41 protein-coding genes and 1 pseudogene (1 of these 42 running past the window's edge) are annotated in these 57,671 nt (G+C 41.0%); 8 read left to right on the forward strand and 34 right to left on the reverse strand.

Going from position 1 to position 57,671, the window contains the following annotated elements; translation table 11 throughout:
- On the forward strand, nucleotides 1-468 hold a 468-nt coding region (locus I2I33_RS14585; protein ID WP_229128314.1), incomplete at its 5' end, for a DMT family transporter.
- A gap of 131 nt (nucleotides 469-599) precedes the next feature.
- On the opposite strand, the gene I2I33_RS14590 is transcribed toward I2I33_RS14585, so the two are convergent.
- The 8 genes and pseudogenes from I2I33_RS14590 to I2I33_RS14625 all read right to left on the reverse strand — a co-directional run bounded on the left by I2I33_RS14590 (nucleotide 600) and on the right by I2I33_RS14625 (nucleotide 6,235).
- Nucleotides 600-890: an LPD11 domain-containing protein gene (locus tag I2I33_RS14590; protein ID WP_039848412.1), complete on the reverse strand. Its 291-nt coding sequence runs from the start codon at nucleotides 888-890 to the stop codon at nucleotides 600-602.
- Nucleotides 891-1,254: 364 nt separating this feature from the next.
- Complete coding sequence (locus I2I33_RS14595; RefSeq protein WP_087420366.1) at nucleotides 1,255-1,569, reverse strand: hypothetical protein; 315 nt, start codon at nucleotides 1,567-1,569, stop codon at nucleotides 1,255-1,257.
- Nucleotides 1,570-2,071: 502 nt separating this feature from the next.
- A complete protein-coding gene (locus I2I33_RS14600) occupies nucleotides 2,072-2,590 on the reverse strand; it encodes a hypothetical protein (protein WP_087420367.1) in 519 nt (172 codons plus the stop codon).
- A gap of 370 nt (nucleotides 2,591-2,960) precedes the next feature.
- Complete coding sequence (locus tag I2I33_RS14605; RefSeq protein WP_087420368.1) at nucleotides 2,961-3,341, reverse strand: single-stranded DNA-binding protein; 381 nt, start codon at nucleotides 3,339-3,341, stop codon at nucleotides 2,961-2,963.
- 800 nt (nucleotides 3,342-4,141) lie between these two features.
- On the reverse strand, nucleotides 4,142-4,399 hold the full coding sequence (locus I2I33_RS14610) for a hypothetical protein (RefSeq protein WP_087420369.1): 258 nt from the start codon (nucleotides 4,397-4,399) through the stop codon (nucleotides 4,142-4,144).
- Between the two features lie 8 nt (nucleotides 4,400-4,407).
- Nucleotides 4,408-4,701: a hypothetical protein gene (locus I2I33_RS14615; RefSeq protein ID WP_087420370.1), complete on the reverse strand. Its 294-nt coding sequence runs from the start codon at nucleotides 4,699-4,701 to the stop codon at nucleotides 4,408-4,410.
- A gap of 641 nt (nucleotides 4,702-5,342) precedes the next feature.
- A pseudogene (locus tag I2I33_RS14620) lies at nucleotides 5,343-5,456 on the reverse strand (transposase); the annotation flags it as partial.
- A gap of 236 nt (nucleotides 5,457-5,692) precedes the next feature.
- The gene (locus I2I33_RS14625) at nucleotides 5,693-6,235 is read right to left on the reverse strand and encodes an RNA polymerase sigma-70 factor (RefSeq protein WP_087420372.1); all 543 of its coding nucleotides are present in this window, start codon (nucleotides 6,233-6,235) and stop codon (nucleotides 5,693-5,695) included.
- A gap of 1,492 nt (nucleotides 6,236-7,727) precedes the next feature.
- Between I2I33_RS14625 and I2I33_RS14630 the strand changes: the two genes are divergently transcribed.
- From I2I33_RS14630 to I2I33_RS20355, 7 genes are all read left to right on the forward strand, one after another.
- Nucleotides 7,728-8,927 (forward strand): tyrosine-type recombinase/integrase, encoded by a 1,200-nt coding sequence (locus tag I2I33_RS14630; protein WP_087420373.1) that lies wholly within the window; start codon nucleotides 7,728-7,730, stop codon nucleotides 8,925-8,927.
- Nucleotides 8,928-9,159: 232 nt separating this feature from the next.
- On the forward strand, nucleotides 9,160-10,440 hold the full coding sequence (locus tag I2I33_RS14635) for a DUF3575 domain-containing protein (protein ID WP_087420374.1): 1,281 nt from the start codon (nucleotides 9,160-9,162) through the stop codon (nucleotides 10,438-10,440).
- On the forward strand, nucleotides 10,437-11,480 hold the full coding sequence (locus tag I2I33_RS14640; protein WP_087420375.1) for a DUF5119 domain-containing protein: 1,044 nt from the start codon (nucleotides 10,437-10,439) through the stop codon (nucleotides 11,478-11,480). Before I2I33_RS14635 ends, I2I33_RS14640 begins: the two co-directional genes overlap by 4 nt.
- A 49-nt stretch (nucleotides 11,481-11,529) precedes the next feature.
- Nucleotides 11,530-12,579 carry a fimbrillin family protein gene (locus tag I2I33_RS14645; RefSeq protein WP_087420376.1) on the forward strand — a complete coding sequence of 350 codons (1,050 nt, stop codon included), beginning with the start codon at nucleotides 11,530-11,532 and terminating at the stop codon, nucleotides 12,577-12,579.
- A 159-nt stretch (nucleotides 12,580-12,738) separates the two neighbouring features.
- Nucleotides 12,739-14,943 (forward strand): fimbrillin family protein, encoded by a 2,205-nt coding sequence (locus I2I33_RS14650; RefSeq protein ID WP_087420377.1) that lies wholly within the window; start codon nucleotides 12,739-12,741, stop codon nucleotides 14,941-14,943.
- Between the two features lie 756 nt (nucleotides 14,944-15,699).
- Complete coding sequence (locus I2I33_RS20430) at nucleotides 15,700-15,834, forward strand: hypothetical protein (RefSeq protein WP_255378864.1); 135 nt, start codon at nucleotides 15,700-15,702, stop codon at nucleotides 15,832-15,834.
- Between the two features lie 229 nt (nucleotides 15,835-16,063).
- Nucleotides 16,064-16,309 carry a hypothetical protein gene (locus tag I2I33_RS20355; protein WP_239428259.1) on the forward strand — a complete coding sequence of 82 codons (246 nt, stop codon included), beginning with the start codon at nucleotides 16,064-16,066 and terminating at the stop codon, nucleotides 16,307-16,309.
- Between the two features lie 516 nt (nucleotides 16,310-16,825).
- On the opposite strand, the gene I2I33_RS14660 is transcribed toward I2I33_RS20355, so the two are convergent.
- The 26 genes from I2I33_RS14660 to I2I33_RS14785 form a co-directional block, all read right to left on the reverse strand.
- Nucleotides 16,826-17,338: a TlpA family protein disulfide reductase gene (locus I2I33_RS14660; RefSeq protein WP_229128315.1), complete on the reverse strand. Its 513-nt coding sequence runs from the start codon at nucleotides 17,336-17,338 to the stop codon at nucleotides 16,826-16,828.
- A gap of 33 nt (nucleotides 17,339-17,371) precedes the next feature.
- On the reverse strand, nucleotides 17,372-19,732 hold the full coding sequence (locus I2I33_RS14665; RefSeq protein ID WP_087420378.1) for a S9 family peptidase: 2,361 nt from the start codon (nucleotides 19,730-19,732) through the stop codon (nucleotides 17,372-17,374).
- Nucleotides 19,733-19,740: 8 nt separating this feature from the next.
- Nucleotides 19,741-20,841 (reverse strand): TlpA disulfide reductase family protein, encoded by a 1,101-nt coding sequence (locus tag I2I33_RS14670; RefSeq protein ID WP_087420379.1) that lies wholly within the window; start codon nucleotides 20,839-20,841, stop codon nucleotides 19,741-19,743.
- Nucleotides 20,842-20,869: 28 nt separating this feature from the next.
- Nucleotides 20,870-21,994: a hypothetical protein gene (locus I2I33_RS14675; protein WP_087420654.1), complete on the reverse strand. Its 1,125-nt coding sequence runs from the start codon at nucleotides 21,992-21,994 to the stop codon at nucleotides 20,870-20,872.
- A gap of 4 nt (nucleotides 21,995-21,998) precedes the next feature.
- Nucleotides 21,999-23,573 (reverse strand): RagB/SusD family nutrient uptake outer membrane protein, encoded by a 1,575-nt coding sequence (locus I2I33_RS14680; RefSeq protein WP_087420380.1) that lies wholly within the window; start codon nucleotides 23,571-23,573, stop codon nucleotides 21,999-22,001.
- 12 nt (nucleotides 23,574-23,585) lie between these two features.
- The gene (locus I2I33_RS14685; protein WP_229128316.1) at nucleotides 23,586-27,215 is read right to left on the reverse strand and encodes a SusC/RagA family TonB-linked outer membrane protein; all 3,630 of its coding nucleotides are present in this window, start codon (nucleotides 27,213-27,215) and stop codon (nucleotides 23,586-23,588) included.
- Nucleotides 27,216-27,282: 67 nt separating this feature from the next.
- Nucleotides 27,283-28,443, reverse strand: a complete 1,161-nt coding sequence (locus I2I33_RS14690) for a FecR family protein (protein WP_087420381.1) — start codon at nucleotides 28,441-28,443, stop codon at nucleotides 27,283-27,285.
- A 98-nt stretch (nucleotides 28,444-28,541) separates the two neighbouring features.
- Nucleotides 28,542-29,075 carry an RNA polymerase sigma factor gene (locus tag I2I33_RS14695; protein WP_087420382.1) on the reverse strand — a complete coding sequence of 178 codons (534 nt, stop codon included), beginning with the start codon at nucleotides 29,073-29,075 and terminating at the stop codon, nucleotides 28,542-28,544.
- A gap of 362 nt (nucleotides 29,076-29,437) precedes the next feature.
- On the reverse strand, nucleotides 29,438-29,578 hold the full coding sequence (locus I2I33_RS14700) for a hypothetical protein (RefSeq protein ID WP_162613737.1): 141 nt from the start codon (nucleotides 29,576-29,578) through the stop codon (nucleotides 29,438-29,440).
- A 319-nt stretch (nucleotides 29,579-29,897) separates the two neighbouring features.
- Nucleotides 29,898-30,071 carry a hypothetical protein gene (locus I2I33_RS14705; RefSeq protein WP_162613738.1) on the reverse strand — a complete coding sequence of 58 codons (174 nt, stop codon included), beginning with the start codon at nucleotides 30,069-30,071 and terminating at the stop codon, nucleotides 29,898-29,900.
- A gap of 303 nt (nucleotides 30,072-30,374) precedes the next feature.
- Nucleotides 30,375-30,518: a hypothetical protein gene (locus I2I33_RS14710; protein WP_162613739.1), complete on the reverse strand. Its 144-nt coding sequence runs from the start codon at nucleotides 30,516-30,518 to the stop codon at nucleotides 30,375-30,377.
- Between the two features lie 655 nt (nucleotides 30,519-31,173).
- Entirely contained in the window at nucleotides 31,174-33,300 is a 2,127-nt protein-coding gene (locus I2I33_RS14715; RefSeq protein WP_087420384.1) for a thioredoxin family protein, read from the reverse strand.
- Nucleotides 33,301-33,314: 14 nt separating this feature from the next.
- On the reverse strand, nucleotides 33,315-34,406 hold the full coding sequence (locus I2I33_RS14720; protein ID WP_140402562.1) for an FISUMP domain-containing protein: 1,092 nt from the start codon (nucleotides 34,404-34,406) through the stop codon (nucleotides 33,315-33,317).
- Between the two features lie 12 nt (nucleotides 34,407-34,418).
- The gene (locus I2I33_RS14725; RefSeq protein ID WP_087420385.1) at nucleotides 34,419-35,462 is read right to left on the reverse strand and encodes a hypothetical protein; all 1,044 of its coding nucleotides are present in this window, start codon (nucleotides 35,460-35,462) and stop codon (nucleotides 34,419-34,421) included.
- Between the two features lie 23 nt (nucleotides 35,463-35,485).
- Nucleotides 35,486-37,045 (reverse strand): RagB/SusD family nutrient uptake outer membrane protein, encoded by a 1,560-nt coding sequence (locus tag I2I33_RS14730; RefSeq protein ID WP_087420386.1) that lies wholly within the window; start codon nucleotides 37,043-37,045, stop codon nucleotides 35,486-35,488.
- A gap of 11 nt (nucleotides 37,046-37,056) precedes the next feature.
- Complete coding sequence (locus I2I33_RS14735) at nucleotides 37,057-40,695, reverse strand: SusC/RagA family TonB-linked outer membrane protein (protein WP_229128317.1); 3,639 nt, start codon at nucleotides 40,693-40,695, stop codon at nucleotides 37,057-37,059.
- An 80-nt stretch (nucleotides 40,696-40,775) separates the two neighbouring features.
- Nucleotides 40,776-41,942 carry a FecR family protein gene (locus tag I2I33_RS14740; protein WP_087420388.1) on the reverse strand — a complete coding sequence of 389 codons (1,167 nt, stop codon included), beginning with the start codon at nucleotides 41,940-41,942 and terminating at the stop codon, nucleotides 40,776-40,778.
- A gap of 322 nt (nucleotides 41,943-42,264) precedes the next feature.
- Nucleotides 42,265-43,230: a hypothetical protein gene (locus I2I33_RS14745; protein ID WP_140402563.1), complete on the reverse strand. Its 966-nt coding sequence runs from the start codon at nucleotides 43,228-43,230 to the stop codon at nucleotides 42,265-42,267.
- A 10-nt stretch (nucleotides 43,231-43,240) separates the two neighbouring features.
- A complete protein-coding gene (locus I2I33_RS14750) occupies nucleotides 43,241-44,755 on the reverse strand; it encodes a RagB/SusD family nutrient uptake outer membrane protein (protein ID WP_087420391.1) in 1,515 nt (504 codons plus the stop codon).
- Nucleotides 44,756-44,765: 10 nt separating this feature from the next.
- Nucleotides 44,766-48,428 (reverse strand): SusC/RagA family TonB-linked outer membrane protein, encoded by a 3,663-nt coding sequence (locus I2I33_RS14755; protein ID WP_229128318.1) that lies wholly within the window; start codon nucleotides 48,426-48,428, stop codon nucleotides 44,766-44,768.
- 165 nt (nucleotides 48,429-48,593) lie between these two features.
- Complete coding sequence (locus I2I33_RS14760; protein ID WP_087420393.1) at nucleotides 48,594-49,748, reverse strand: FecR family protein; 1,155 nt, start codon at nucleotides 49,746-49,748, stop codon at nucleotides 48,594-48,596.
- A gap of 79 nt (nucleotides 49,749-49,827) precedes the next feature.
- Entirely contained in the window at nucleotides 49,828-50,388 is a 561-nt protein-coding gene (locus I2I33_RS14765; protein ID WP_087420394.1) for an RNA polymerase sigma-70 factor, read from the reverse strand.
- Nucleotides 50,389-50,672: 284 nt separating this feature from the next.
- Nucleotides 50,673-51,017, reverse strand: coding sequence for a glycoside hydrolase domain-containing protein (locus I2I33_RS14770; RefSeq protein WP_087420395.1), 345 nt, complete (start codon nucleotides 51,015-51,017; stop codon nucleotides 50,673-50,675).
- Between the two features lie 1,401 nt (nucleotides 51,018-52,418).
- On the reverse strand, nucleotides 52,419-53,612 hold the full coding sequence (locus I2I33_RS14775; RefSeq protein WP_087420396.1) for a TlpA family protein disulfide reductase: 1,194 nt from the start codon (nucleotides 53,610-53,612) through the stop codon (nucleotides 52,419-52,421).
- 78 nt (nucleotides 53,613-53,690) lie between these two features.
- Entirely contained in the window at nucleotides 53,691-56,453 is a 2,763-nt protein-coding gene (locus I2I33_RS14780) for a zinc-dependent metalloprotease (protein ID WP_087420397.1), read from the reverse strand.
- A 42-nt stretch (nucleotides 56,454-56,495) separates the two neighbouring features.
- Nucleotides 56,496-57,671, reverse strand: the 3' portion of a protein-coding gene (locus tag I2I33_RS14785) for a Gldg family protein (RefSeq protein ID WP_229128319.1). Its footprint extends 1,125 nt past the window's final position; the window shows 1,176 of its 2,301 coding nt (coding positions 1,126-2,301); the start codon falls outside the window, past its right edge — the gene reads right to left on this strand; the stop codon is at nucleotides 56,496-56,498.

Genomic DNA, 57,671 nt, shown 5'->3' on the forward strand with positions numbered 1-57,671 from the left:
AACCGGGTCAATTTCGAGTGGATTTCAAGGACCAAGTTCTATTGGAAAAGAAGGGCCAAATTAGTGCGGATTTTCCACAAGCCGCTCTCATTGCACTACTCACCGGTTACGGTCATGAAATGGATGTTTCTTTTTTCGGCGTTGGCATTGACGCCGTTCTGCCTGCGGCATTTACAAGAGGTTCCGGTTTTCCATCGGGAAACATTCGACGGCATGGAGTTGTGCGCTCTCCTTTATCTGCTCACCGGAGCCACGTTCCTTTCGTTCCTGCTGATTCCGATGGCATTGAAATATATCCGTCCGACCACCGTCAGTATGTACAACTACGTGCAGCCTATCGTGGCCTCCGGGATAGCCGTCTCGATCGGGCAGGATACCTTTTCCTTGCAAAAATTGACGGCCGCCGTGCTGGTATTCGCCGGGGTCTGGTTGGTTACAAAGAGTAAGAAAAGGGAAATAATAAATTAGAAAAGGCAGGACTATAAAACAGGAAGATGGACCAATACCGTCAATTATTACAGCGATTGACTGTTGAAGTGGTTCGGGAAGGGCTGTGCTTACTCACATAACCCTTTGTTCCCGAATCACACTTTGACGTATTATTCTTTAACTATTATCATCTTTTTGCTATATTCTATAATTTCGTCCATCGTCAGCCATTCCGGTTTTTCGTCTTCACTGAAACTGTCATACAGTTTTATCATGAAATCAATTTGCCGTTCTTCGTTCCCTGCCCATAAGCATTTAGGATGTCTGTTCCCATAATTGAGGTAATATTCGCAATCCGATTGAAGCCGGGAAAGTAGCATATACCTGAACCGTGAATCGCGTTGCATAATGTCATCGTCTGTCATTCTTCCATTTGGGGTTGTTTGATGTACTGTACTCATAATCTCTGTCGTTTTTAAGTTGATTTTTCTTTTCCCTTTGGTACTATCCTGTACCGAAAGGTTGAGTATTTTTCTGCTTACAGGATTGGCGGCCGATACGGACAAGGAGGCTGCGGAAAATACGCTCGCCGACGCATTGGCGAGGAAGATTTTCCGGCAGCAAGCGCAGGCGGTCCTTGACCGGACGGACAGACGGCAATCGAAATTTGTAGAAAAAATAACGGGCTTTCGGGATAGGTACGGAGTAGATAAAGGCATAATAAAAAGGGATATAAGGAATTTATAAAACGGGAATCCACGCTAATAAAAAGGGATATGCACGGAAGAGAAACCGACCGAAGCCGGCTTCTCTACACTTCAACATTTAATCCGTCACATCAAAGAAATAACTTAGCTCGTCGTCTTTCAGGTTCTCCATCGCATATTGGTCGGCCTGTTCCCAAAGGGTATTGTAGAGTTCCGCAAACTCCGGTCTTTTCTCGTGGTATTGCCATATCTTATGGTTAAGCACCAATACCAGCTCGGTTAAAAACTCGTAATCTTCTTTCCACTCATTGAAAGCGCGATTGAAGGTGTCCTGAATAGCTGAAAGGCCAAATAGCTCTGCTATCGAAAAATCTTCCCAAAACGTTGTTTGTACTTCGTAACCGTTTTCTTTCATAAATTCTCTGAATGTCATAATGCTCAAATTTTAAGTTTGTTTTTTGTTTTTCCCTCTGATACTCTCTATCGAAAGGTTTTTGATTATTTTTCTGCCCACCAGATTGACGGGTAGCCCAGACAAGGAGGATACAGAAAATACGCTTCTCGATGTGTCGGGAAGGAAGATTTTCGGTAGCAAGCAAAGCGATCCTTGGCAGGACTGACAACCGGCAATCGAACTTGCAGAAAGAATAATCGGGCTTTCGGAATGGGAGTATAGGGAAAGCATGTGCAGGAAGAATAAAAAGGGAGAAAGCGAAGGTGCTATAAAAGGAACTCGGCTTCTTATGAAACGGGTGTTTTAGAAAACGCCCGAAAATAAAAGCGCAGATCGACTGGAAGGCCACGAACGGTTGAACGGGATTCGGCAAACGGATCAGTTTATAAAAGGATATGTCCGAAGATTTAATTCCAGCAGCCAAAATATAAATGCCGCAGCCTTCTTTTAAGAATGTACTGCGGCATTCGTTCTACGGCAATCAGTTGCTCTTATGCTTTCTCGTTTTCCAACCATAGACCTCTGCCACATACGGATAAAGGGAACGGGTTCTCTGTCGGAATCCAGATTCGTCGATTTCGCCGTTGTATATTTTTTCGGCTATACGTTCTGTGGTGTCCCTATCTTTGGCCACTCGGTACAATGCGTAATTAGTACCGTCATGATGTATCATGCGTCCGCAAATATTATAGCCGTCGCCGTACCATTCCGCTTCATCGCATTGGGATTGCAATATGCCGGCAATATTGTGCCCTACTATCTGATAGCCTCTTCGTGGGCCTCGCCAAGTACCTATAACGGCAAAGGCAATAATAACACCTTCGATTTCTCTGTTCAGGTTGCTTCGCTCGTCGTCCAACCAGTGATAGACTTCATCTGCCCACTCTTCATCGCTGACCTTGTAGGATTCGTCCTCCATAATTTCCCGCTGAAAATCTTGGTAATACACTCTTGCTGCGTCGTCCAGCCTGTCCTCGCTTGACCAAATCATCTGTTTCATACGTTCTGAATTTTAATGTTTGACTTTTTTCTCCCTTTTGTCGGTGGTTTCCACCTCGTCCGACGGGATTCGATTTTACGTGCAGAATACCAAGGCGGAAAGAAGAGAACAATGCAAGGAGGAAGCGGAAAGTCCCTGACGATTTTCATTCGGTTAACAAATATTGACGAGCTTGCGAGTTAATGGTTGTTAACTGAAAATGAAACAGCGCCTTGCAGGTTCGCTTCCGCCTTAACTTTGCACAGTAAAATCAATGCTCGGCGGAAAGTGGGTGCAAAGTATGGACTATATAAAAGTGCGGTTTGGAACATGACGGTAACGAGCAAAACAAAAGCGGCTTCCGAGCCGCTTTGTTCAGGTAAGGCTGGAGTTATTTCTTGCCTTTTTTCGTTTTCTTTGCCGGCTCCGCAGGAGTTTCTTCTTTCTCTACGGCTGGATAGAACCTGACGGCAACCGTCACGATGCGGTTGTGTGACACACCGTCTTTGTCGGTCCACTCTTCGGGTTTGAAATAGCCCTCTACGGTAAGCAGCGTACCTTTGGTCAGTTGGTCGAACGACCCGGCATTTTCGTTCTTGCGCCACGCTTCAATATTCATGAGGGCGGATACACGTTCGCTTTCCTCGCCGTTCTTTTCCTGACGGGCTACTGCCAGCGGGAAACGTGCGACACTTGTGTTGGTGAACTGACGAATTTCAGCGTCCTTTGCTACGAATCCGGTGATTGCGAATTTGTTCTCGATCTTTTTCATTGCGATTGCTTTTTGAAGTTAATAAATCAGTTTTACGGTGCATAAAAAGTAGATGCAGTAAAGGGGGGCACCAAGGATAGTGCAGAAATACTCTTTATTTTGGGGTATAATCCCAAACCGCAGGCTCGATAAAGGAAGATTTGTGCGACTACGCCATTGGTCAAGCCCGATCCGGGCGAACCCGTCTGCATACTAACTTTGCAACGAAAAACGATATGGCGACTTCAAACAAAGCGGTCGCGAAAAAGTCGAGGCAAAACAAATCGCAGCGGATTTGTGGGCATAAGGCCTTATCCGTCCACCAAACTAAAGCTATGGCACGTTTCTGGCAGGAAACCGAAAAGAACATCAGGCAGGGAAAACATAGCGTCCGCTTTCAGTGAAGGTGGCATTGAACGATATGCCGTTAAACCAACCATACGTTGCGTAGAGTAGAGGGCTATCAAAAGGAGTTCCGACAAAAGGGGTGTAAACCGTATCGGTGGGGTTGCCTCTGTCCGAGCCAAGTAAGAAGTCAGGAAGAAAAGGCAAAGGGAAAATGACAGCAAGAAGTCTGCCTTGCCAGCAAAGTGGAGAAACGGTCTTGAGCGAATGGACGTCCTCTATAAAAGGATTATGACTGGCCAAAAGAGAATATAAAAGGCTATTCCGGCGAAAGCGGAAATTGTAGCAGAATGATGGCTGCAATGCAGACGATTCAGGATAAAAAAGGGGTTCGCGTCAGTGAGAGGCTGTTTCTTATCTTTATGACAAAATGGGCTGAAACCGAATATTGCAGTTCAGCCCATCACGTTGAAAATTCAGAACCGGGCTATCATAATGCGATGCTCAAAGACTTTATCCATATCGCTCGGTTGTCGCTGACATACCCATAGATGATGTGCCCCATAGCCGTATGTGAAATATTTGTCTATGGGGACAGCTTTCCACAGGAGTTCGATATTGGAACGCAATTCTTTTTCGTCGATTGAAAAGAGAATCGTGTTGATAAGTAGGAAATAGAGTTCTGTTACTTCCTCGCAATAGGTGCAAAAAGCATGTTCGATTGTTACCTCCATAATTTTGTTTAATTTGATTGTATTGTTTCGGGAACATTAGTTATTATAGAGTTTCCACTCTGGTCGAAAATTTCGATTGTCGGTTGCCCATTATTTTCTTCGGGAGACAGGTATTCCGAAGTGTCAGGTAATGACTGCCAGCTTTCGTGACAGAGACGGCTGTCGGTAATACCCAATATATCTTCACCTTTCCATGAGCGGACAATAGCGACGGCTTCTTCGTAGCTGTTTGCTTCTACAGTGAAAGTGTCTCGTTCCCAACTTGTAACCTTGCAGTCTTGATAGAAATTAAATTTTTCCATATTGTTTGTTAATGGATTGGTTCTACAATATTTTCTAATTCTGTCAATTATAAATAATCACTTCATCTCGATATTCCACGACTTCCTTACCGCTACCTTGCAGACAAGAGAGACATGACAAGTACCTTTGTGACACAATTCACATCAGGTAGCCCGAAAGGGGTATGCGGAATAATGGAGGAAGTAAGAAGAAAGCTAAAACAGGGAAAGGTAAAAGCAAGGATATACCGCCAAAGTTCATAGCCCAAACAACGACTGGTGAAAAGAGACAGAGCTAGAAGGACAAAGTGATGTCTCCTTTAACAATTTTGCTGATCAAAAGAAAAACAGGTATGGCTTTGGGAGCTTATAAAAGCCGTTTAGTTTAGAACTTGAATAGATATACAAAAAACAGACTAAACTTTTTTATATTTGCAGTGTGCTTTGAATATCATCGTATGATGAGAACGGGATTGTTTTTCTTTCCGAGGGACAAAAAAATTGGCCTAAAAAACATCGAGGGACAGACCTTATATTTGCTCTTTTGGCTACATTACTGCTCTTGGACAGCAAATTTTTGTCCCCAGTTTGTCCCCCGAAGCATTTTATAAAAAATATAACATATTAAATATCAACTTATTATAAGTCAAGATACGACAAAACATTTTCTGTTTCAAGGGAGCAAAAGCACCATCCTTACCCAACAAAGGCTCACCTGCTTTCAGCTACTTTATTGTCTTGTTCTTGATACTTTCGAAATCAAATTCTTCTTTCATAAAAACTGCATTAGCAAAATTAATATTTTATTCTTTGCTGACACAGTTTAATTTACATCCTCCTTCAATGATATTTTTACACATACCAAACTTTACAGAAACAAAATCCTCGCTATTTATCACATTGAAATCTCTCTTTTTTTGTTAGTCTTCAAAGTCTTTCCAAGCCATTTTATTTACGATTTGTATACCCTAAACTTATTTTTGAAATAACAGAGAATCGATCTACAAATCTTTCAAAAAAGATCACATTCCCCCAATATGAACACGAAAACATAGTACAATTCTTTCAACTCTTCCTTCAACGTTTTCATCGCATTATATTTCAATGTTTTTACCGTGTTCACAGAGATTCCCATCTCTTGGGCGACCTCCACATTACTCCTTCCTTGCAACACGTATTTCATTATTTTTGAACTTTGAGGAGGAAGTCTCTCGATTGATGCATGAAGCAAGGCGATAGTCTCTTCTTCAATCACAACTTCTTTAAAAATAACATCTTGCTTTTCCAAGATTTCCATAATAAAAGAAGTATTATTTTTATAATTCCGAAGGTAATTTAAACTAGAATTACGTACAGAAGTATATAGATAAGCTTTCATGGATTGAATATTCTTTCCCGTTTCTTTCATGCTCCACAAATTTAAGAAAGCTTCTTGAACGATATCTTTACTTTGCTCTTCGTCATTCAAGTAATGATCCGCAAGAGCGCATAATCTTGGATATAGTTCATAAAACAACGATTCAAAATGCTCAATTTCCCTTTCCTTGCACCCCATATTAAATAGTTATTTGTTCAAAAAATATTCATGACTAAAATATTAGTTTATCTTTCTATTTCCAAACAAAAAATCTCGATTTCATATTTTTTCATTACATCCCAATAATTCATTATTCTTACTTGTTAGTAACACGTCCCTCCTTTGTCGTCACAAATACACACACTCTCTCGTCCAATCGTGTTTCACTTTTTTCATATACTACCTCACAAGATATGCACACCAACCTTTTGCTACAAACATATACTTGTTTATCTTCGTTTCCATTATACCCCTCCCCACGTGTTCGATATCCTAACTGACAATTCTCTTGTTCAAAAAAGAAATCCAACCAGTATAGACCCTTGAAAATTTTGTTTTTAACAACGAAGGAAAAACGGTTGAGCATAATAGGCCAGTTTTCTCACTACCCACGAGCTTGATAAAGTATATATCTTGAAAAAGACAACACCCTATCTTCTGACACGGGTCAACACCATTTACACATACATATAAATGATGTTCCCGTGTCATCTTTGGATAGCACAAACGACCACACTTGTCTGGTAGTAGAGTCCTCTCAAATAATCTAAACTAAACGATTCTATTAAAAACATTTACCAAGGCGTACGGGATCATTTCCTGCAATATTTTCATTTTATTTTCCACAGAAGAAAATATCATTTGATAGTGATTATAACTCTAAAAGTACATTTATCTCAATTAATTCATTTTAATATAAAATTCAAAAAAGACGTAATTGGTTTGTATTTTTTTCATTGAATATTTGTGAAGCACATACGGACACAGGGTCAAATTTACATTAGAAACACTAGGAAACCCAAAGGCCGGCGGATAGCTTTTTCAACTTTCAAACGAATAAAGAACAATTTTCAAAATGGAAACGTATAAGTAATGATTGTAATTTGATGGCTACCGTGGGGATCATCTGAAATTTTGAATCGGAATTTGGTATCTTTACAAAATAATGATGCCCAGTGGCATTCTTTATAACAAACCGGTAGCAAGCTTTGTTGCTTTGAAAAAAATATCTAGATACATGACTGACAAGAATGAAGGTTAAAACACGGAGCGAGATATTCTAGATCGTAATCTCGCAAATTCTCAAAGATGAGCTTGATTATCGAGAAGTTACCAACGATCAATATATTATCCATATAGCGGGGTCTTTTCTGTCAACCAACCTGAAGGTTTGAAGATTCTTTCGTTAAGTAACCATGGAAAATTCAAGTAATTAAAAAAAGCAAATCGTTGGATGCGTGAGGTCACAAGGATATCTGCTAAGAGGTTCAAAAGGATAGATACAAATGTTGATTGTTGATAAAAAGTAAAGACAAACTTGATTTTTCAGAAGATATGGCTCCTGCAATGATGAACGTTATTGAAAAAAGAAAGGTCCCTAAAGGCCGTTAAAGATTTCTAAGTTATATGCTTAGAATCATCCAAATTTATAATGATTTAGACTATAATGCAAATGATAAAATGTAGATTTATGACAACAGTTAAAGTTAAGTTCCGTCCGTCAACAGTCATGGGGCGTCCAGGGAGAATTATTTACCTTGTAACTTGCCGTAGGGTCGTACGCCAGATTACAAGCGAGTGTAACGTACTCCCGGAGGAATGGGATGAGAGACAGTCGAAAGTGATACTCGTGCATACAGGACGCACTAACGTTATCCGTTCCGTCACACAAAGATTGCGGAATGATATAGCCCGGTTAAACGCCGTTATCGACGGGCTGGAAAGTCGGAAAACCAAGTTCACGGCGGATGACGTGGTGAGAAAGTTTCACGAGACAACAGCCAACCCGTCGTTTTTCCAGTTCATGAAAGAGGTCATCACGCAACTTAAACGCTTAGGTAAAGAACGGGGAGTTGAAACTTACACTGCCACGCTCAAGAGTTTCATGCGTTTTCGGAAAGACAACGACCTAATGATGAATGACATTGACTCGGACCTAATGATGGAATACGAGGCTTACCTAAAATCGCAGAACGTGTCCATGAACACGGTTTCTTTTTACAATCGCATACTCCGGGCGGTTTATAACCGGGCAGTAGAAAAAGAATTGACGGTACAACGCAGCCCTTTCAAGCACGTGTACACGGGGGTGAGTAAAACAATCAAGCGTGCCCTCCCTCTAAATGACATCAAGCGAATCAAGGAACAGAACCTATCCTTGAACCCCTCCATGGACTTCGCAAGGGATATGTTCATGCTCTCGTTTTACACGCGAGGGATGTCGTTCGTGGACATGGCGTACATGAAAAAAACGGACTTGCAGAACGGGATACTCTCTTATTGCCGGCGAAAGACGGGGCAGCGATTACACGTGAAATGGGAAAAATGCATGCAGGATATCCTCGATAAATATCCGGAAAACAACACTGGTTACTTGTTGCCCATCATCACGAAGGCCGGCAACGAACGCTCCCAGTACCGGAATGCACTGCGATTGATCAACAACAAGTTGAAGGAAATAGCGACATTGACCGACATCCAGATAAATCTTACAATGTACGTGAGCCGCCATTCATGGGCCAGTATAGCCAAAAGTCAAAATATCCCCTTGCCTGTCATCAGTGAGGGGATGGGGCATGATTCGGAAACCACCACGCGAATCTATCTTGCCTCCCTGGATACTTCCACGATAGACAAAGCCAACGGGTTGATCCTGGAAAAACTGTGGTAACCATATCAAGCAAAACGCACGATCTCTTGAGAAGAGAGAGATGAACGACCACAAAAGTATGAAAAACAAAAGAACGTAGAGAATATAAAATACAAAAAAATCTCTTTTTTTATAAATATACAACGTGTTTGTTGAGTAAATTCGAGGATTGTAAACTATTAACTCGCATATATTCAATGCATTTTATTTTCAAATCCATCTCTTCTCAAGAGAGGGATTAAAAAGATAAAAAATGCACACGAAAAGTTTAATAGTATCAGTATTCATACTGTTCGGATGCGTTTGTCAGTCGTTCGGGCAGGAGAACCGGAAGGAAGTTTGTGTAGTATTCCGTACCGGTAATGGAACATTGGACACGGCGTACAAGGATAATGCCGGGCGTCTGTCGGAAATAGTATCGTTCCTGGAGAATATTAAAAATGACGGGACACTCGATCTCGTCGAAGTCTCTTTCTGCGCCTCGGCTTCTCCCGAGGGTTCCGTCGCCATCAACCGCCGGCTGGCGGAAGAACGCCGCCGGGCTTTGGAAAATTACGTGCGCGGGCGTGTGTCGCTCCCGGACAGTATCGTTACCCGGCATGACGACGTGACCGCCTGGGAACACCTGGCTTGCCTGGTCGAGCAGTCGGACATGCCCCACAAGGAAGAGGCCGTGAACGTGCTGCGTAACGTCCCGGAATATACATACGACAGCAGGGGCGTTCTCGTGGACAGCAAGAAGAAACAGCTGATGGAGCTGCAGTACGGCCGCACCTGGCACTACATGCTGCAGCACTTCTTCCCGCGGGTCCGCAACGCCGGCGTCGTGTTCATCACCGTCCGGCAGAAACCCGTGATCCCCCAACAGGTGGAGAAAGATACCGTTGAACAAGTCATACAGCCCGTGGACACGATTGCAGTCGTTCAGGAAACGGACACGGTCGTGCCACAAGCGGAAGAAAAGAAGCCTTTCTACATGGCCGTCAAGACCAACATGCTTTACGACGTGCTGGCCGTTCCCAATATCGGGGTGGAATTTTACCTGGGAAAGAACTGGTCGGTAGCTGCCAACTGGATGTACGGCTGGTGGAAGTCCAACAGCAGGCACCGTTACTGGCGTGTCTACGGCGGTGATATTGCCGTGCGCAAATGGCTGGGTAAAAAAGCTGCCGAGAAACCGCTGACGGGACACCACCTGGGACTGTACGGGCAGGTATTCACTTATGACTTCGAGTGGGGCGGCAAGGGTTACATGGGTGGCAAGCCCGGCGGTACGCTCTGGGACAGCCCCAATTACGCCGTGGGCCTGGAATACGGCTACTCGCTGCCGGTAGCCCGGAGACTGAACATCGACTTCACCCTCGGCGTGGGTTACTGGGGCGGAAAATACTATACCTATACTCCTCTTGACGGGCACTACGCGTGGGAAGCCACCAAGAACCGGCACTGGTTCGGACCCACCAAGGCCGAAATCTCCCTTGTATGGTTACTCGGCCGGGGAAACACTAATAACAGGAAAGGAGGCATGAAATGAAAAGATACACGATGAAATATGTCCCCCTGCTGGCGGGGATGCTGACGGTCTTTTCCTCCTGCGAGCATAAAGACTTGTGTTTCGACCACGAGGAACACGCGCCGAAATCGGAAATACGCGTGAAGGCCGAATATGAAAAAGAATGGGAACTTACCTGCGGGGAAGGACCCGATTGGAAGAACCACTCCACGTGGAGCACCGTGTTCGGCATGGAATACGACATGTTGCGTCCCGGCATCCCGGACGGGTTACGCGTGCAGGCATATCACGCCGATGGTTCCAACAGCGTGCTGAACATCGCCCCCGAGGGCGAGATCGTGCGGCTACGCCCGGGAGAGCACTCCGTGCTACTGTATAACAACGACACGGAGTACATCGTGTTTGACGACATGAACTCGTTCGCCTCGGCGAAGGCCACGACCCGTGCCCGCACCCGCTCGTCATACATCGGGAATTCCTACCTGGCAGAAACCGACGAGAACACGGTGAACGAGCCTGACATGCTTTATGGCCATTACATAGAAAGCTACACGGCCGAACGCAAGACGGAACCGGACGAGTTGTCCGTTACCATGCACCCGCTGGTGTTCACCTACCTGGTACGCTACGAGTTCAGTCACGGGCTGAAATACGTGGCGCTGGCCCGCGGCGCGCTGGCCGGCATGGCCGGGGCGGTATGGCTGAACAGCGGGCGGACCGCGGAAGAGGCGGCTACCGTGTTGTATGACTGCACGGTGGAGGACTTCGGGGTGCAGGCACGTGTCCGTTCCTTCGGGATACCTGACTACCCGAACGCTCTTTACAAGGCACGTGCTTCTGAACGCAAGTACGCCCTGAACCTGGAAGTACGGTTGAGAAACGGTAAGATCAAGTCGTTCGACTTCGATGTGACCGACCAGGTGGCGGTACAACCCCGGGGTGGTGTCATCGTGGTGAGCGGTATCGAGATTCCCGATGAAGAAGGTATGGAAGGCGGTTCCGGTTTCGACGTGGACATAGAAGACTGGGGCGAGTACGAGGACATTGAACTCCCCCTTTAAGGATATAGAGTTATAGTTAACATTAGTGTTTCATAAAAACAGCAAAACGATGAAAAAAAGTTTTTTAATTGGAATTGCTGCCGCCGCTATGCTGGCAAGTTGCAGCAACGATGAGACTGTAGAAATGGCTCAATCGAAAGCCATAAGTTTTAGTGACGCATTTGTGAACAAGGGAACGCGTAGTATGGAGGACCCGAGTTTTACTAAACAAACTCTAGGCAGTTTTGCCGTGTACGGTTACAGTAACGACGAACGGATCTTTAACGGTGATGTAGTATCAAGTAATGATAATGGTCAGAGTTGGACATATGAATCAACGAAATATTGGTTTGAAGGGCATACTTACATCTTCGGCGCAATTGCTCCAGCTCCAGCGAACAACTCTGCGGTTGTCGTTAGTAATGTTAGCAAGTCTAGTGACAAAATTTGCATGACAGTAGATTTCACCAATGACGGTGAAACTGACTTGCTTTGTGCGCAACCGGTTTACAAACCGACTATCACTGCAGAGGAGGCGACCAATGCGCAGCCCGTTAATCTGACTTTCAATCACCAGCTTTCCAAAGTGAAATTCTCGTTCGTGAATAGTGTCGGTGGTGACTATAAGATTAAAGTTAAAAACGTAACTCTTAACGGTGCAAAACAGACAGGCAAACTTATCATTAATGCTGATGGCAATGCATGGAGCGACCAAGACAGTCCAAATCTCGATCTTTCTTTTGGTAATGCTGCTGTTGAAAGTGCTACTGCTGAAGAGTTTATCGAAAATGGTAAGGAGCTTGAAACTTACTACGAACGACTGATGATCCCGACACCTGCCAGTGAGAGTACTATATATTATGTGGGGTTCAGCGTTGAATTGTATGAAGGAGAAGGGACTACACCTATACAAACATACAATCATTCACAAGTTGCAATTAAGAATACTGAGCTGAAGCTTGGTTATTGCTATGACTTCAAGGCAGAATTGACGAAGGATAATATCCCTGAGGAGGGTCAGCTTATGCCTATCGTGTTCAGTGTTAATGAAATTGAAGAATGGAAGACTGAGGAGCAAAACCAAACTTTGCCTGGTTTCGAAGAATCCACAGGCAACTAATCCCGGTTTCCTGAAACCGGTTTAACATCATGTCTCTTCTCCGGGATATTCACCGGGGAGAGCGATATAATTAGGGTGTAAGGGGTTGAATGTTCCCCTTACACTCACGAATAGCCACGATAAAAGGCTTCCACTGCATAGTTGATAAAATCATAAAATATGAAAGCATACAAGAATCGGCACTTGACGACAAGCGGAATGACAGCACTGATTTCGTGCTTCCTGCTTTTTTCATGCAATAATGATGACCTTCTCGATAACGGTAACAACGGTCATACCGGGGAAAGTTGTGATTACATTTGTTTTGGCATGTCACCCGGGGAAAATGTACCGACGAGGGGAAATGCCGGTAATAACGGTAGCGGGTACACTTCCGACAGGTTTGTACTGCGCGCGGGAGACTCGGCAGACACGCTTTGCGTCCGCGCCGTTGTTTCCGACGGTATAGACGGTTCCGCTTTTGAAGGAGAAACACCGGTAACACGCTCCGCTCCCGTTAGCGAGCTCTCCACCTACGGCTCTTTCCACGTCCTCGCCTACTGGAAAAAGGGCGGCACGTTAGTCGAGGAACAATTTTACATGGATGAAGATGTCACGGAGCAAGGAAGCAATCTCTGGAGCAGTACAAACACGTACTACTGGCCGGGAACCGGACATACATTCCAATTTTACGCGTGGGCACCGGTTGACGCGGCAAACCTTACGACGCCATCGTCACCTACGGTCACGACACTCGAGTACACCGTTCCGGATGATGTAAGCGAGCAGAAAGATATCCTCGTGGCGACTACTGCTGAAACAGCAGGAAACTACAATAGCACGCTTCCGCTTTCTTTCCGGCATATCTGCACGGCCGTGAAATTCACGACTGGTAGCCAGATGCAACCCGGTACGATCAAGAACGTGGCATTAAAAGGTGTGCGAAACAGCGGCACCTACGACATGGCAACCGATAGCTGGACTCTGGATGCGGCAACCGGTGATTTTTCCCAGTCTTTGGAAAAAATCATGAGCGGGAGCGAAACATCGGGAAGCGAGATCACGACAGAAGAGGGTACATTCATGATGTTGCCGCAGACCTTACCGGCAAACGCCATGATTGAAGTGGTATTCAACGACGGTACAACGGGTACAGAACGCACGTTCACCGCCCCTGTCGCCGCTACGGAATGGCCGCAAGGCAAGACCGTGACGTACAGGCTTTCCATCTCGCCGGAATACAATATGTCTATAGACTGCGAAGATAAGGTGGATGCCCATTATGTCATCCAGGAGATACAGATTAAGGCAGATTGCGACTGGACGTTGGCTTCGGATGTTGAGTGGCTGACATTTACGGACTATTCGTATGACACCAGTAACCCGGCAAATCGCCCGTTGGGACTGAACGGATATTGGATAAGGTCGGAACGTGGAACGCAGACTTTCTCGGGAAGCGGTGATAAAACATTGTACGCGTATTACGATGAGAATGCAGGAGAGAATAACAGAGAGGCGAAACTGACATTGTCTTATGCCGGAAATGGCAGATCTGCCGACGGCAATACAAAAACCATCACACAATACTGCCCTGCATGGAGTGGAGATGCAGGATATGAACGCTTTGAGGAGGATGACAACACTTATCCTTTCGGGTTTGCGTGGGACAGAAATGTGACATTTACGGCAAGACCTGCATTGTCAATTGGACAGGGTAATTTTTTTACTCAACTATTCGGCGCATATGTTTTTGACTATATAGCGGATGATATAATAACGGAGTATTCTGCGAGTGATTATATTACTGTAACACATACTACGAGGGATATTTTTTTTGTAACTTGGATAACTTCAACATCAGTAACTATTGATTACTCTAAAATAAATTCAATTGAGAGTGGTCAAATAAGTAATTCCGATGGCTTGTCAAATACCAGGTATTTATATAATGTAAACAGTGCCGGACAGGTCTCGACTATCGAGAATCGTCTTAGGGATAACGCTGTAGGTAATTTTACTGAAACAGTAACGAAGGATACGTATGGAGATACTCCAATCGACCAATTTGCCGTTCGGATGATTGCTAAGAAAAACGAATTTCAAAAAAGGCAACGAACATCTGATGATGGTAGTATAACATATTGGGAAGCGTATATAGAATCCGATAACATTCATTGGTACCTCCCGGCAAGCATAGAACAAAACGCTTTAAGTAATGGTTTGGTAGAAGGTGTCGATACCCCGTTGGAAGGCACATATTGGAGTTCCACCGCTACAAGTGACAATGTAAATTCGCAGGCCTATATGTACGATGCAAATGGAAATCTTACACCGGCACACCGAATGGATACACACAAAATCCGCGCCGTACGTAAGAAACCATAAGATGTTTACTTACACGTCAGACAGGAAAACAACGGACTCCCTTTTTTCTAATGTTTAAAAGGGAGTCCGTTATTTTTAGGGGTTACCACGTGAAACCTTACCGACTATCCTTTGGATCAAGAAAAATTGATAGTTAATACAAACCTGTAATTAAGATATAGATACTGTGTTAATTACGTCAAATAATTCTTTATATAACATTCTATAAAAGGATTCCGTGTGCTTTAGGATCCCGTTTATTGAACGAGATCAAAAGTCGATTATCTCGTTGACAAATCATACCTTTTTGATAGGGATATTCATCAAATTTCCAAAAAAGCCAACTAATTCATTGCAAATCAGTTGGCTTTTTTGTATCTTCAGATAGAACCCGGTAAAACAGGTTTGAACGCCAAAACCGGGATAATCTAATCCCGATACATATGGTTAAAAGTACAAAAAATCTCGGAATTACAACCTTTTTTAGGTTTCACGGAGTTCAATCTATATCAAGATTACAAGTCGAGTTTTTAGGTCGGTTACATTCTATTTCCCCTTTTAAATCTTTTTGTCGCTCGCCAGGTTTAAGCTCGAGTCGTCGAGGCCGTCATGCTTACTTTTTCCCGGAAGGCAAGGTGGCCTTGATGTTGTTAAAAGCTTACACTGGTTTCTCGGATGCCACCTTGATAGAGCATCTTAACGGTAACATCCATTTCCAAATTTTCTGTGGTGTTTATATACATCCCTGCCGTTCCTTGACGAATTACAAGATCGTTAGTGCCATCCCGTTACCTGGATAAATTGCACGTGATGATGACGGATGCCACGTGTTACGAGAGTTATTCAGGTTATCTCACGAGCGTGAAATTATTGTGGGAGAGCGTGGTTACAGTCTCGCTTGTCAGCTTTTAGCAAGGATTTCGGCCAGCGTTGTCCCCACAACAAGTTCAAGGACGTGAGCAAGCGTTACCTGTGCTACAGAAAGAAACGGAAAAGGAAACAGTCAAGACACGGATGATGAAACGAGGCTTGCTCCGGTTGCAGGAAAACAAGTCGGTCAAATGGACGAGCTACTCGCCAGGGCAGGAGAACGCCTGTCTCTTCCCGCCAGTTTTCAAAAGCGTTTTCCAATCTTCGACGAGTGCTGGAACAAGAGAAAGCGTTGTTCTCCGGTCAAAAAGTAAGCGACCGGATCGTGAGCGTGAATAAACCCCACGTTCGCCCGATCGTCAGGAGCAAGGAAACCAAAAACGGTCGAGTTCGGCGCAAAATCAAGGCAAGGCAAGAAGAAACCGAGATATTATGGATATTTTTCGGTATACACGTGGCTAATGTGGCCTGCACAGTTGAAAAGGTCAAGAAGAAAGAAAAGCGGAACACGACTTGAAAAAACGAACAGGAAAAAGTGGCTTGAGTACAAGCTCCAAAGGTCATGTCCTTATCACAACAATTTACGACATTAATGGGATGAAAAAAAAAGAGATGGACGAGAAAAAAAGAAAAACAGAAGAATTGCAAAAGTAAAATTCTTCTGTTTTTTCCTATTTACTGGATATCCCTTGATAAAATTTACAAGTAGGAAAATAACGTTTGGCCATTATCGAAATCTCTTCAAATGATACTTTACACACACCAACCTTTCTAGAAACAAATTCCTGCAGCTTATTCTATTTATCACCAAGGTCATTGCATTAGAAATTTCTCTTTTTTATTAGCCTCCAAAGTCTTTCCACTCCGTTTATTTACCATTTGCATACCCAGAGCCAATCTTGAAGTATGTTACATCTTGAAAAGTGTCATATACCTATATAAATTACCCGGGAAGTCTAAGGTTAGTATTCCCACGCAAAATTTAAATGATATTGTTTGGAGCATATTTAAAATTTACCCCAAATAAAAAATTTCAACTACTACATTTTAGTGATTGTAAGATTTTTAACATTTGAGGATCTGAAGGTCTCGGCATATAAAGATTAATAATTTTTCCATCTTTATCCAGTAAAACATAACGAGGTATCGTTTCCACGCAATACGCTATAACAAACGAGATATCTTTATTATCTATAATTAAATTTAAACTCTCTAGTTTCTCCTTCTTTAGGGCTTCCAACCAATCTTCTCGAGAGTAATCGATAGAAATCGTGACGAAGGCGATCTTTTCTTTCTTAAATTTACGAATTAGTTCTTTCCAACACGGTAGCTCTTCCTTACAAGGTTGGCAATAAGAAGCCCAGAAATCAATCAACACGTATTTTCCCCTTAACTCGGAAAGAGAGTGAACTTTCCCTTTTGAATCCTCGTACTTGAAATCAGGAGACAATTCACCCGGTTTCAGTTTACTTTTGTGTTGCGCCATCGTTATACAACAAGCTGCAAGCAATAACACGATTGTTGAATAGAATTTTATTTTCATCATACAAAATTGTTTATTTTTTATTAATCATATTCTTCATTTTCTGTTCACCTTGTTCCAAAGCGGATCGAATTCAATATCATAAAATGCCTTACTAGAAAAATCCCCCAACAAGTATTTTCCAAAGTAAGACCACAATTTACGTTGAAAATACCAATCCCCCTCTTTATCATATGTATGGAAACATTCAGGAAGGTATACTAATTCAAAATCTTTTCCGTTTTTTACTAAAGCATTTACCATTCGGAATGTATTAGCGGGATGTACATTTCCGTCCATTCCACCTACTACTAGCATTAAATGTCCTTTCAAATTTGGGACTAAATCCATAACTGTCGGCAGATTCACAGAAAACTTCATTCTTTGCTTTTCAACCACGATATCACGACCATTGTCCTTCGCCATACGTACATTCTCCGTGACTACCTGTTCGCCAATAGCGAAATGACCTTCCACGTAACTTTGAAGGTAAATATTGTTATCATAGTTTCCTGCAGAAGAAACACATACCTTATAAAAATCGGGATATGTACAAATGGCTGCGGCAGACATCATTCCTCCTCCAGAATGTCCATAAATTCCGACCTTATCACCATCAATAAAATCGTAACGATCTATTAATTGTTCCAAGCCGACCTTGTCATCTTCTAAAGCAAAATCACGGATATTATTATACCCGAAACAATGATAATCTTTCCCTCTCCATGGGAGTCCTCCTCGATGGTTAAACGCAACCACGATAAAACCGATCTGAGCCAAACGTTCATTCATGGAACCAATATCAAAAGTCAAGGGGACATTGTCAGTCTGGGGACCCGGGTAGACACACGAAATAACAGGGTACTTTATTGTTGAATCAAAATCGAAAGGTTTCCACATAACGCCATAAAGATCTGTCATTCCATCTGCTGCTTTCACTGAAAACAATTCGGGAGCCTTCCACCCCTGAGCAGTAAAACCGCTCACGTCCTGCTCCAGCAAATTCATCACGAACTTCCCGTTATTATCCCTTATTTCAAAACGGTTAGGCATATCCGGACGGGAATACATATCAATGATATATTTCCCCGACGGGAAAAGAATAAATTTGTGCGAGGCTTCCTCGGGCGTCAACACGACCACGCAGCCCCGGCCGTCAAGCCGTGCCCGGCATATCTTAGGATAATTAGGATTTTCGCCAGGAACGATCCCATAAGCTTCAAAATATATATTTTCCTGCTTGCGGTCAAACCCCAACACACGTCCCACCGTCCAGTTGCCCGTGGTAATAGCATTCTGCAAAGAGCCATCCGAATCATAGCGGTACAAATGGCCGTATCCCGTCCGTTCCGACCACCAAATAATATCCTTGTTATCATTACAAAAATGTATGGAAGCCAGCTCTACCGGCACATAAGGTTGTTCTTCTTCGTGGATGATGACCTTCACCGCTCCGGTCTGCAAATCGACATCACATATTTCGACAACATCATTCCGCCTCGTTCTCCGTTCAAGGTACAGCTTATTCCGCTTTTTATCCATATAGACCACCCTGCACGCCTGATCCTGCCATTTATCCAGGTCCACTTTCACCTGCTTTTTATTATCTACATTAAACAAGGATAGCTCCATCTTCATCAACACACTATCCCCCGCCAATGCCATCGGCTCTCCATACGCAACAGGACGCCCTTTTAGATAGTTCATGTGATAAACTTTCTCCAGGGAAGAAGTATTGTAACGTTCCACATAAAAATTTTTAGCATCATCGAACCATGTAGCCACAACTTTCACCTCCCGCTTAGTACTCTGTTCACCGGCATAACCATATCCAGCCTTTCCGTCAAAGGTTAATTGTATCTCCGAAGAATCACGCAAGTCACGCAAGTAAATGTTATAATCCTTACCAAACAGCTGGTAATTTCCGTCCGGCGAGATCCCGTTACGGTATCTTTCCAATTCAATGGGAAGCCCCCATATTTTCGGCTGGTTTTCTCTGGAAGACAACTTTTCGTATTTCAATTCTTTAGTTACACGGTTATACCGGAAAAAACAGTTGTCATCCACCCACGTAAATTCCACCCCCGTTTTGTCTATCGGCTTTCCCCAGAATTTCAAATGATTCGGATCATATTCCTTTCCCAGAACCGACGTCAAAGTCTGAGCCAGTTTTTCCCGGTCGAACAACTCTTCTATCTTTTTAGCCTTTACATCAACAAAATAAAAGATATCTTTTCCGTTTTGTGTATAATAAAACCAGAAATTGTCACTTCCGGGAATAAAATTAGGCTCGATCTGATCACCACTCCAGGGTAAAAACATACCCGCACTTTTCTCCGCTAACTCGTAATTGGCCCGCATTTGAGCTCCCACAATCAATTCAAAACAACAAAATATGATTACTAAGAATGTTTTCATTTTTCATTTTATTTATTTAACAATTTAAGCAACAGCTCATGCAATTCTTCACCCCGCGTGTTCGTTGCCACGATCCGGTTTTGTTCATCTAACACAACCAGATGCGGTATCCCTGAAATCGCATACAATTTTGCTAAAGGAGCTTCTTTTTCAAATCCTTTTAAATCGGAACCTTGCAGCCAAGGCATTTTTTCTTCCTCAACCGCTTTTTTCCATGCAGTTTCGTCTGTATCCATAGAAATTCCTACAATCTCCAACCCTTTAGGATGCAATTCCTTATACAATTCGATCAACTGAGGCACCAGCGCCCGGCAAGGGCCACACCAGGAAGCCCAGAAATCAATGATTTTTACTTTTGCCTTTACCGAATGAAGGGTAAACTCTTCACCTGCCAAATTCCGCACGGTAAAATCAGGAGCGGCTTTTCCATTAGACAATTTTTCAAACATCTGTAATTGCCCGACCAACCTCTTGCCTGTCTTTGTCTCCAACATTTTCAAAGGAAAATTCCGGACAATAGCTGCCAATTCGTCCACAGGAAACATTTTTGCATTATTCATGTAATAATTCAAAGCGACATAACTCGTCGGATGTGCTGACAAGAAAGCATTTCTTTTCGATTCTGAATTATGGCGAAGTGAATCCAGCGTGCGGTTTAAACGCTGAATAACCAGCGTATCTCCAGAAAGAATGGCCTGAATATACTCCTCCCGGAAAGTTTTTACTGTTTCAGCCATACTCCGCTCGATGGCCTCGAATTCATTCGATAGCCGTTGCGACTCTCCTCCTCCTGCAATTTCACCCGCATAGAAATCACGAACATCCAATTTTACTTTATACTTTTCATTTTCCAAATACAAGGGTATTTCCCCTATGTTCTGCCCCACAATCTGAAGAGCGGCAGGAGTCACCTCCTGCACCTCTCCTCTGAATTCAAATCTTCCGTCAACGATATCAGCAATCTCCAAAGTATCCGGTTCTTCACGATAAACAATAATTACCACCTGTCCCTCTTGCATTCCCGCTACCGTTCCCTGAATAACGTATCCCGTCTGCGTACATCCCACGCAACATAATAAAAGATACACCCATGAACTAATCTTCTTCATCTCTTCTTGTTTTAATCACCTACTTTTGTTATTCATTCCCCGCTACATCTTCATCCAGCATAGAACTATATTTTAATAAGTCAACCCCATACTCATCCAACATCCAATCCACCACGATGTCGTATTTCTGATGAATTTTTTCATACCCGGCAATATCCTCCGGTTCCATAGGAATATTACTCTCATCTTCTCCATCCACGGGTTCCAACGGGTATAATTCATTCAGCCGTTCCTTAGATAAATACATGGCCAAACGAATCATGTTAAGAAAATCTTCCTTCGCACGCTCCTCTACAGTATTCTTTACAGCATTGGAATTTGGATTACGCGTAACCTCGATCAACCCCATACCCGGGATCGTGTACGACATGATCGGGATCCACGGTATCCAACATGGACACTGGTAAAAAGAAGAACCACTTATAGAAAACTCCTCTGACACATTAGCAGCAAAACCTCTCCGCCAAAAAACATTGACGGGATCCATTTCATCCAACATACTTGAAAATGGATTATAATTACATCCAATCGGGGTTTCATAGTCAGAAACGGCCATAAAATCAGGTGCGACCTCATACTCTCCACTTGCTACACGGTTTTTAATACTTGGATAAACGAAAGAACAAGCCACCTTATGCCGCTTGGTCACAGACAATCCCTCTTCCATCTCTTCGCTTGTAAAACTCAGACACCAGTAATCAAACCCATCCTGCTTAAACTGAATATGAGCTTTAGAGCCTGCGGAACGGGGATTCCCGTCATGCAAGTCATTCAGGAAATAAAAATACATGGGAAGCATCTGACGGTCCCGCTCATTTTCCAGATCTAGACTTCCCAACAGCCAGTTTTTTACCAGATCCAAATACACGGGAATATCCCTTTCAGCAATGTTTGTCCCGGTATAAATCGGTTCATTATATAGCGGCGATGTCCACATCCTGTTTAGATGAACACTATCTATATCTTTATAAATAATATACATCCCCCAGGTCTCGGCAATCTGTTCTATTTCCTTGTCCCATGAATTATTCCCCTGAGGAAACACGAAAGACAACAGGTCATATTCTTCCATGGGCGCCCCAATTCCATCGTCATCATGACATGATACCAATCCCATCAGGATCAATATCATTATCCCTATAAAATATTTCATATTCTCATTCATTATCATCGGTATTTGTACTTCTTATTTCATTTTGTACCATTGAAGAATTGTACGTGAAAGCGGTACGCGGAATCAACAAGGTATAGCCCGGATCATTTTGCTGCAAAGTGTATTCTATTGCATGACCGGATTCGTCATACCATACATGCTTGATTTCTTTCATCCCATAACGCCGCAAGTCGAACCAACGGTGATTTTCAAAACACAACTCTCTGCGCCGTTCATCCCGGACAAGTTGTATCAAAGCATCGGGATTGGTTTCTGTCACAGCTACAGAAGGCGTCCCGAGCGGGAACCGTTTTGTCCGCAAATCCGTCATTAAATTCTGTGCCTGCGCCATGTATTCACTCTGTCTTTCCCCGTATAACATAGCTGCGGCTTCTGCCGCGTTCAGATACGCTTCGGTCACTTTAAACGCCGTTCCCCATAAGCCCGCACCAGCATTGTAATTCAAATTATAATTACCAACACCTTGTATCGGGAATTTACTATAAGCAGCTCTGTAATCTTTATCGGCACCACGGCCATCGGGTGATGGAGGTAGCATTAAATAATGTATTTTTCTTAAATCAGCATCTTCGTATGTTCCCAGTAAACTATCAGATGCAACAGGCAAAATATAGTTATAGGTCTCAGACCAATCGTCAATCTTGTTTTCATACCGTATAAACCCCAGATAATAAGGTAAACGGGCTACATCATATATGTTTCCGAACAAAAACAACACTTCCGGATTATTCCATGTGAAAAAATTGTAATACCCTGTATATTCAGGACTTTCTAAAGAGTTCAGGTCTAAAACATCATAACTGTAATCATCTATGATCTTTTTCCCGTAAACATAAGCTTGTTCCCAATTTTCCATATAGAGGTACACACGAGACAACATCAACTGGATAAAAGGCAAATTCACCCTGTTGTCGTGCAAGTTTTGTTTGTCCTCGGGTAATGCCTTATAAAAACGCTCCGCTTCCAACAGGTCATGCTCAATCTGATCATACACCTCGCCCACGGTATTCCGGGGCATTCCCTTATCCTGCAGGTCAGAATTCAACTTTAAAGGCACTCCCAGCGCATCAGCATTGTACCCATACGGCTGGCCGTAAAGATTCACCAGAAACCAGTAAAAATAAGAACGCAATGCCAAAGCCTGTCCCCGTACCCTGTTTTTGTCATCTTCAGACCCGTCAACCCCATCCACATAATCCAAAGCGGCATTACATCCCAGTATTTTTTCGTATACTTGACTATAAACATCGTAATTATTAAACTCATCAAGCATCGTTGGATCCCAAGAAAAAGCCAGCCTAAGTTGTAGCACTGCATCTTCCTCGGAATCATCTCCTGCCCAATCTCTACGAATTGCCACGTCATCGTCAAACAATCCCAAAACAGAATAAAAATTTGCATCAACGAAATACGCACCGGCATAAGCTTCTCCCAGTAATAATTCGTCCAAGGATTTAACTTCATTTGGAACATATTCGCTTTGCGACACAGGTTCCAAGAATTCTTGACATGATGTCAACATCCAAATTAATATACTATATTTCAAAATTTTTTTCATACGTCGCATTGTTTAAAAACCAACAGTTATACCCACAGAATAAGTTTTGGGTTGAACACTATCACCCAATTCAGGATCAAACCCGTCAAATCGTTTGCTAGCGAGTACAAAAACGTTATTCATAATTGCATTTAACGAGAGACTTTTTATACCCATCTTGTTACACAAACTCTCATTCATATTCCAAGTTAACGAAATTTGCTGACAACGAAAGAAAGAAGAACTAACAACCCGCGCATTAGAATTATGCCACATCATGTACGGGGAATAAGATTTTCCGTCTTGAAGAGATATATTATTAATTATACGACCGTTATAAACGGCAGGGATTGAGGTAAATTTTTCATCCCCGGGCTTTTTCCACCGTTTTAGCAGATTTTTGTTCAGATTGGCACTTGAAAGCGGGATATTTCCGTTTTCATCTGGGAACAACCCCGGCAATCGTTGTTTTCCTCCCAACAAGACAGAGAAATTAGCTCCCAAAGTCAAACCTTTCCAGCGCAGACGGGTCGTCAAACCTCCTGTAAAATCAGGCTCCGTTTTTCCCGAATACACCAGTATATCCTGCCAGGCGACCGGCAATAACTCGTAATTACCGGTTGCCTCGTCGATAAGGAAAACGCCCTGTTCGTCCTCCACGAATATACGATTAAACTCGGGCATACCCGTATTGGGGTTCAACCCCCGGAAATCAAACGACCAGAAAGCAGACAGTGGTTTTCCTCTTTGCAACACCCGGTCGGAAGCCCCGTCCAGGTAATTCTGCAACGTAATTTCATCTATGGATTGGGTCAGGGCTTTATTCCAGTTTTTAGAAGAATTCAAACCGATTGTCCATCCCCAGTCCTTCGTCCGGATCGGCGTGATATTCAAAGAATATTCCACTCCCGAATTCCGTATTCTGCCTCCATTAATATCCATTCCGGCAATTCCATTTTCCGGAGCGATTCCCTGGTTCACGATATTATTCGACATCTTTCTATAGTATTCCAGATTCATCGTGATCCACGCTAGCTGAATGTCTATACCAAAGTTCCAGGTTTTGGTCCGTTCCCAGCTTAAATTAGGATTGGGGATTCTCGAAATCGTCGAAAAATATTCACCATACCCCTGTTTTATTCCTTCGCGATCCAAAATCAATTCCGGGCCAATAGAATTTACCGTGTTACCCTGTATTCCGAAAGAGGCCCGGAAATTCAATTGATTCACTATATTTGAAATTCCTTGCATCCAGGGTTCATGTGCCGCATTCCAAGAAAGACCGAATGAATAAGTCGGGTCAAACCGTTTATTCTGGTTTTGTCCGAAGCGATTGGATGCGTCATTACGTATACTGGCATTCAACACATACCTATCCTTAAAAACATACGCCAAGGTTGCAAATACAGAGAATGAATTAGAAAGTTGTGACGTCCTTGTCCATCCTGAACCATCATAAAGCTTATCCAGGATACCCCAACCGACAATCGGAGCATTCCCTATCGGCTTGAGTTCATCCAGCGGGGTGGGCCGCATGATCGATTCTCCCCGTTCTTTTACATAACCATATATGGTAGACGAACGGTCGCTCGTCCGGCTGGATACGGTCTCCGTTCCGATCAACACGTTAAGCCGGTGATTCTCCTTGAAAGAACGCATAAAAATCAGTTTATTCTGGATATTCCAGCTAAGCACGTCTGATGTCCGGTTATACAATTCTCCTCCATAGGGTAATGCGGCTGCATTATATTTCTCCGAACCATAAGTTTCCGTCCCATAATCGTAGCCACGGTACAAACCTGCAATATAATTGGTTTGCTCTCCCGCATAGGATTCTGCAACACTTGTGTTATTATTTATTCCTCCCACAAATTCGTATTTCAATCCGGGAAGAATTTCCCAGGCAAAATTCAAAATCCCGTTTACTTGAGAAGATTTATTCTTTGAATAAGAATGTTCCATCTCATTCAATATATTATATCCCAGATAATGAATCGAGCTATTATATTGATAGTAGCCCCTTTGTTTTTGATAATGCAGGGATCCGTCATCTTCATAGGCAAGCAAACTGCGGCTGGTATTCGTGGCATAACTCAACGGATTTACCCCCGCTGCATATCCCCCCGTTTTATTGATGGAGCCGAGCAAAGTTACATCAATTAAAACTTTCGGGTGAACTTGTATGCTGGTATTCACACGGCCGCTCATATTTTTGGCATCATTGCCGATTTCCACCCCGGCCTGATCGGTGAAACCAAGTGAAGCGCTGTAAGTAACCTTATCGCTTCCCCCCGAAACACTTAAATTATGCGTCTGACTAAAAGAATTACGGGTCAACAGCTTCAGCCAGTTCGTATTTGTATTCGCTAATTTCAATATCGCTTCGCGGGCATCCGAAGCTGTAATATTCTTATTATAATAAGAATACATAATCCCCTCGTAGGTGTCCATTGAAGCTACCGGAGCCTCTGAATAAATCGCTCCGCTCTCGAAGGCCTCCCGGCTGAATTCAATACGTTCTTTCGAATTCATCAGGTTAAACAGGCTGTAATGGGGACGGGCACGGAAAGAAAAATTAGCACTGTAATTCACAGTTGTAGATCCCTTCCTTCCCCGCTTAGTGGTTATCACAATAACGCCATTGGCCGCTTTAGATCCGTAAATCGCTGTTGCTGAAGCATCCTTCAACACCGTAATGGTTTCTATATCTGCCGGGTTTAACCAGGAAATCTGATTCCCCAGAATATTCCGCAAATCATCAACCATCATATCGTTCTGATCGATGGGTAACGGGTCCGGTTGAATAATCCCATCGACAACCCAAAGAGGATCCTGATTTCCCAGGATGGTAGAAGTTCCCCGTATACGGATTTTCGGAGTATGCCCCACCCTGGAACTGGTATTCACCACTGTCATGCCGGCCACACGTCCCTGCAACATTTGGTCGATAGAAGAATAAGCCGGCATCATAATGTCCGAAGCGTCAACCACGGTATGCGAACCAACAACCTCGCTTTTTCTCATGGTTTGATAACCGGTTACGACGACTTCCTCCATTTCCTTGACATCTTCCCGCATGATAATACATAATGTGTCTGTATTCTCCGTGAAATCTACCCTCTGCGTCTTGTATCCCACGAAAGAAAATTCAAGTTGCCCCTTCGACTTTGGCAAATGGATATAAAACCATCCCTGCCCGTTCGTGGCTGTACCCAGCATAGTCCCGGCAACTTTCACTGTCACGCCCGGCATAGCCTGCTTTTTCACGTCATACACCCAACCTTTCAGTATCATAAACCTTTCGTCCTGAGGCTTCTGAAGAATAATCACCACATTATCCTCAATTTTATAAGTCAATCCCGTATCTTTCAAACAACGGGTCAAGACTTCTTCGATAGAGGCATTCTCCACCTCCAACGCAGCAACCCGAAAATTTTTCACGTCGTCCACGTTGTAAACAAAAGAATAATCGCTACTCTTTTGAATTTTCAGGAAAGCTTCTGTCAAGAAAATATTCTTCAACGAAAGACTTACCTTTACATGCTGTGGATTGTTTGACGCCACCCCTTGCAAAGGGAACAAGAAAAAAGCTAATTTCATCACTAACGATACTCCAAGTAACCTTATTCGTATAAAGTCACCTAATTTACACTTTTTTTTCATAACTCTGTTCCAAATTTTAAGTTATACAATAAAACAGGATATTTATTTTATTATCAAACACATTACATTATTCGTAAACATTTATAACCCGGTCTTTTATCTCAAAACGCACCCGGTTTGTCTGGGCAATTATCCCCAATATCTTATTAATGTTTTCATAGCGCTTGATTTTTACCGAGAAATGCATATTCTTTAATTCCGGATCCGCATAAAAGACACCCACGTCATACCAACGGGCCATCGTTTCAAGAATTACCTCCAAAGGATCATTTTCGAAATAAAATATACCTTCTTTCCATAGCACGGCACTTTGGGCATCCACTTCCCGCATTTCAAATTTATCACCGTTCCACGTGCCTTGCTGGTCAGGCGACAGGGTGATATGCTCTTCCCCCCGGTTCAATCTCACACTTCCTTCCACAAGCGTCGTCACAACATTGGCTCCATAGGCCGTCACATTAAAACAAGTCCCCAACACACGCACATCCATGTCCCGGACCTCCACCACAAAAGGAGCTGCCGCGTTCCGGGCAACCTCAAAATACACCTCTCCCGTCATTTCCACCCGCCGTTCATTACCTGTAAAAGCCACCGGATATTTCAACGATGACTCCGAATTCAACCAAATCCGGGTACCGTCGGCCAGCACAAGAGCAAATTCCCCGCCCCGGGGCACGGTCAATGTGTTATACGCACCTTTCCGGTCTGCAGTATCCACGCCCGAATATTTCACAACACCCACCTCCAAGGAAACATCTGTCCCCCCGACCTCCTTAAACGTTAAGCGTATAGTATCATCTAATTGCATTTTCCGCCCGTCAGCCAGGGTCAGCTGGGCTTTCCCTCCCCCGGGAGTCACGGCAGCTGTTTCAACATGAATTATTGTTTCCGGACTTTCCTGTTTCGCAAAATAATAAATACCAACCGCCAGCATCAACACCACTATTGATGCATACCGATACCATACCACCCACCACTGCGAGCGTCTTTTCTCCTCCCTCTGCAATTCCTGCCAACAAGCGGCTGCAACCAAATCCCCATCTTCCAGTTCTTTCCACGCCTCCTCTCCGGCAACCAAGAGTTGACGAATTTCTTCGTATTCCATCCGGTGCCTCTCGTCTTCCTGCAACCAGCATTCCAGTAAATTTTGCTCCCCTTTTTCTTGAATACCTAAAAACTCACGTGCAATCACGTGTGCGATATCTAACCGTCGTTTTAATAAATCCATGTACGCTTTCTCTATATTTCTATTATTAAAAAGCCTTTTAAGAGAAAAACGGGTGGTTAATTATTAAAAACAAATATTTAAATATATTTATTGCAAATTTATCCTTGGGTAAGCCATAACAAAAAAATAAAATAATCTTTTGACAACAACTTTCTCAAGACAACGTAAGCCGATTTCTTCAAATCCTTAACTGTGTTCAACGAAATTTGTAATAACTCGGCAACTTCAGCGTTACTTTTCCCTTCTAGATTCAAAAGGATGATCTGTTTGACCTTAGGGGGTAATTTATTAATTGCAACTCGTAAAACTTGAATCGTTTCTTGTCTAGTTATCTCTTTCAAAAGATTATAGTCATCCTCGTTATTTTCATTTAAGCGAGAAATATAATTTTCTTCAGCTTTTTGATGCCTACAATGATGCCAGTATAAACGACGGGCAACCGTGTATAAATAGGCCTTACCGTATTTTTCTAGAATAATCTCATCTCCATACTCCAATAAGCGGACGAAAGCTTCTTGTGTTAAATCTGCGGCTAATTCGCTATCACCCGTGTAATGTTTCATAAAAACATAGACGGAAGAAAAATTTGCTTTAAAGAATTTTTCAAAATTTCTATTTAATACTTTACCCATAATTGGACAAAGTTAATTTTTCCACCCCAAAAAACAAAACATAAGAATTATGAAAATAACACCTTGCACTATTTTCGATTATAAAAAAATAAAAAAATACGTACCAAAAATTTAACTAGCAGGGATATTTATAGGTTTCCTCGATCTCGTTTCAATTCATTTCTTGTAAACGTACAGACGATTTCAGATCTCCGTAACAGACCATCCCGATCGTACCAAAACCCAACCTGATCTTTTGTAGGTTCTTTACCTAAAGTTTCCCGAAGAATTTTTCTGACATTATCCACACTTTGATAATATTTTCAACAAGGAGGGGTATCACGGGCTCTGCTGGTTCAAGAAATCCTGCAGGTTCATGCATATCACCTCCGCCAAGGCATAAAACGTCTAGGAGGCGTCAACCAGTATTTCAATCCTCCCCAACCGTTACGACCATACCCAATTGTAACGACATAACCAATCATCGTCACCGCATTTCCTCCCTTCATCCAAACAACAGCCATGCTCTCCTGCGTATTATTCACGTTACCGATCAAACAATTCCCACGGCAAAATATACTTTACATTTCCCGTTTTCTCGCAAATCCCAGCTTTTTCTATTCACGGTAGTAATAACGACTATAAAAATCGTGAATCTTTCAAGGATACCCAAACCTCTTCGAGAAACTTGAAGTTCCTCGCTTTTACCTTTCTTCTTCTCGTACAAGCCCGGGTAAAAATCATCTCACACACAACGATCAAACCATTTCCCGCTACTCAACTCTGTTATTGTTGCGACAGCATCTTTAACAACCAATGGTTCTACACTGTTTTCTATTATCTTCAAGGCGTTTCCCGCATCATGTCTGATAATAATCCCCAAAGGAAATTTGCAAAAATGTCACCATCCACTTCTCGACTTGAACAGTTTAAATCGATCACGAATGCAGTATTTAAACGTTCCGTTCTTTCCACGACAGTAACATAACGAGGACAATACCCCCATAACTTCCTCAACACCTCTAGTTTGAATACCAGGCGACAATCGCCCCCTCATGTTTATCTTTCAACGCTTCCACAACTTGACTCCAACCTGGCTCTTTCACTAACTAACTGATAACAGAAATCATATACCCTTTCCCCACTAGATTTGCGTAAATGTATCCCACACGAAAACTAAGTAATAATAATAATAATAATAATAATAATAGTAATTTACTCATAATCGACATCTAATTATTAATCAAAAAAACGAGGGTTTATCCATCGGGATACCTCTTTTTCCATCTCCTAGGTCTTCTCTTCATCACCTGTCATTTTTCACAGCTTACTTTCTAAATAAAGCAACACTCCTTTCGTCCCGTCTGAACCAAATTGTTTCACGACATTTTCCAGGAAATCAATATAAGGTTTCAAGCGAGTTGTCGTAACGTTACAAGTAATTTTGTTAATAAAATTTTCCATCAGTTCTTTTTCCTTTCTCTCGTACAAAGATATATTGATAGTACGATCTTGTAAATATTTTCACTATTATATATTCATATTTACACAACAGAATGAGTCACTAAAAGTGTCAAAAAATAACAGAAAAAAATTTAAACTATTTCTTTTCACGTATATTATAGCCTCAAAAATCAATAATTTATTATTTTTATTCTTAATAAAAAACGAAAGCGATGCCAAGAAATAAAGAACAAAACAATTGGGTGAAACGACTTGTTGCAGGAGATGAGATTGCCTATAAAAAATTTTTCAAGAATATTATCCGACTTTCATTCATTTCGCACAAAGATAAACCTTTTTTTCAAAGTCTTTTATTGCTTGCATTCTAAGTGATAAACCGGCTTTAACACTAACTTTCTTTTTAATGACAAGGAATTTATAGCCTGCCATTATTCCCACATTAGAATTAGGCGACAGCCATCTATTCCTGATTTTTTTCGGGCATAGTTTATGCTTATACCCATCTTCAAGCATATGCATATATTTAATCGTTTTGCATACTTTTTCAACATAACAAACCCCGAAAGTTAGACACAAAACTTTCGGGGTGCATATCACAACTTCTTGGCAAGATTATATTAGTAAAAATTGAAACAGATGTATTCTGTTGAATTATTTATTTCAATATGTCTAGTAACGTCGTGTATTTTTCAACAGCAAGTGGCCTAGCCTTATTCTTTTCTTGTTCAAGATAGCTTACCACTCTACCTTTCATAGAATCTGGAATCAATGGCCAAAAACGTTTCCATAGCATATCCAGATTCAATTGACCAAACTTGTAATCCATTTGGGAAACACCTTTGTTATATACTTTTAGCACCTTTTCCCAATCTTTTTGGCTGACAGCTTCCGTGATCGTTACGAGGTAACCAAGGGTTGAATTTTTTTTGACGCTCCTGGTATGTTTGATGTCTTCAATGACAGATACGAGTATTTCATTATTCATGTTGGGTTCTGGCAACATATTCATAAAGTAGGGAAAGTAAATATTTAAAAGAGCCCTTTCTGTTACTGTTTTTCCCGCTAGTTTTTGATATTCCGCCTGGTGGCGCAGGAAATAACGAGACATATCGCTTTCCGGTTTCGTTGCGAATCTGGTATAAAAAGGTATTAAATCTTTATCTAGTCTTTCTTTTTCGGAAAGCGTGTTGAAGTATTTTTCCGCTTCGTCAATTGCCTCTGTTTCTTGCATATCCCCCGCTGATACCATATTCCTTAAATATTCTATCACGACTTGGGGAGTCCGGTCACCCGCATCATATTTTGCCTTTACCGGGCCGTAAGCGGTTGAATCGGATAAAGCTCTTGCCATTTCATCTATCAATGCCCGTGGGGGACGTGCTCCCGTGAACCTGTGTAATAAATTTCCCTCTGAATCCAAGACCAGTAACGTGGGGTATACTTTGATGCCATAACGTTTAGCAAGTTCTATACCTTCTCCACGCTCCATATCCATTTTGAAATTTACAAAGTTTGAGTTGAAAAAGTCCCCGACGGGTTTCATGGGAAATATTTGGTTACTTAACACTTTACACGGGCCACACCACACGGTGAAACAATCCATGAAAACCGGTTTGTTTTCTTTTCTAGCTTTTGCTAAAACTTCAGAGAAAGTGCAATCTTCAAATTTAACCCCGTTTCCAGCGTTAACAATTTGTTTTAAAGCGTTCTCATATTGTTTTGCTGTTGCCTGGTCTACTTGTTGGATTCTTTCATTCAAGTATTTTTCAACCGCTTGTTTTAATTCCAAATGTTGGTTCGTTACCGTCACCAGGTTCATATCTGCTTCCTCTAAAATTTGTGATTGCAGTTTGTTGCCATCCTTTTTCAGTTGTTCGATAAAATCAATATATCGTTTTTCACCCCGTGCTTTTGCCAGATTCAGGTAAACGAATGCAACATCTGTTTCTGCCAAGTAGTTATTCATTTTCTTTTCGACTTTCTGAATGTTGAATTTTTCGTATCCCTTATCGTCAAATAAAAATGGATAAAGAATACGGATGTACATCACTGAAATGTATTGGTCTACAATATCTTTACCATTTTCTTTCACAAAAGCGTCATAATTTTCCAATAGGAAAGGAAAACGTTCAGAGTTTGCATCTTCTAGTAAAGATGTGAAAATGGACCAGTTTTCTTTTTTGATTAACTCTTGAGGGTCGAGCATGGCGACGTAAATTTGAACTACCGAATCCCGATGTACTTTCATATCAGCATGGTCTAATACATTTATGTAGTCCCGTAGAAAATCTATATCCCGTTTTCCTCCACGGAACTTTTCGGTCATTCCGGTCAGACAACGTTCAGGATTAAGTCCTCTTGCCACTTGTTCCTTGAACTCCGGCAATTTACTCCCTCCCACGATTCGATGTAATAGATTCCCTTTCGAATCCAATATCAAATAATGAGCGAAATAACGAATTTGGTATTTTGCCACCAGGTCTTTATGTGCTGGTACTGATACGTCAAGACACAAACATACAAAATGATCATTCAACCATTTGGCAAATTCCGCATCGGAAAAAACAGCTTTGTTCATAGCATGGCATGGAACGGCCCAATCGGCAAAGCAATTGAAGAAAATAGGTTTATTTTCCCTTGCGGATGCTTTCAATGCTTCTTCGTATGAATTTAAATATTTGACTTTTACGTCAGCTTTTGCCGCATCACCATATATACTTTGAGCAACTCCTGTGGAAAAATTCCAACATACGAGAATAATTACGAATAAAATATTTTTCATTTTTAATTTTGTTTTTACTTTTTGTCTTTTACTAAACGTACATTATACATTGTCGGGTGACCATCTTCATTCTCAAATCTTGTGGTTGAACGTAATATCTGGTTCGTCCACGTGGCAATAGATCGCATAATTCCCACCCGTGTGGAATCCGTTTCCGCAAGATTTTCTGATGACCAAAAATAAGCATTACGCCCTTTGTTGATAAAGGTCTGGTCATCTTCCATTTTATTATATCGTGGGGTGTAAATTTTTCCACCGCCATATAGAACATTAAAACCAATCCCGTTTTTGTCGGCTTTCAGGTATTCGGCCTGGTTTGTTCCCCGCCAATCGTTATCTTTAGGGACTTCTCCTTCGCTCATACCAAGAAATCTTTCTAATTTCTTCCAATCCTCATCAGTGGGGAGTCGCCAGTCACCTTCTGACGGTACGGCTTTTAAAGCTGCTTCATAACTATATAACATCCCGTAAGTTTGGGAATAATTACCGTTATTCTCTTCGGCTTTCTGGTAATTCGTCAAGGCGTATTCCGGAATTTTTGAAATTCTCATGTTATTGGCGAATAATTCTATCTGGGGGTAAATTAAGTAATAGCAATTCCCGCTTACAGAATCTTTCATATCACTTATGATTTTATCATAACTTGCATCCGGGTTATTTTTCAGGTATACACTTGGTAAATATGTTGGGGCAAACATTTCATAGTACATTTCATACCATACTGAACTTTCGTCAACGCCATATCCTAACATGAAGTTGTTCAAAGAGTCCATACAAGGGGATTCATCGATTTCTCCGGTTTCCAAAGCAGTAGATAACGCTTCCCGGAATTCACTATCATTTAACGGAACGGATAAGGTATCAAAATAAGTTTCTTGCCAAGTCGCACAACCAGCTAGATTCCCTCCCGGTAGTAAATAAGCCAAGTTTTCAGCCATCCAGATTTGATCACCGATTTCTATGCAATGATAGGTTTTGTTGTCACGGGTGTCTATAAATTCTCCTGCATCAGTTACTCCTGTTATCTCGTAAGAGTAAGTCGAATCGTCAGAACATGCCCATAAGAAGAATAAACCTATTAATAATGTTTTTAAAATCTTTTTCATAACATCAGTTAATTACAATTCAACTCCCATTTCATTTACAATCACCTCGTAAAGGATATTGTACTTTTTCATAACCAGTGAATAGTCTCCAAAATATTTTTGGAATTCCTCTGGACTAAAACGAAGCATTAATTCCACGTATTCATTCAAATCAATAGTCACGGAATTAGGAGAGGTTGTTATTACGAAAGTGGAAGTCCCGACAAAACCATAGGGGCCGACAATGCTAGCAAAAACGGAACGGCTTTCGTCAACGTGTTCTTGGGTGGGAGGCTCTTCGGCCCATGATGGCCACCTTGATTTTAAGTCTTCCAGGTAATCTTCCTCCATGGAGGCAGGACGCCCATAAGAGAAATAATAACCACCGTAACCGATCCAAGGATCAGATGTTGGATACACGAATAAATCTTTCCCATAATTCGTGGCCTCGGAAATTGTTCCAAATTCATCTATTTTTGAGGTAAAGTTTTCAACTTTATCCAGAACCAGAGTTTTTTCAATGTTAGAGATTGTATTGTCCAATGAACCGTCGTCCACTATTTCATCTACCCGGCACCATAACATAACTCTGAAATTAGTTTCAAAACTTGTTTCTTCTTCGATTTCCCCTGCCGAATTTATCTTGTAAATGGAGTCGGCGCTCATAATCAGCGTGGGGTATAATGCTTCTGAAATATTCTCCAGAAATTGACGAATGCCCGTCAATATTTTCAATTGTTTTTCTTCTCCTTTGGCGTAAACAAATTTATATTCTACTTGAGTGTTACCGGTTCCGGATTCTGGTTTATAGAACAACCAAGTCGGGTCTATTAATTCATAGCGATACACGGGATTTCCGTATACATCCGTTCTGACAAATTCTTGGTTTACCGTGTCGTTAAAATAGACAGAAACTCCGAATTCGGAGAAAATCTGGTAACGTTCATGCTGTACGGGATCATTCGGATCGTCGGTAATTGCGTAAATATTCGAGAAGTCGATCTCGTTTTTCAGAGTATCTTCTTTCCCGCAAGAAAAGAAGAGAAAGCCGATTAAAAATAAATATATATATTTCATACCTTTATCATTTTCTATCCGATTTATTGTTCTAGTGGGATTCGTTCCGGTCGTTGATTGTCCGGCATGGGCTTGGTATCAAATTCCAGCACGTTTTTAGGAATGGCAAACACGTAAGCCGGGTCGTCCTCTTCTAATACATAGGTTGCGGTGCGCTCTAAAACATTAGCTGAGTTATAAAAGCTAAACTGTCTGTATATTTTTTTCTTGTAAGGATATTTTTCACATACGGAATAACGCCGTAAATCGAACCAGCGATGTCCTTCGAAACACAATTCCTTGCGCCGTTCGATGCGAATCTGTTTTACAAGTTCCTCTCCGGTGTAAGTTTGATCCTGATAACCGACGATCCGATTTCTCCGTAATTCGTTTAAGTATTTGTTAGCTGTTGCGTCATCCGTACCGAGCATAGCACATGCTTCTGCCATATTCAAGTAGGCTTCTGCCGCACGTAGCATAAGTACGTCGGATACTCTGGCTTGGTAATTCCCCGTGTTATATTTGTATAACAAGGCGAGGCTATCCGTGTCTACGTTCTTTTTAAAACATCCTTTTCTGCGGTCATTCTCGTCATATAAATTATATAATTCCCGGGACACGCAGAATTCTGGTGCGTTACCGGTCCAACATACTTGTGAAAATTGTGAGTTTTGGGAAAAGATTAACTCTGTATTATCTTCATTTAGAAAACGGTTATCTTCGCTTAGCGTGTCTCCTGCAACTAACGAAGATAAGGCTATATTACCGAACAAAGGTTCCAACGTATTTTTGGCATTTTCCCATTCTTGCATATGCAGGTATACCCTTCCGAGCAATAGGCGGGAAGCTTCCTCGGAAGCCCGGTAAAGGACATGTTTTGAACTGTGGCTAAAGGCTTCCAGGGATGCCAGTAAGTCGGACTCTATTTGCGAGTATATTTTGTCTAAAGTTGCACGCTCGAATTGCGTGTCTTTATCCTTGTCGTGCTCAACTCCTGATGTGATTTTAAGAGGGACACCTAGGTCAGAAGAGGCTGTTTGCGGGTTATACGGTTTGCCGTAAAGGTTTGCTAAAATCAAGTAAAATTGCCCTCGTAAAAACAAGCTTTCACCTTTCACCCTGTAATAGTCTGCTTTTTCCTGATCTGTTTTTAAATCTAGGCGATCGATTTCTTCTAAAGTAGAGTTAATCACCGCAATACGTTTGTAAAGGTCCACCCATGTGGCTTGGTCATCCGAGGTGCTCAATTCCGTGTTCGTGATGTCACGTTGCCATGTCGTGTAGCCGAACAACGTTTTGTTCATGGATAACCACTGGGTAATCGGTTTATCTCCCCCGACCATGTTTATTGAGCTTTCCGATACGACATTCAAGTCATCATCGAGTGTATTAAAAAAGTCGCAAGTACGTCCACCGCTCGGGTACACATAGCTTGTCGGGGGATTCGGTTTAGAACTCCCGATGTAAACCGAACCTAGTAATAATTCGTCATAATCAGAAATCTTAGAGGCCCGAACATACGTTTGCGAGTATTCGTCTAAGAATCCGTTACATCCGGCACAAGATAGTAATAATATTCCCGTTATTATATTTCTTATATTCATAGTCTTTTAATTTAGAATGACAGGTTTACTCCGATTGTATATGAAGGTCTTACGGAAAGATTTGGGGAACTGAATCCGGCTTGGGAAGGATCTTGTCCTTTTAACTCTTTCGCTGAAATTGTAAATAGATTTTGAGTACTGAAACTAATTGAAGCATAAGAGATCGGTAATTTTTTCAATATTTTTTCCGGAACATCGTAACGTAACGATAGGGATTGCATTTTTAAATAATTACCGCTAACCACCCTAATATCCGAGTCGTCATACATTTGCCAGATGTTATCGGCAAAAGGTCCTGTTAATCCTTGGGAGCCGGCCGTCATGGAATAATGATAACGGTATTGGTCGAATAGAGGATCGGAAGGACTCAATAATGCCGGATAATTAGTACGTAGCTCGTCTCCCGGAACTACCCAACGATCAATAAATTCTTTACGGACATTTTCTACTGAAGTAATACCATTTTGAATAGGACCGTACATGTCAAATAGGCGGACTTTGGAACCTAAGCTGTATGCCAGGTTAAAAGAAAGATTCCAACGTTTGTAGCGGATGTTATTAGAAAAACTTCCGGAAATAAATGGATCACGGCATCCGCTGTCCTCCAAAACAGTCATGATGATTTCGGCAACAGATTTACCGTACAATAAATGTACCCGGTCTTCCCAATCATCGAACATCGGTAACCCGGTTTCATGATCTAGGCCTAGAAATTTGTAAGAATAGAAAGTACTGATCGGTTTACCGCTGATGATGGCAGTTCCATCCAGGAAAGCCTCTTTCGTATAATTTTCTAACGGTTGGGATTGTACTTCATTCAAATTTATTGAATAATATGTAGAAACAAACCAAGAGAAGTTTTTCGTTCGAATAGGATAACCGGATAAGGAAATGGACATACCTTTATTGGATAAAGTTCCGTTATTCATTACATAAGTGCCGCTTGGGGTTCCGTTTACGGAAGATACTGCAATTGACGAAAGTAATTCATTCGTTTTTTTGTAATAAAAGTCCGTGCTAATATTTAATCGGGAATTGAATAAATCTAGATTTAACCCAATGTTGATTTGGTTTGTTTGTTCCCAACGTAGATTGGGATTTGGTAACTTGTACAACGTTGATACGTATTCCCCGTAATAGGTGTCAATTCCTCCTTGATTTAATAACATGTCCGGAGTCTCTCCGTCAATCATATTTCCTTGTTTTCCGTACGACATTCTTAAGCGCATGTCAGAAATCCAGGCACCGCCTTTATAATCTCCGTCAGAATCCAAGAAAATAATATCTTTTAAATTTAACATGGTTGATATAGACCAAACAGGTAATAATTTGTTGTTACTTTCACTACCGAATTGGTTGGATACGTCGAATCGTCCGTTAACGTTGAACGTGAAGTAATCTTTGTAGCTGTAAGAAACCGTAAGATAACCACTTAGTTTGTTTGTTAACGATTCGCTTATCGAATGATGTGGCGCAGCTAACCAATTTTTGAAATAAGGATAATCATCAATCAGGTATGTCGTTTTACCGTTTACAGATGTGGAAGTGGACATATCCACGAATTGTTTTCCCCGTTCTTTTAAGTAACCTCGGGATTCATCTGCAATTGCCTGATTTTTGCTAGAGTTAGCCTCAAGACCCAGAGAAGCACTGAGTAAATGGTGCGCTTCTTTATCTAAACCTTTGCTGTAATTGGATTGCAATCGTAAGGTCCAGTTCTCGGCAGCACTTTGATTCGTGGTTAGAATTCCACCGTATGGCAGGTAACAATATCCACTTTCCCCGGTTGGAGGAGTATCCTCGGCCTCTGCATTACGTAGAGAGGCTACTTTCCAGGTTTTTTCCCCCCACCAATCCGTTTGCGTGGTGTTACTCCGAGTGTAAGAACCTGCAATAGTAAGATTCCATGATTTCATGATGTCATAACGCAAATCCATGGATATCATTGTGGTAGAACCATCATACTCTTGAGAAGAATTATTGATTTCGTTTATGATATTGTAATTTAATCGGGTATTTCTGGTATCACTGGCTTTCTTGTAATAATACAGACTTCCGTCACTATTGAAACAAGGCAACGCACGGGTTGTATTGTAAGCGTATCCCATGGCGTCTATTTCTGCCGGTACGTGATTCTTTTTTTGTATATTCCCGTTAAGACGCAGGGCAACTTGGAACTTATCGCTTAATTTTGCATCGAGGTTGAGCATTATGGAATAACGATCGCTGTAAGAGGTTTTAGCTACACCGTTATCATCCGAAATACCGAACGAAGCATAGTAACATACTTTCTCAGAACCTCCTGACATACTTAAATTATGAGTCTGTGAATAGGCGTCTCTAGTTAATATATCAAACCAATCGGTGTTTATTGTTTCATTTTGTCGAACCTCGGTAAGAAATTCGTCATAACTCGTTTTCCCGCTCATCCAGTTGTAGTAAGCTCCCTCGTACCCGACAGTTGGCATGTATGGGTCGAAAATATAGTGATTGTCAACAAGATCTTTACCAAATTGCATACGTTCCTGGGAATTCATCAGATTTATATTCCGGTCCGTGTAACGAGGCCGTCGGGTGATCTTTGAAGAATGACTATAAGACAAGGAGATTTTTCCGGCTTTTCCGCGTTTCGTGGTGACCACGATAACCCCATTAGCAGCTTGTGTTCCATACAAGGCTGTAGCGGAAGCATCTTTTAAAACGTCAATACGTTCAATATCTTGAGGATTAATACCTGCAATTGCATTTCCGATGATGTTTATATAATCAGGATTATTCAAGTCTTCCGGGCTTACATTCACCGGGTCTGATAACACGAACCCGTCCAAGACCCATAACGGGTTTCTGTTTCCGGAAAGTGTGGAGGTTCCTCGAACACGAATACGGGGAGTTGCTCCTACCTCACCGGAGTTTAACATTAGCTGTAAGTCCGGAATACGACCTTCCAAGGCTTGGTCGATACTCGTCATACCGGGTACTAATATGTCTTCTGCCTTGACAGAGGATATGGCACTGGTAGAACGGCGTTTGTTTATAGTCTGGTATCCTGTAACTACTACTTCCTCAACTTCTTCCACGTCTTCTTCTAACTTGACATCAATCTTCAAGTTATCGGTAACCGTTACGTATTGGGTTTTCATACCGATGAAAGAGTAAATTAAGATGACCTTTCCCGACGGGATCTCCAGTTTGTAACTGCCGTCTGCCCCCGTGGCAGTTCCAACTGTTATTCCTTTGATTAAGATCGTTACGCCCGGTAGAGGATTCCCTTTTACATCTGTTACCTTCCCCGATACCGTTCGGTTGTTTTCTTCTGTCTTTTTCCCTCGTTTGATGATTATTGTTCGCCCGTTAATGGTATAAACGAGCCCGCTGTCCTTGAGACAACTAGATAAAACTTCGTCAATCGTTGCATTTTTGAACGACACGTCCCGCGGTTTGAATACTGACAAATAGGAATCACTATACACGAAATCATATGTTGAAATACGTTTGATTTCGTCGACAATTTCTTCTAGTGTTGCGTTTTTCAAACTAAATGTCAGCTTTACTTCTTGGCAGTAAGCCTGAAGGCTTATCTGACTTGCGAAGACGAAAAAAAGAAAGAATAAAAAGCATTTCTTTTTCGTTACATTACATCTTTTTTCCATAGATTTGTATTTGAATTTAATAATCATTTGCCTCCATGTATTTGGAAGCGAATTTTAAGTAGCGTTCCAGCGCTACTTTTTTATTTTACAATGACTGTGTTATCGGTTATTTCAAAAGTTACACATTCCGTTTCTTCTAATAAATCAAGTACTTCTGAGAAATCTTCGTGTTTTTCGATATTTAATGAAAATGGCAATGAGCGTAATTCCTCCCGTTCAAATGTGACGTTGAAATTATACCATCGGCCTAAATCTCTCAATACCTCCTCCAAGGGACAATGTTTAAAAATTAATCGTCCGTCTTTCCAACCGATGAATAGGTTAATGTTTACCTCTTGTCTTTCCAAGCTATGGTCAGACTTTTTGAATATTGCTTGGGTACCGGGAGATAAAATTAAATTATTACTATTTGTTTCAACTTTGACGCTTCCTTGTTTTAATGTGGTTTTTACACACTCTTCATCGGTGTAGGCACGGACTCCGAATTCGGTTCCTAACACTCGGATTTGGAGGGAATCCATGTCCACGATGAAAGGCTTCGTTGTATCTTTTTGTACGTCGAAAAAAGCTTCTCCAACCAAATGTACCTTACGTTCTGTTTCAGAGAAAGTAACGGGGTAACTTAGTTTAGATTCGGCATTCAGGTAAACAATAGTTCCATCACTTAATTTTAAACAATATTCTCCGCCTCGAGGAACTGATATAACATGAAATCGTTCTTCTTTCTTTTCGTTTTTCACGGAATCTTCGTATACTAATTGATTGTCTGATTGATAAATTTTAATTCCTTCCTGATGGATTTCAGGGGAATTTGAATCTTGTAATTTTATTTCTTCTCCATTATCTAAAGTTAAAGTTGCCAATACTTTCCCCGCATAAATCTTTGAATGGGTGTGTGTCGTGCTTGAGGTATCTGTAATTTCTTCCTGTTGTTTCCAAATCAATAGGGTGGAAAACACAACGATAATAATGGCTGCCCATTGTAAAATTTGCCTGTATGTTATTGTTTTCTTTTTTAGTCGGGATTGTACTTTATTCCAATCTGCCCGAATATTTTCTGTTTTCTGGTAGGACCGTTTTTCTTGTTCTTCACTTAGGCGTTTTCGAATATTCTCGTAAATACATAAGTTTTCTTCTTCGGCTCCTAACCACTGTTCTAATTTTTCCTTTTCTTCTTGTTGGATTGTTCCTGCTATTTCTCGGGCAATCCAAGTCGATATTTTGACATATTCCTTTATCGTGTCCATACGTGTATTTGTTCAATTTTATCTCTAATGACACGAAAAAAAGAAAAAGGATGAATCGACTGGATAAAAAAATTACATATTTCTTTTAATAAACAATTCTTTACAAAATATTAATTGGTAATCATTATCAAAATTTCCCGCTCTATCATTAAGTTTCCTATCGATAAAGCGGTACTTCTTCCCGGAAGAAAAAAAAACTAGAATGAAATCCATTTCTGCATTCCATTCTAGTGTATAGAAATCATCGGCCAGACTTTTTAGTTTACTTTTATACAATCCTAGGAAAAATCGTAATTAATGATTTTATTGTCGTAATTTTATTTTACTGAATATACCCTTGTTCTTGTAAGAAATTTTTCATCCAGGAAAATTTTTCCATAACATAAGGGTATTCTCCATTTTCTGATTCAAATTCTTCTGGGGTTTTCAACAGAGCTGCCGCCACGAATGTTTCGAAATCTTTTTCCTCTGTTGGGGAATAATATTCATATTTTGTCCACTTGGGATTGTTGAAATAATTATAAGTTATAGTTAGTGAACTCCATTCCAGAAAACCTAGTGGACGAGAATCTGGAATGCCTTTTCCCCCGCCGAAATCTTCGGTTGTTCCTTTAACACCATGGGCGTACTTGTTTCCTTCATTCTCGACAATTTCTTTTTGTATGGTATAAAATTCTTTTACAAGCTCGGAATATTTAAGCTGAATACGATTGGCAACTTCAATAGCAACAATCTTTCCAAGCCAGTTTTCCCGTTCCTCTTGAGTGAATTCCGTAATGTTTTTTCTTGTACCGTCTGTCATGCTAACGGTTAATCCTAGCAATGTTGTTTCAAAATCCCTTTTGCCATACTCGCAAACAGTCGTGTCACTAGCAGATATGACCGTATCCACTAGCAAATAACTTCTTGTGATAGTTCCGAATTTTTCTAATTGCGGCATTAATAGATCTCTGACAATTTTAATTCCTTGAATTAATTTTTCTTCATCTTTACATAGCGTGAAATTGACTTTAGAGAAACTTTCTATCGAATAGCCGATTTTTAATGTCTCGTAATAAATAATAGAGTCTCCCGCGTTATCGAATCCTCTGAATTCTTTGCCAAGCGTGTCATTTTTAAAGACGGAACACCCGTAATTCGTGTATATATCGCAAGCTATTTCGTTCCATTCACCTTCTCCCGGTTGAATTGCAAACCAGTCTTTAACCACTCCGGTCGGAGTTAATTCATCCTCCTGGGCACAAGCTCCCAATATAAAAATTATAAATAAGTATATTATCTTTTTCATTTTTTTATCATTAAAATTCAACATATTCGGCATCTTCCCTTTCGTTATGTCCTATTTCTGGATTCACGTTAACTTCATACTCGGGAATGGGTAATATCCATCCTTTTCCCTTGGGATACATTTCGAGTACACAATATCCAATTTGGGCTGCCTGACCGGATTCCGGCTTTTCCGCGTATACACCATGGATAATTTTATAATCTGTTAGCGGGTACTTGGGGTTTACAGCATAACGACGTAAATCGAACCAACGATGTCCCTCGAAACACAGTTCTCTCCTGCGTTCATCCCGGATCAAGTTAACAAGGTCTTCCCCTCGTTCCGTGATTTCCGGGTATATACCATTCTCGTAACGAGTTTCCAGTAATTCTTTCAGAACATCAATTGCTTCATCCTCCCGGTCTAGCATGACAAGAGCCTCGGCTTTGTTTAATAACACTTCCGCATAGCGTAAAACGAACGTGTCAGGAGTATCCCCCTCTGCAATATAACTTCCAAACAGCGAAGATATTTTACCGCTTACCATTCTCGATGATTTGCTCTTTAAAAATATGCTGGCCCGCAGGTCTTTGTACTTGTCATCAGATTGGTATAATCCAATTAGCCCATCCGAAACACGAAAACAATATCCCCCTAACGCACCGAATATATTGGCAGCGCATTCGGAACCTTGAGCAAAGATAAGTTCGGGGCAAGAAACCCTGAAGAAATTCTGCGAGTATGGTAAAGATAATTTTTCCAAGTGATACAACCTGTTACTTACTTTTTCACAACTTTTTAAGGCCTCTTCCCACTCTCCCATGTACAGGTATACACGACTGAGTAAAAGATTGGCAGCGTGAGCATTCGCTTTGAATACCTGATCTTCATTGATTTTTTCCAAGCAAATGGCTGACTCTTTTAAATCGTGTATGATTGAAGAGTATAAAGTATCCAAACGTGTTCTTTTAAATTTTAAATCTTCTATATAGGAGGTTAATTTTAGGGGTACGCCTGGGGTATTATTAGCTTTATCTTTCTCGTAGGGAGCGGCATACATGTTAGCCAATAAGAAGTAGTAAGCCGCTCTTAAAAAGAGCGCTTCTCCTTTTACCTTATTCCTTAGTTCTTCGGGATCATCGGGAAACTCGTTAACTTGATCCACGACAACGTTTGTCACTGCGATATGTTTGTATAATCGCTCCCATTCGTAATCATCCAGGGGATTCCCGTAAAGAACAAACGGGGATTCTTTCCATTGATAGAATCCAGCTAGTTGCTGCCCCGACATACCGCCTAAACCGGCATTAGTATAAGCTTCCATGTCATCATCCATTACCCATAGCCACGGGTAATAATTTCCTGATGAAGAGTACAGGAAATATTGTACCCCGATATCGTTATCCATGTAAGCATTACCGATTAATATTTCATTCAAATCTTCACATGACGAGGCATATACCAAATCCTGTGAACGTTCTTCAAGGAAATCACCACAAGAGAAAGTGATGAGAGCGACCAAGCCTAATATCATAAATTTTTTCATAACTAGTAGATTAAAACGAGATGTTAAAACTTAAATTATACATGGCAGGAACGGGTACCGAGATAGAAGTTGCGGTTCCGGATTGTGTTGGATCCTGTCCTTTTAAAGCTTTTGAAGCGATGGTAAATAAATTACTTCCGGATACACTCACGTAAGCGGAGGATATACCAACCTTTTTTAGAAATTTTTCGGGAACAACGTATCGAATAGAGATTGATTGTAGTTTCACGTAATCATTAGGTACGACCCGAACATTAGAATTATCATACATTTGCCATATATTTTGGGCAAAAACAAATGGATATGCAATAACACCTTCTGTAATGTTAATGTTACCTGTGGCGTGGGCAAACCACGGGTCTAAAGTTTCTTGAAAGGTCTTGTTGTCTAAAAGGCCGGGTATATTCGTGTGTTTCTCGTCTCCAGGACGCTTCCAACGGTTGACCATCTCTGCCCGCAAATTCTGGTTGGGTTGTACGGCCATGGTTCCTCCTGTTTCACTGGCTTCTGAATATAATTTTATAAGTCGGGTTTTTGCCCCGAAACTGTAACTGAGATTGAATGAAAATACAACACGTCTCCATTGCATGGTACTGGATATACCTCCTTGGAGAAAAGGTTGCCGGCAACCAGAGTATTCCATCACGGTCTTGTACAATTGTTCTTTGGTTAATTTACCATAAGCTTCTTTGTTCTCTTCCTCTGTCCCGTAGAACATCGGACGACCATCTGTTGGATCTAATCCTTTGAATTTGTAGGAGTAGAAACCGTTAATGGGATGACCCGCTATCGGGATTGTACCGTTCAGGTAATCCGTGTAACTTAATCTTTCATAATCGTCATCTTCCAGGGTACGCTGATTTTTGGAGGATTTCAATTTGTCCACGAGTTGATTAAAAACAGAACCGATCTGCGGGTCGATTCTCCATGAGAAACCTCCAATCTGCCCGCTTTGTGAGAAGTCTAGATTATTAAAGGGTTGGAACGAAAATGCACACTCAAAACCACTGTTAGTTACCGTTCCCGAGTTTACAGTATAATTACGTGCTCCGTTAACGGGAGATATAACTTTTGACATATAAGCATTTGTCGTTTTTCGGTAATACCCGCTAAGAGTTCCCGATATTTTTCCTTTCCAAAGAAAGAAATCCAAGCCAACATTTAATGATGCCGTTTTCTCCCAGCGTAGGTTCGGGTTAGGGAAACTTTTAATATCAGAGTATAATTCTCCGAAGAAGGGATGTAACGCCTGTTTCTTGATGATTAACTCCGGACTTTGATCGTCAAGCATGTTCCCTTGATAACCAAAGGAAACACGCAAAGCGACATCATCGATCCAGTTTGCATTCTTTAATATATCTTCTTTGATATTCCAACGTCCGGATAAAGACCAGATTGGTAACAAACGTTTATTACTTTGATCTCCGAATTTGTTGGAAGCATCTACACGCATGTTGGCATTAAAAATATATTTATTATCAAAAGAGTACATGAATGTCAAAATTCCTGCCACCTTGTTATTGATCGTGTAAGTTCTTTTCCCTAAAGCAGCCTCGTCGGTTAATCGCCATTTATCGTACCGGGGGTAATAACCTTCAGGTACGGCACTGATTAACATTCCTCGGTCTTTCATGTAGCCACGCATGGTGATATCCATCCCGGTATATTTGGTGGAGGATAATTCACCGAAAGCGGAAACACTAATATTATGTTTCATGTCTTTATCTAGGAATCGGTTGTAATTCAATTCTACTCTCATGGAATAAGTTTCGTTTTTTTCTTCGGTTTCCCGTAGTTCTCCTCCAACAGGTAATCGAGAGTATCCCTCGTATCCTTTAGCAACTTCTCCCGTTTCTTCATCCCAATAACCTAATGTTCCCACGTACCACGTATTTTCTCCGAACCAGATTTGCCTGTTCGTGTTACTTAGCCCGTACGCTGCTTGTAAGCTGGCTCTCCAATTTTCAATAAAATTGTAATCCATTCTCAAGCTTAAATTCACAGTGCTAGCATCTTGTTCATCCGAACTATTATCTCTTTCATTTAGAACATTAAAAGGATAAGTCCAATCGGCTTTTTTCCGTTGGTAAAAAGATAATGAGCCATCCCACTCGTACGCAGGAACCGCACGACTAGTGTTATAGGCATAATTTTGTAACGCAACTTCGCTCGGCGTGTATTTCTTTCTTTGCGCGTTACCGTTTAATCCGAATGACACGAATAATTTACCGAAAGTCAAATTCAAATTGGAATTCATGGTATAACGTCTACCGATCTCTCCCCGTAAAGTTCCCTGGTCATCTCCATAACCGAGAGAAGTGTAATACTTGATCTTCTCGGAACCTCCGGAGACACTTAACGTATGACTGTGCGAGAAGGCATCCCGGAAAATAATATCGAACCAATCGGTATTTACTGTCTCGTAATAATCTGTCTGCCGTTTTAATTCCGCATAATCAATCAGCCCGTTATAATAATCTTTTAAAGCACTTTCGTAACCGACCCACGAGCTGATTGTATTATAAGGTATTTGTTTTTCAATGATTTCATTGGAGTATTCCACTCGTTCTTGAGAGTTCATCAGGTCAACTCCCCGCATCGTGTAACGGGGCCTACGCTTTATTCCGCTCGTGAAAGAATAAGACACTTTGGGTTGTCCCACGTGCCCTTTTTTCGTGGTGATCACGATAACCCCGTTTGCCGCCTTTGTGCCGTACACGGCTGTTGCTGCAGCATCTTTTAACACGTCGATTTGTTCTATATCATCAGGGTTTAAACCGGATATAGCATTACCTAACAGGTTTACAAAGTCCAGGTCATTCAGTTGCTCCGGTTCGATATTTACCGGGTCGGTAAGTACAACCCCGTCCAGAACCCAAAGGGGTTCCTGGTTACCTAGCAAGGTTGAGGTCCCCCTTATTCTTAATCTTGGCGTGGCTCCTACCTGTCCAGAATTTTGCATGAAAATCATACCGGGAATACGACCTTCCAGCATTTGGTCTACTGACATTAGGCCCGGAACCATTATGTCTTCCATTTTCAACGATGTTACGGCGCTTGTCAAATGGCGGCGATCGAAGTTCTGGTACCCGGTATTTACAACAACTTCGTCGATTTGATGTTGCTTTTCTTTCAGTATTACCCGTAAAGTTCGTTGTTCCCCCACCTTAATTTCTTTTGATTCCATTCCAATGAATGAGAAAATCAAAGTTAGGTTTTCTATTTCTCGGGGTATACTTAAAGAAAACATACCCTTGTGGTTCGTACTGGTTCCTAGTGACATACCTTTGATCTGAACCGTGACCCCGGGAATGGAATCCCCTTTTTCGTCAATGACCACCCCGTGAACCTTGATCGGTTCTTCTTGTACTTGAGCATCCCTCGTACTTACCATGATAATATCGTTTTCAAATTTCCATGTTAAACCATTTTTCCAAAGGATATCTTGTAATACCTCGCTTATCGCTTTTTGGGAAACATGGATAGAGATCTGGTCTAATTTTTTCGCATGTTCTTCGTTAAACACGAAACAATACCCCGTCTGTCGCTGGATTTCCCGGAATAGGATTTCAGCGGAGACATTTTGCATATCTAAAGATACTTTCTTTTCTTGAGATAATGCTGCCGAAACGGTTAATTGAAAACACACAATAAATAACATACATAATTTCATAACACGTAGAATTTTTTGTTTTTCGCTCCATAAAAAACAAGAGTTTAATCCATTTTTTTTCATAATTTTGTTTCTCAATTTTTATTAAACGATTGGAAAGATTGTTGGGGAACAGTGCTTTCCATATTTATTCTGAAACGAGAGGTGCTGGAAACATTTCTCGTTTCATTGTGAAATTATAATAGCTCCATCCTTTAACATGCAATTAATTTCTACAGACTCGGAAATCGCTTTCAAGATGATCTCTATGTTATCATACTTTTCCAAGTAACCTGAGAATCGATAATTTTTCAATGTCTCGTTGGAATAAAAAATGTCAATATCGTACCACATAGCTATCTTGTCCATGATAGCTTCCAGACGTTCGTTACTGAAAACAAGCAAACCGTCTTTCCAGCCCGTGTATAATAACAGGTCTACTTCTTTGATTTTCACCTCTCCGTTATTTTTAGATACACTTGCCAGTTGTGATGGTTTCAAAAAGTATTCCGTTGTAGATGTGTTTCCTTGTATTCCTACAGACCCTTCGAGTAATACTGTTTGAACTTCTTCTTCTCCAAATGTATTTACATTGAATTTAGTTCCGTGAACCAAAATTTTTGCGTGATCTGTTTTAACTATAAAAGGTCTAGTCATATCTTTTTGGACTTCAAACCAAGCTTCCCCGGAAAGATATACTTCCCGTTTCAAAGAATCGAATACAACGGGGTATTTTAATTCCGTGGCCGCATTGAGGTGAATTAGAGTACCGTCTTCAAGAATTACTTGATATTCTCCGCCTCGAGGAGTTCGTAAGGTATTTCTTGCTTTAGAAGATTGTTTGCCTTTATTGTATTTTAATTGATTTTTCTTTTGGTTTACTTTTACATCCACTAGATTTTGCAAAGGTAGCGAGTCATTAGAAGACAAGGTGATATGTTGGCCGTTACTTAAGGTTAGCGTAGCTTGAGAGATGATCCGGGGAGACGGTTTTAGAGATGACAGATTTTTTAATATCGTATTTTCTCTTGTTTGGAAAATTAGGACAACACCGATAAATATAATAAATATGGCGGCATATCGGGCAATTTTATATATAAAGCGTTTTTTGGAAGGATAATAAGTATCTTCAAAACGCTGTAAGGCTTTTTTCCAATTGGCAGAACGATAGATCGTAAATTTTTCCCGAGAACGGTTCGTTGAGGAGATTGACTTGAAAAAGACTTGGTTTTCCTTTTTTGCGTTTATCCATTTCTGTAATTTTTCCTCCTCTTCTTTTGAGATCGTTCCCAGTAGATAGGCTGCAAGTAAACGTGCTATTTCGTTATTATAATCTTTCATTGTCGTTATTTTTATAACAATAACGACAAGTATTAAAAAAGATGTACAAGATTTTTATTTTTTTTATGAGGATATGATTTTAAAACACGTGTAATGCCATGGCCAAGAGAAATAAATTGCCCATTTTGGAGCGTAATACCTGCATGGCACGGGCTTTTTGGGTTTTGACAGTTAAAATAGAGATGTTTAATAACGAGGCAATTTCTTCGTTTTTTTTCCCGTCTAGATGCAACTCGAATATTTCTTTACAACGTTTGGGTAAAGAGTCTACTATTTCAAACAGGAGACGATACATTTCTTCCTCGATAATTTTGAAATCGCTTTCTTCTTCACTTTCTTCTTGTACGTAAATGTTTAGAAACCGTCGTTTCACTTTTTCATGTTTCAGATGGTCTAGGGAGGCATTCCTCACCGAACGATACAAAAAATTTTTGAAATTTGAAAACGTTTGGAACTGGTAATTATTTGTCCATATATTTGCGAATAAATCTGACACAATATCTTCCGCAATCTCTTTCCGTGACACGTAATTTAAGGAAAAACTAACCATAAAATTATAATATTCTTGGTACAATATGCGAAAAATTTTGGGTTGTTTAGAATTTAATAATTCCAAAAATTGTTCTTCCGAATACTTCATACCTAAGATTTTATAAAAACAAAACACGTTAATGCTACAAAAAAAGAAATATTTTTTGAATACATTTATTTTATATATTACTTTTTTATTGCTAATATCATTAAAAATTTCCACGAACTTTAATATTGAAAATTATTACGATTTACAATCAAAAGGATGGTCAATCGAATTTCTAAAATGATTAACAATAAAGAATTTATAGCTTCCATTCTATATTTTTTACGAGATATTAGTCCATTGATCCAATTTCACTAACTCTTGATCGGGAACTATCCCTGTTATTTTTACTCTCTTTTCAATGAAAACGAATAAGGTACATCCTCATCCCCAATACCCCGAAGTTTATTCAGCCGCTCGCTCATTTGGAATTCAATTCGACCGCCATTCAACAAATCTGCATGAATAATATAATTCTTCGTGTATACTTTCTTATTCCATTTCATCCATGAGATATAACGGTGCCTATCATCATTACCCGAGGCAACGTACGAACCAACAAACGCCCGGGCAAACCGACATAATTCCTTGTAACGAGTTACAAATAAATAGTCAAACGCTGATTCTTGACCACTTTTCAAATCACTTATCAACACATGAATATCATGCTCGTATATGTTACATTCTTTCATAAAGATTTCCTAATTTCTACCCATGCAACTACAAAATACTCTCCCTAAATAAATTTTTAACTATCAAAATACACTTTTGTTCTCAAAAATAGATTTTTTTCATTTAATAAACTATAACTACAATTCTTTTTACCACTTTTACTGGAAATTTCTCATGTCTAGGAAAACCCAGTTCCAGTTTGTTTTTTAAACCAGATTTACCGATGCAAAAAATTTCTGAAATATTCTCTTGATTAACCTCTATGAAACGAAATATCATCTTTCAGGTGAGAAAAAATCCTTCTAAACAATTTGTCGCGCAAGGGATCCAGGTGTTCAAGTAGCGGAATATGCAAGGCAGAACGTTGCTTATGGTGTTACAAGCACAATACAAGACCTTACGTATGTGCCACATCCTTCCACCCTGTTCATTGTATGTATAGTGGAAAGATACTCGCTGGTATCGTTAACCCTGAAAGTAAAGGGGTTAACAAAGAGTTCTCTTATTTCTATCAAGTCTATTTTGCACACGGTCATGGCGATAGCTCTCAATCGACGTCCCTCGACGCTCTTGTGGTCTTTCTTGAGATAGGTTAAGCAACAACGTTGAACCAGGGTTGACTCGTGATTAGTACCATGCAATGTTCCTTGTTACATCTTTTTATCCACTTGTTAGCGTCTTTTATCGCCCGGATAATGGATTTATGATCATCACACAAGTTACACTCTCGATGACAATGCCTAGACTCATGATATTAATTAAATCCTAGCAAATTTCATCGGTATACTCGCCACTTGCTGCCCGGTAAAGTAAAGTCTCTTTTCAACTCGTTTTCTCGATAGATGAACAGGCATATCTTGTTACTAAACAAGTCCCATCCACGACCAGGTTAACCAAGCGATATACTGGAATTACCCAATATTGACAACGATTTAAATTTCCAGAGAATTTACGACGAAGAGTTCGGGTGCTAAGCCCAGGCTCTCGTGGTATTGATTCCTAAGGTTGAGGGTAAATAACTCACGTCTTGAACCAGCTTAACTCGTTCTTTCTTTTGATCGGTTCATTTTTACCGTGAAATAGATTCCACAAAGCACGCAACGGTAACGCTGTTTACCAGATTGTTTATCCCACTTTATCATGTCCGTCGATTAACAAGGCCAATAACGAGATTTTCTACTAGGTCTTTCCATAAAATTACCTTAATTAAAAACGTTTTCAATTAAGGTAATTAATGATGCTGAAATTCAAATTATCTTAAAGAATCTACCAACTATTTTGGGCCACATGGCCATATCTTCAACTAGTTCCAATTCATTGGTTTTATTCCTCGCATCCTTGTCAAGAGAACATTCACCTTTTCCATGATAATATTCGAAAAACAACACGAAAACGAATAATAGTCACTCAAACAAAAAGTATCATTCCAACAACACCTGTTCAATCACTTCCCGTAATTTTGTTTTTGGCAAGTTTCTCCCAATAATTTTATTATTCTCATCCAACAAAAGCATACAGGGAACACTGGAAATACCATACAGGCTAGATGATTGTCCCAAAGAATCCCTTACATTATATTTCCACGTCAATTTATCCTCCTCAACCGCTTTCAGCCAATTTTTCTTTTTCGTATCTACCGTGACACTAACCACCTCAAAACCTTTATCTTTAAATTCTTTGTATAAACTCAATACAAAAGGGTTTGCCCTCCGACACGGCCCACACCATGACGCCCAGAAATCCACCAATTTTAATTTACTTTTTACATCATATAAATTCAACTCGTTACCCTCCATGTCCACCAGAACCATATCCGGGGCAATCGTTCCCTCTGAAGTTTTCAGCGCCCTACGTTCTCCCGCCATCTTATCCCTAACTCCCGCCATTCTCTCCTTGAAACCATTTCTTTCCAACCAAGCTTTTGAAGCAATTCCCAATTTTGAGTAACGATCTAGAACATAATCCCACCCCTCCAACTCATAAGCTACCGCATTTATCTTTGTTCCCAACGCATACAAGTATCTTTTTAAACGAAACGTGTAGGAAGTAACATATCCTGAGATGGCACACGCAGTAGCTTTATTATCAACATGTTCCTCCACCAATTCATTTTCTTTCCGTTCATAACTCTTGATCAATTCCTCAAATTCCTTTCCTAGCGAATCTTTTTTCCTCTCTGTTGATGTTATAAATTGCTGTACCAACACCTTTCTCGTATCGACGAATTTCTTTTCATTATCGTAAAAAGCCCGTGCCAGTTGCTGGGATGCCTTGTCTTCCTGTATAAAAGAATGATCTTTGTTTCCCAAGTACACCATAAAATTAGAGCCTGTTAAAACAAAATCAACGGCATCCAACACCCGCTTCCTATTATCGTCAACCAACTCAATCCGACAATCTTTATCTTTACCTGTCTCACCGTTCAAGGTGAAACGGCCATTCAAAACCTCGACTTGTCCCAACGTGTCAACAATCTTCCCCTGCTCGATTTCCATCAAGTAAACAACCGTACTCAAACTGTTTCCGTCACAAAATCCTGAAATATCATATGTTGACTTTACATTACATCCCCATATAAACAGAGATACCAGTACACTCAAAAATATTATTCTCATCCTATCTCGAATTATTAAATAAAAAGAGGGTATGCCAAAAATTCATGGCGCTCGTCTTGACATACCCTCTTCCTGAAATTACTTCTTAGCGGCTTCTAACATCACCAATATAGATTGATAATGAGCCTTATCCATCGCGTTAGCTGTATTCACACGACTCTTTACCAAACGGGTAACCTTTTCAAGCATATTATAATAGAAACCCGTGCGTTCATCAATCGCCGTAATATCTATCGGGGCCTGCGAACCGTAACCGCTACCAAATTTCACCATCTCCGACATAACAGATCCCCGACCTTCTTCCCATTCGAATTTTCTAAATTCATCCAAGTACTTAGCAACAATACCACTCTCGTCCAACCCGTAAAGAACGATTTCATCAACGGAAGGAGTATACACGTTCGTTAAACAGATTCGTCTCCGGTCACCTGAGGTCATCGCCTTAACCGTCTCCACCGTACTAGCCACGGCTAAACGTTGTATCTGCCTGTCCCCCGCAGTCAAGGCACGTCCTTTAATCGTACTTTCCCATATCCCGTTATACAAATCATCAAAATAATTGGCAACGGAATAAGGTTTATCCGAGATATAAGAAGAAAGTACCACGTTAGCAGACAGGTTGATCAACATACTCATAACGGACTGGCGAATATAACTTGCCATCCCGATATTTAAACCGACATTATCTAAAACGGATCTATCATCAACCCAATCACAATTACGCATTTGGCGAATCACCCATTGCATGGCTTCTTTTTGCACTTCCCTGGGAACAGCCTCGTAAGTCTTACCTTTTGTACCTTCTTTTACGGCCGTCAGGTAAATACCACCCACGTTATAAGCCGCATTAGAAATATAACGTAGATATTGGTTCGCAATATTCCCATATAAAGAACTGCGATGAGAAAAATCCGGATCATCCTGTAACCACTCACTTAAATGCTTCAGGATATATTTCAAATTCTTTATCCCGTAATCTCCCGCTTTCATAGCGTTGTCACCTAGGTCTTCCTCTATCGCACTTGGGTCATAACGAGCTTGAGTTTGTTGTCTTCCATAACGGTACAATGGATCCCCGGCTTTCTCGTCCACCCATCTTTCCAAGATTTTCGCTTCTTCGTTTACAGACAAATTTCCGGATATAGGGGAATACAACCATTTAATAATGAAATAATCATAAACTCCCAATTCTGGAGGAGTCAATCTTACGCCCTCGTCTCCCGGTTGAGCAACATAATTAAATCGAGCGTAATCCATGATGGAAGGGGTAGTTCCATACTTTTGCGTAAACGTGGCAGAACGTAACGAGTCCACGGGATAAGCATGAGAAGCCGCCATGTTATGCATCAATCCCAATGTATGGCCTATCTCATGTGAAATCACGTATGTCATTGTTTCTTTTACAATATCATCCGGCATCTTTTTCGTTCGCACCCTCGGATCAATTTGTGCTGTCTGCGTGAAACGCCAATTGTTGATCAACTTGATAATATCATTATACACGATCACTGTAGCATTGATAATCTCGCCCGTGGTCGGATCAACCCAACTCGGTCCCATAGCGTTGGGCACGGCAGCCGGCAAGTAACGGATACATGAATATTTCAAGTTATCCGGGTCAAAATTCGGATCGTTCTTTGGAAATTCTTTCACTTGCATCACGTTCTTCAAACCAATCTTCTCAAAAGCCAAATTCCATTTCAATACGGCGTTTTTGATAGATTCCAGCCATAAATCGGGAAACAAAGTGTCCACGTACCATACAATCGGCTTTACAGGCTCAACCAGCTCTCCTTTTCCCCAAGCCTCCATATCTTTCGGTTCCACCCGCCAGCGGTTTGCATAAGTAAAAGGTTGAATTCCATCCTTCTTGCTACTTAAATATTCTTTATTGGTCAAGAATACACCCAAACGAGTATCTGAAACACGAGGTTTCATCTTTTTTTCCGGCAATAGTAATACAGAATTGGTTATTTTGGCCGTCATGTTACCGATAGGCATCGAGAACATCGCATATTTCAAAGTAAAATCATAAGTCATACATGTCTCTATAGACAAATTATCATCAAAAGCCTTGATGTCTCCCAAGAAAGACAAGTTAGATTGTGGTTGAGAGGTTATTCCATATTGTCCAACTTGCTTCGGTACAGGATTTAAAGCCTTTTCCTTGCCCATAAATAAAGAAGTCATGTCAAAAATAACTGCCGATGAATCCCTATTATAAGCCTCAATTCTAAAACGACTTTCCAACGGGTCTATAAAATTCTTATCTGCAGCACTCTGCATCTTGGATTCTGAAGGATCAGCCATAACACGTGCATTCACCGACCTCATATAAACGGCTCCATCAAGTATTTCAAATTTCACATGCATGGGTTTCTGGTTTTTATAACCGACCATCAACAATTCCGGATCACTGGATTCCGTTACCGTGGCGGCAATCAACATTTCCCGTCCGAGATATTTTTTAGGGAATTCGAAATAAACTTTCCCGTCCACTTTATGTAAGGTTATGAAAGTACTCTTTACAGTTTTAATCCCCGGTTTCTTTATAAATTGATCATATCCCATCGGTTCACCTTTAGAAAGCATTTTCACGGGAGACCCTCCGTTGGATTTCAACGGAATCATTGTCGGAGTCATCCCTCCCCCTTTTTTAGCAGCTTTCTTTTTGCGTTTCTCCCATTGACGTTTAGACATGCTCTTGGGAGCTTTCTTTTTCTTCTCCTTTTTTGTTGCAGAGACAAGCTCTGTTTCTGCTCCGCCATTTGAAGCATACCCTATTGTGGCACACGGAAAAACAAAAAGTGCGCACAACAACATAACAAACCATTTTTTCATACTAAAGTTTTAATAAAAAAATACATACAATATAAAAACATCTTATTTTCTCTTTCTATTAATAAGGATAAAAGTCCCAAGTAATAAAATGACTATCGGCATAACCCACTTCAAGATCAACGATACGGTTGAAGCTTGTGCCCAACTCATATTCAAACGGTTATCAATAGGCTGTGGGCGTTTTAGTTTTAAAGGTAACTCATCATATACCAACCAGCCGAACGTGGCATCAATAAGAAGCGCGTTTGCCGAAGAAATTCCCCGACGTGTTGTTCCTAATTCGCCCATACTAATACAATCCGCATCTCCCATCACCAGAATACGCTGATCCCGATTATTACATTTACGTTCCAAAGACATGAAAGTAATTTTCTCCCCGGCACATTCCCCGAACTTTTCGTCCAAAGTCGCCACTTCATTCACGAAATCAATAGTCTGCATCTCATTCCATGCTTTTTTATCCACGGTCACCAGCAAGGGGGTTATTTTAAAATCTCCCGGATCAACAATATCTATGGCTGAAGCTCCCGGCATCACGTAATTGTTGTTATAAGAGGCACTACTAAAATGAGGGGAGAAATTCTGCACATCACCAACCGGTTCACAACTGACAATATTAGCAACCTGATCCTTCCCCGGGTGTTGCACCAAAATTCCCGGTTCAAAAGCTATCCCCAACTGATCTGTCAAAGGTTTCAAATTCTCGGCGGAACGAGGTTTTGCCGCAATCAACAGGTTTTTGCCACTGGCGATATATTCATCCAAAATTTCTAATTCTTCGTCTGTAAATTTCTCTACCGGGTCCATGATCATCAACACATCCAAAGAATCCAGAATACTCCGGCCATCTCTCTGCAAAGAAACATTTACCATATCAAAGCCTTGGTTAATCAAAGAAAAACGATAGGACAAGTCGGCCAAAGAATAGTAATCCCGATTATTCTGGGTCGTGATTGCACGATCACTGTGATCAGTCAGATAACCGATACGCGGAGCCTTCTTGATAAAACGACGTAATGCTGCCGCAATCTCTTTCTCGCTCGGTAAACGGCGGGAATCATTGAACGTGTGTAAATACAATTTCTGACCGTTTTCCCGTTCCACCACCATCAAAAAACGATAACCAAAAGGTTTTAAATCAAATTTCTCATCAATCTCTTCTGGGGACAAGTAATGTCCCAACTTATCATTCGCTAATTTCGCAGCTAACTCTGCGGC

The sequence above is a fragment of the Butyricimonas sp. BSD2780061689_150309_C8 genome (assembly GCF_015560935.1).
Lineage (GTDB): Bacteria > Bacteroidota > Bacteroidia > Bacteroidales > Marinifilaceae > Butyricimonas > Butyricimonas paravirosa.

Bases quoted from the DNA above. Each gene is read 5' to 3' on its own strand.
- I2I33_RS14590 (WP_039848412.1), bottom strand. From the start codon at position 890: ATGAGTACAGTACATCAAACAACCCCAAATGGAAGAATGACAGACGAT.
- I2I33_RS14595 (WP_087420366.1), bottom strand. From the start codon at position 1,569: ATGACATTCAGAGAATTTATGAAAGAAAACGGTTACGAAGTACAAACA.
- I2I33_RS14600 (WP_087420367.1), bottom strand. From the start codon at position 2,590: ATGAAACAGATGATTTGGTCAAGCGAGGACAGGCTGGACGACGCAGCA.
- I2I33_RS14605 (WP_087420368.1), bottom strand. From the start codon at position 3,341: ATGAAAAAGATCGAGAACAAATTCGCAATCACCGGATTCGTAGCAAAG.
- I2I33_RS14610 (WP_087420369.1), bottom strand. From the start codon at position 4,399: ATGGAGGTAACAATCGAACATGCTTTTTGCACCTATTGCGAGGAAGTA.
- I2I33_RS14615 (WP_087420370.1), bottom strand. From the start codon at position 4,701: ATGGAAAAATTTAATTTCTATCAAGACTGCAAGGTTACAAGTTGGGAA.
- I2I33_RS14625 (WP_087420372.1), bottom strand. From the start codon at position 6,235: ATGGGGTGCAAGGAAAGGGAAATTGAGCATTTTGAATCGTTGTTTTAT.
- I2I33_RS14630 (WP_087420373.1), top strand. From the start codon at position 7,728: ATGACAACAGTTAAAGTTAAGTTCCGTCCGTCAACAGTCATGGGGCGT.
- I2I33_RS14635 (WP_087420374.1), top strand. From the start codon at position 9,160: ATGCACACGAAAAGTTTAATAGTATCAGTATTCATACTGTTCGGATGC.
- I2I33_RS14640 (WP_087420375.1), top strand. From the start codon at position 10,437: ATGAAAAGATACACGATGAAATATGTCCCCCTGCTGGCGGGGATGCTG.
- I2I33_RS14645 (WP_087420376.1), top strand. From the start codon at position 11,530: ATGAAAAAAAGTTTTTTAATTGGAATTGCTGCCGCCGCTATGCTGGCA.
- I2I33_RS14650 (WP_087420377.1), top strand. From the start codon at position 12,739: ATGAAAGCATACAAGAATCGGCACTTGACGACAAGCGGAATGACAGCA.
- I2I33_RS14660 (WP_229128315.1), bottom strand. From the start codon at position 17,338: ATGATGAAAATAAAATTCTATTCAACAATCGTGTTATTGCTTGCAGCT.
- I2I33_RS14665 (WP_087420378.1), bottom strand. From the start codon at position 19,732: ATGAAAACATTCTTAGTAATCATATTTTGTTGTTTTGAATTGATTGTG.
- I2I33_RS14670 (WP_087420379.1), bottom strand. From the start codon at position 20,841: ATGAAGAAGATTAGTTCATGGGTGTATCTTTTATTATGTTGCGTGGGA.
- I2I33_RS14675 (WP_087420654.1), bottom strand. From the start codon at position 21,994: ATGAAATATTTTATAGGGATAATGATATTGATCCTGATGGGATTGGTA.
- I2I33_RS14680 (WP_087420380.1), bottom strand. From the start codon at position 23,573: ATGAAAAAAATTTTGAAATATAGTATATTAATTTGGATGTTGACATCA.
- I2I33_RS14685 (WP_229128316.1), bottom strand. From the start codon at position 27,215: ATGAAAAAAAAGTGTAAATTAGGTGACTTTATACGAATAAGGTTACTT.
- I2I33_RS14690 (WP_087420381.1), bottom strand. From the start codon at position 28,443: ATGGATTTATTAAAACGACGGTTAGATATCGCACACGTGATTGCACGT.
- I2I33_RS14695 (WP_087420382.1), bottom strand. From the start codon at position 29,075: ATGGGTAAAGTATTAAATAGAAATTTTGAAAAATTCTTTAAAGCAAAT.
- I2I33_RS14700 (WP_162613737.1), bottom strand. From the start codon at position 29,578: ATGGCTGTTGTTTGGATGAAGGGAGGAAATGCGGTGACGATGATTGGT.
- I2I33_RS14710 (WP_162613739.1), bottom strand. From the start codon at position 30,518: ATGGAAAATTTTATTAACAAAATTACTTGTAACGTTACGACAACTCGC.
- I2I33_RS14715 (WP_087420384.1), bottom strand. From the start codon at position 33,300: ATGAAAAATATTTTATTCGTAATTATTCTCGTATGTTGGAATTTTTCC.
- I2I33_RS14720 (WP_140402562.1), bottom strand. From the start codon at position 34,406: ATGAAAAAGATTTTAAAAACATTATTAATAGGTTTATTCTTCTTATGG.
- I2I33_RS14725 (WP_087420385.1), bottom strand. From the start codon at position 35,462: ATGAAATATATATATTTATTTTTAATCGGCTTTCTCTTCTTTTCTTGC.
- I2I33_RS14730 (WP_087420386.1), bottom strand. From the start codon at position 37,045: ATGAATATAAGAAATATAATAACGGGAATATTATTACTATCTTGTGCC.
- I2I33_RS14735 (WP_229128317.1), bottom strand. From the start codon at position 40,695: ATGGAAAAAAGATGTAATGTAACGAAAAAGAAATGCTTTTTATTCTTT.
- I2I33_RS14740 (WP_087420388.1), bottom strand. From the start codon at position 41,942: ATGGACACGATAAAGGAATATGTCAAAATATCGACTTGGATTGCCCGA.
- I2I33_RS14745 (WP_140402563.1), bottom strand. From the start codon at position 43,230: ATGAAAAAGATAATATACTTATTTATAATTTTTATATTGGGAGCTTGT.
- I2I33_RS14750 (WP_087420391.1), bottom strand. From the start codon at position 44,755: ATGAAAAAATTTATGATATTAGGCTTGGTCGCTCTCATCACTTTCTCT.
- I2I33_RS14755 (WP_229128318.1), bottom strand. From the start codon at position 48,428: ATGAAATTATGTATGTTATTTATTGTGTGTTTTCAATTAACCGTTTCG.
- I2I33_RS14760 (WP_087420393.1), bottom strand. From the start codon at position 49,748: ATGAAAGATTATAATAACGAAATAGCACGTTTACTTGCAGCCTATCTA.
- I2I33_RS14765 (WP_087420394.1), bottom strand. From the start codon at position 50,388: ATGAAGTATTCGGAAGAACAATTTTTGGAATTATTAAATTCTAAACAA.
- I2I33_RS14770 (WP_087420395.1), bottom strand. From the start codon at position 51,017: ATGAAAGAATGTAACATATACGAGCATGATATTCATGTGTTGATAAGT.
- I2I33_RS14775 (WP_087420396.1), bottom strand. From the start codon at position 53,612: ATGAGAATAATATTTTTGAGTGTACTGGTATCTCTGTTTATATGGGGA.
- I2I33_RS14780 (WP_087420397.1), bottom strand. From the start codon at position 56,453: ATGAAAAAATGGTTTGTTATGTTGTTGTGCGCACTTTTTGTTTTTCCG.